Below are 56,757 nucleotides of genomic sequence, written 5' to 3'. Positions count from 1 at the left end.
TCTTCGCCGGCGCCGTTGCGCGACGCGCTGGTGGCCGACGCCTCGCTGGCGAACTTGATCCGCGACCCGAAGGAGGCGCAACCGCGTTCGCTGCTCGACGGCGACCAGTTCCTGGGTTGCCTCGACGGCGCGTTCCGCGCGATCGTCTCCGGTGGCACGACGCCGGCCGAGGCGCCGGACGTGACGCTGCTGCTGCCCGGCACGATGATCGACGGTGAGACCGTGCGCTACGACGACGCGCTCGGCAACCTCGTGCGCGACACCGAGCACCGCATGCTGTTCCGCTTCGTCGGTCCACTGTGGAACAACCAGGTCACGGCGCCGCTCGCGCTCGCGGCGCGCTCGACCGCGTCGTTCCCCGGCGCGTTCGAGCTGGCGCGGCTGCCGGTCGGCCCCCGGGTCGCGGACCGGCAGCACCCGGACATGACGGACTACACCGAGCTCACGCGCTCGCACTGGCTCACCGACGGCGGCGTGCTCGTGAACAAGCCGCTGCGCCCGGCGTTGCGGGAGATCTTCGAGCTGCCGTCTTCGTCGGACGTGCGGCGGCTGCTGCTCTACGTGGTGCCCACCGTCGAGGCCGAGGCGGCCGCGGTGCCGGTGGATCCGGCGAACCCGCCGCTGCTGGGCGCGGCGCTGGCGAAGGTCGTCTCGACGGTGATCAACCAGACGATCAGCTCCGATCTGGAGGAGCTCACCGAGCACAACGACGCGGTGGTCGCCACCCGCGACACCCGCGTTTCCCTTGCCGCGCTGGGACTTCGCGGCGGCGAGCTGGTGGACCACCGCGTGATGGCGGCCTACCTCGACCGGCGCGTCGCAGAGGACGCGGCCGAGCTGGTGCGCACGGCCACGCGGTACTACGCGCTGTCCACTGTGGACAGCAAGGATCCGGGCTGGGCCAAGGGGATTTCGACGGAACTGCGCTCGGTGGCCGCCGACGGTCTCCGGCACGGCATGCCGGCGAAGGCGCCGGGAGCCGGGTGCCAGGTCGAGGACCTCGCCGCCTTCCGCACCACGGCGCTCGACGATTCGGTTGCCACGGGCCTGCAGCTGGTCAACGCCGCGTTCCACCTGTGCCCGGACGGACAGCAGGCCGCGACGCTCAACGACGTCCGCGCACGCCTGCACGCGGCGCGCAGCAAGGCCGCGCGGGGCATCCGCATCTCGCCGTGGGTGGCGAAACACGAACCGCCGACCGCGGGCACCTCGGCGGCCGACTGGATCGCGCAGCTGGCGCGGGAATGGGCTCAGCTGGGCAAGTCGGACGCGCTGCGCGAAGCGTGGCCCCTGGTCACGGGCGCGCTCCGCGACGCGGCGCCGGTGCTGCGGGAGCTGGCGAGCGACCCGCTGGCGACGGCGGCGGTGCTGAAGATGAACGGGCAGGCGCCGCCGCCGCAGACCGACGGGGCCAAGCTGGAGGCCGAGGTCGCCGGCGTGGTGGCCGACGCCGTCGACACCGTCACGACGCTGGTCGGCTGGTTCGGCCTGGCCGAGGACCCGGCTCAGGATCCGGCGCAGCCGGACGACCCGGCGCGCCAGGGCGACGCATCCCAGCGCGAGGTCACAGCGCAGCCGGAGGACGCAGCGCAGCCCACGGACCCAGCGCAGCTCGCGATCGCAGCGCACACCGAGGGCTTGGCGCTGCTCGCGATGGCGCCGCAGCACGCGGTCGCAGCGCGGCAGAAGGGTGCAGCCCAGCCCACGGTCGCAGCGCAGCCCGAGGACCCGGCGCGCCAGGGCGCCGCCGCCCATCTCGCCGTCGCGGCGCAACCCAAGGCCTCGGCGCAGCCGGTGGTCGCAGCGCAGCCGGCAGTCGCAGCAATGGCGGCGGACTCGGCCCAGCCCGAGGACCCAGCGCAACCCGAGGTTGCAGTGCAGCCCAAGAACCCGGCCCAGTCCCCCGCCCCGGCCCAGTCCGCCAACGACCACACCCTGATGTCGCGCCTGATCCTCCTGCACGTCGCCACCCGCGGCCTGCTCGCGCAACCGCCGTCGGTCGACCAGCGCGTGGACCTGGTGCAGGTCAGCGCCGATTCCCGCACGCTGCTCGACCTCGGTCGCCAGCGCGGCTGGGACAAGCTCACCGGCCTGCAGGCCGACTACTTCGGCGCGTTCTACAAGTCCTCGTGGCGCGCGAACGACTGGATGTGGGGCCGCGTCGACGCCGTCGGCTGGCTCGTGCAGTGCCTGCTCGACCCGCACCGGCTGCGGGTGCTGCGCAACGTCGTCGGCCCGGAGGCGTTCCGCGCCGAGGTGCGCGGAGCGTTCACCGCGGTCGGCTGGCAGCTGCCGAGCGTGGCCGACAACGTGCCGGCCGCCGACGTGCAGTCGCTCGTCGCGCAGCTCGGTGAGGAGCTCGCCTTCCTGGGTCTCGACGCGCAGCTGGCGGACGCGACGTTCAGCGACGACCTGCCGACCAGCCTGCCGGTGACGTCGATGGTGCTCGCGCGCGGTCGCCAGCTGGAGATCGCGCGCGAGGAGCTGCCGGTCGTCGCCAAGCAGGCGGCCGACGACGCGGCCGAGGGCAACGGCAAGCCGTCCGCGGTCTTCCGTACGGTCATGGCCACGCCGCCCGCGGACGACGCCGCGACGCAACGCGCGTTCCAGGCCTGCCAGGTCTCAGCCGAACGCTTCGAAGGCGAACGCGGCACGATGCTGCTCACCAAAACGCTCGTGAAGGCCGGCGCGACGGGCGTCAACGCCGCCGCGGGCGCCACCCGCGTGCCGACGTCGCTGCAGCCCGCCGCGAAGGTGGCCCAGGCGACCGGACGCAGCGCGTGGTGGGTCACGCAAGGCGCGTCGAAGCTCGGGCGCCCGTGGAACCTCATCGCGGCCGCCGTGACGGCCGTGGCGGGCCTCGTGCTCGGCGGCAACGGCGGCCAGGTGCTGCAGTGGGTCGGCCCGCCCGTGGCCGCGGGCGCGGTCGTGTTCCTCGTGGTGAGCCTGCTGACGCTGAAACGCACGTGGCGCATGGTGCTCACGCTGCTGTGTGTGCTGGTGGTGGCGGCGTTGCTGTTCGCGGCGTTCCTGCCACCGCTGGCGCAGCCGTTGTTCGGCTGGCTCGGCACGGTGGTCGCGGGCTGGCGCCGCAGCGAGGCGCCCGTGTGGTGGCTGCTCGTGGTGCTGCTGCTCGTGCTGCCCGCCGTGTGGACGCCGATCGCCGCACTGCGCCGCCGCACGCGCACCCGGAGTACTCGGCGCCAGGTCAAGGGCACCGGGATCACCCGCCGCACCTGAGTGGTCACGGCCGAGACGCGCCGTCTGGTCAGGGGCGGCGTTCATCCGTCTTGCGCCGAACCGCGTGACGCGTCATGGTCGGGGGAGTACAGGCCGCTCGCCACGGCGAGCGGCCCAAGCCCACGTCATGCCCCGAGACGCTGTCGATCAAACGTGTTTGTGGGGCTCCTCACCGGACATTTCACGTCCCCGCAGGTGAGCAGGGTGGGCGTGGCGCGCGTCGCTGGCGGCGTGAAAATTCTCTGTTACGTTTCCTGAGTATGTCCGGAAAGCACTTGATCGAACCCCCGACCAAGGCCGATGGCGCCGCCCTCTGGCGAATCGCGCGCGATTCGCAGAAGCTTGATCTCAACTCTCCGTATGCATACCTGCTGTGGTGCCGCGATTTCGCGGAGAGTTCGGTGGTCGCCCGTGTCGACGGCAAGGCGGTGGGTTTTGTCATCGCCTACCGGAGGCCGTCCGAGCCCGACGTCGCGCTCGTGTGGCAGGTCGCGGTCGACTCTTCGCAGCGCGGGAAAGGCCTGGCCGGGCAGCTGCTCGACGCCTTGTACGCCCGCCTGGTCGACGGCGGGGTGCGTTTCCTCGAAACCACGATCACCCCTGACAACGAGGCTTCGATCCGTCTCTTCGCGTCGTTCGCGAAGCGGTGGCACGCCACGCTGAAGAGCAGCAGGCTGTTCGAAGCAGGAGATTTCCCGGAAGATGGCGAAGGTGGGCACGAGCCTGAAAACCTTTACCGCATCGGGCCGTTGATCCGTCAATAAGCCGTCAATTTCGGGTCGAGTAGGAGCAAAGAAACGCCATGAGCATCTTCGAAGAGCTCGAATCGGAAGTTCGCAGTTACAGCAGAGGGTGGCCGGTCGTCTTCGACCGCGCGCAGGGCAGCTGGCTGTACGACGAGGATGGCAAGGCCTACCTCGATTTCTTCGCGGGTGCCGGCGCGCTGAACTACGGCCACAACAACCCGAAGCTCAAGGCCGCGCTGATCGACTACATCCAGCGTGACGGCGTGACGCACGCGCTCGACATGTACACCGTGGCCAAGCGCGATTTCCTGGAGGCGTTCCAGCAGAAGATCCTCGCGCCGCGCGAGCTGGACTACAAGATCGTCTTCCCCGGTCCGGGTGGCGCCAACGCGGTGGAAGCCGCGCTGAAGCTCGCGCGCAAGGTGACCGGCAAGGAGTCGGTCATCAACTTCACCAACGCGTTCCACGGCATGACGCTCGGTGCGCTGTCGGTCACGGGCAACTCGATGAAGCGCGGCGGCGCCGGCGTCCCGCTCGTGCACGCCACCCCGATGCCGTACGACCGCTACTTCGACGGCACGATCCCCGACTTCCTCTACTTCGAGAAGCTGATCGAAGACTCCGGCAGCGGCCTGAACGAGCCCGCCGCCGTGATCGTGGAGGGCGTGCAGGGCGAGGGCGGCATCAACGCCGCGCGCCTCGCCTGGCTCAAGGGCCTCTCGGACCTGTGCGAGAGCCACGACATCCTGCTGATCCTCGACGACGTGCAGATGGGCTGCGGCCGCACGGGCCCGTTCTTCAGCTTCGAGGACGCGGGCATCAAGCCCGACATCGTCTGCCTGTCGAAGTCCATCGGCGGCTACGGCCTCCCGATGGCGCTCACGCTCATCAAGCCGGAGCTCGACGTCTGGGAGCCGGGTGAGCACAACGGCACGTTCCGCGGCGTCAGCCCCGCGTTCGTGACCGCCACCGAGGCGATCAACCTCTACTGGAGCGACGACGAGCTCGAGAAGTCCACGAAGGCCAAGGGCGAGCGCATCGCCGCCGCCTTCAAGGACATCGTGGAGGCCTACCCGGACGCCAACCTGCTGGCGAAGGGCCGCGGCCTCGCGCGCGGCATCGAGTTCGCGAACGGCGACCTGGCCGGCGCGGTGTGCAAGGAAGCGTTCGAGCGCGGCCTGCTGATGGAGACGTCCGGGCCTAACGGCGAGGTCATGAAGCTGCTGCCGCCGCTGACACTGACCGACGACGAGCTCACGCAGGGCCTGTCGATCATCAACGACTCCATCGCCGCCGTCCTCAAGTAATCCCGAACAACAGGTAAGGAGCGACCTTTGCTGGTCCGCACGCTCAACGAAGTCACCGACACCGACGCCGACATCAAGACGCCCAACTGGCGCAGCAAGCGCATCATCCTCGCCAAGGAGGGTCTGGGCTTCTCGGTGCACGAGACCACGCTGTACGCGGGCACGGTGAACGACTTCTGGTACGCCAACCACATCGAGGCCGTGTTCATCACCTCCGGCGAGGGCGAGGTGGAGAACAAGGCGACCGGCGAGGTCTTCCCGCTGGCGCCCGGCACGATCTACGTGCTCAACGACCAGGACAAGCACCAGGTCCGGCCCAAGACCGAGATCAAGTGCGTGTGCGTGTTCAACCCGCCGGTCACCGGCCGCGAGGTGCACGACGAGAACGGCGTGTACCCGCTCATCGTCGAAGAAACCGCCTGAGCCTTCCCGGCTGCTGCCGCGACCACCACGCCGAACGAATGCGAGAACCAGGAGGAGAGCAGCTGTGACGCTGACGGACACCCGGGTCGAAGACGGGTACCCGACCCGGATCGCCGGTACGCCGGAGCAACTTCCGCGCGTGCACCCCACGGTGTGGGGTACCGAGGCAGACGGTCCCATCGACGCCGCGACCCTGGCCAACCACGAGGCCAAGGGCTACACCGTCGACGAAGGCCTGCTCTCGCCCGGTGAGGTCCAGACGTACTGGCAGGAGCTCGTGCGGCTGTCCTCCGACCAGGAGCTGCGGGCCGACGAGCGGGTGATCACCGAGTCGAGGACCGGCGAGGTCCGGTCCATCTTCGACGTCCACGTGATCTCGGACCTGATCGCGGAGCTCGTGCGCGACCCGCGGGTCCTCGACCGGGCCCGGCAGATGCTGGGCTCGGACGTCTACATCCACCAGAGCCGCGTGAACTACATGCCGGGCTTCAAGGGCACGGGGTTCTACTGGCACTCGGACTTCGAGACGTGGCACGCCGAGGACGGCATGCCGACGCCGCGGGCCGTCAGCTGCTCGATCGCGCTCACGGACAACTACCCGTACAACGGCGGGCTCATGGTCATGCCGGGCTCGCAGCGCACATTCGTGCAGTGCGCGGGCGAGACGCCGGACGACAACTACAAGAGCTCGCTCAAGGACCAGCGCGTCGGTGTGCCGGCCGAGGACGACATCACGAAGATGGCGGCCGAGTGCGGCATCGACCAGTTCACCGGCACGGCGGGCACGGCGCTGTGGTTCGACTCCAACGTGATGCACGGGTCGTCGAACAACATCACGCCGTACCCGCGCTCGAACATCTTCCTGGTGTTCAACAGCGTCGAGAACGCGCTGCAGGAACCCTTTGCGGCAGCCGGCCCGAGGCCGTCGTTCATCGCCGGCCGCGACGCCACCCCGGTGCGCCGGTGACGAGGGTTACCTCCGCGCGGCGGCGGGTCGCCCGTAGCCGTGAATGTGCACCCTGTTACTTTGTCGCCACTCCGCACGGGCCTCGTGGGTCCGCTGCGGAGGAGCTGTCCGTGGCAGTCCGGGTTCCTAGCTCGGGGTGAGCCCACCCGTCCCGCCCGGGCAGCATTGAGGTCGGGTGGACCGCGCCCCCTGGCGGCCCAGCCGATGTCACCGAGTCCGGCCCCGCACCATCAGATCGGGACTGATGGTGCGGGGCCGGATTCGTTTTGTCCGGGGCTATGTCCGTTACGACATTCGGGCGACGGCCGCTGCTCGGGCGGGAAAACCGTGCGCACAGCCGAGGAAACAGCGGCTGACACGTGGATGTCCCGCGTGTGGAGTTCACGAAAGAGTTGTGTCTGTCAGCTCAACACCACGGTAGGTTGTGCCTCCTGGCGGGGGAGACGCCGGAAACAACCGGGGAGGTGCGCGCGAGCATGGCCGAAAACGCGGGCGCGCACGTGCAGCTGCTCGGCCCCGTCACGCTTCTCGACGGTGCACGTGCGGTTTCCATCGGCGGTCCCGGTGTGAAAGGCCTGCTCGCGCTGCTGGCGTTGAAGGTCGGCAAGATCGTGCCGCTCGAGGAGATCATCGACGCGCTGTGGGGCCACGACCCGCCCGCCACCGCGCGGACGATCGTGCACGGCAACGTCTCGCACCTGCGCCGCGTGCTGCGCGACCTGGGCGGTGACTCCGTCGCGGAAATCCTCACGAGCCCGCCCGGCTACCAGCTCGCGGTGGCTCCGGCGCGCATCGACGTGCACCACGCCCGGGCCCTGCTGGACCGCGCCGCGCTGGAGCCGCCGGAGCAGGCGTCGACGCTGCTGGGCTCGGCTTTGGCTCTGTGGCGGGGACCCACGCTGTCCGGAGTGCCCGATTCGGTGCGGGCGCCAGAACTGGAGGACCTGCGCCTCGCGATCCACGGCGCGCGCGTGGACGCGGACCTGGAGCTGGGCCGCCACAACGAGCTGATCGTGGAGCTCAGCCCGCTCGTGCGCACCGACCCGCTGGCTGAGCGCACAGCCGGGCAGCTCATGCGCGCGCTCTACTACGCCGGCCGCCGCGGCGACGCGCTGGAGCTCTACCGCACGGTCTCGCGCGCCACGCTGCGCACCCTCGGCGTCGAACCGGGTGGCGACCTGCGGTGGCTGCACGAGCGCGTGCTCAACGACAACCTGAACGTCGCCGTCCCCGAAGCCTCCGCGCTCGTGAAAGCGCCTTCACAACTGCCGGCCGCGGTGCCTTCGCTCGCCGGCCGCGACGCCGAGCTGGCGTGGCTGGACGGCCTCGCGGAGACCGGCGAGAGCACCGTCGCGGTGGTGTCCGGGACGGCCGGCGTCGGCAAGAGCGCGCTGGTGGTGTGGTGGGCCCACCGCGCGGCCGCGCGCTTTCCGGACGGCGTGTTGTTCGCTTCCCTGCACGGTTTCGACCCGCGGCACGCGCCACTGGAGCCCGCGGAGCTGCTCACGCAGTTCCTGCTCGGCCTGGGCGTCGCGACGGGTGACGTGCCGGAGCAGCTGCACGAACGCGTCGCGCTGTACCGGTCGCTCATCGCGGGCCGCCGCATGCTGGTGCTGCTGGATGACGCGCGGTCCGCCGAACAGGTGCGGCCGTTGCTGCCGCCGGGTTCGCGGTCGATGACCGTGGTGACGAGCCGGTCGAAGCTCGAAGGCCTGGCCGTGTCGAACGCGGCGCGGCTGCGTGTTCTGGGCACTTTGGCGCCCGACGACGCGGTGCGCCTGATCGAAGAGCTGGCCGGGCCCGCGGACTTCGACCTGAACCACGCACTGGCGCGCTTGTGCGGCTACCTGCCGCTGGCCCTGCGCATCGCCGGCGCGCGGCTGTCCTCGAGTCCACAGTGGACCGTCCAGGACCTCGTCGACGAGCTGGGCAACGAACGCACCCGCCTCGCCGCTCTGGAGGTCGACGGCGCCGACGACGGCGTGCGTGCCGCGTTCGACGTCTCCTTCCGCGGCCTCCCTTCGGACCTGGCGCGCCTCCTGCTGCAGCTCGGTGTCCTGCCGGTCCGCCGCGTCGGCCCTCACCTGGCGGCCGCGGTGGCGGTGATGCCCGTCGACCGCGCGCGCCGCGCCCTGCGCACCCTGGCGGCCCACAGCCTGCTGACCGAGACGGCCCGCGATGTCTTCGCACCCCACGATTTGGTGCGGCTCTACCTGAGGGAACTCGCGGAGTCCGAACTCGACAGTGGTTCGACAGAAGCGGTCCTGGCCCGCGCCGTGCACTTCTACCAGGCCGCCTCCGACACGGCCCGCCGCCGCATGCTGCGCATCGTCGACCCGCTCGACCTGACGAACCTCCTGCCTGCCGACGCCCTCCCGGCGCTGCACACGTTCGACGAGGCCCAGGACTGGTTCGAGGCCGAGTGGTCCAACCTCCTGGTGGTGCTGGACGCCGCGTATTCCGCCGCGTTGTACGGCGACGTCTGGCGCCTCGCCCGGGTTTCGCACACCTACCGAGTGGTCTGGCCCCTTTTGGACGAGTGGACCCGCCTCGTCGACCTGGGCCTGGCCGCCGCCGAGGCTTCCGGCGAGACCCTCGGCCAGTGCTGGATGCTCATCTCGCGCTGCGCCATCGCCCTGACGTTCGAGCTGCCCCAGGCCGGCCCCGCCGACGCCGAACGCGCCCTGGACCTCGCCGTGCGGCTCGGTGACAAACGCTCCGTCACGGTCGCCAACATCCACCTCGGCAGCATGCTGTCCCTGCTGTCCCGCCACGACGAAGGCATCTCCCGCCTGCTGGAGGCCGTCGCCGAAACCGAACGCACCGGCGACCTCGAGCTGCGCGGACAGGCGCTGAACAACTGCGCCGAGACGGAGAAGCGCGCCGGCCGCTTCGAGGACGCGGTGGCGCATGAGCTGGCTTCGCTGGCGATCGACCGGGAGCTGGGGAACGACAGCTTCGCGGTGGTTTCGCTGAACAACCTGGCCGACCTGTCGCAGCGCTTGGGGGACTCGGCTACGGCGTCGCGTTATGCGTGGGAGGGGATCGATCTCGCGCAGGCCCGCGGGTTCGATCTTCACGAGGCGATCCTTCGGGTGACTCTGGCACGGATCTTGCGCGCTTCGCCGGCGCCGGCTGGGTCGGCTCGAGAGCAGTACGCCCTGGCGGCGGTGCTGTATGGGCGGGTGAATCCGGCTCAGGTGCCGGAAGTGCAGGCGGAGGCTGCTGAGCTGGAGTGAGCGGTTTGACTGGTTCGACCAGTTCGCTGGGCGCTGCTTCCTTCGTCATGCTGCGCGCAGAATTATCCACAGCTTGGCCGACTTGTGGATAACTCTGTCCTGATCGCCGCTTTCCGCCAGATTCGTCGCTGGTCACCGAGAAGAGGACCCCTTGAGAGGCTGGGTGCTTTGTCCAGGTTCGGCGGTGTTGAAGATCGGCCCACGAGGCGTGCGCAAGAGGTTTCTTGCACAGCGTTCACCCGCGTTTGCGCAGGTCGGAGATACCCTGGCTGGGCATACTTAGTGGTTTCTTAGCGTCCGGGGGTGTGGGCCGCGTAGGGTCGGAGGCGGTGTCGGCGGAGCCCTAGGGGAGGGGCAGGCTGTGAAGCCGGCGCCGCGGATCCGCAGTCGCGTGCGGCGGGTCCGGAAGAGCCGCCAGGAGCGGCTCGGTGGCGGTTGGCCGGCCGACTTGGGGGTAGGCCGGCCGGCCGCCAGGCCCCGAGGGAGCGCCTGAGGGCGTTATTCGAGCAGTGCGGGGCCGAGCGATCGAACCGGACGTCCCCGGCGAAGCCCAAGCCCGCCCCGATCTCACCCCACGTTCGCCGTGCACAGCGCGATGGTCGAACCACTGCTGTCGGCCACCGTCTTGCCGTCCACCAGGATCGTGCAGGAGATCTGGTTCACGACGCTGGCGTTGGCGGTGTCGGCGGTCAGGCTGAGGATCGGGGTGCCGCCGCTGAAGGAGCCGTGGCCGTGCCACTGGTCGGTGCTGGCGGGGGCCGACTCGGTGCGCTGGTCGTTGAGCGTGCCGTAGCGGACGGTGGCGCCGCCGGCTGACGTGACGACGAAGTCGACGTTGTGTTCGTCGCCCGGGGTCGGCGGGATGTGGAGGTCGCCGGCGCTGCTGGTGCCGAAGACCGACGGGAACAGCACCATCGTGGCCGACAGCAGGGCCGCGATCACCGCGACGATCACCGCCGTCACCGCGATGCCCCGGCCGCCCGCTTTGCCGCGCGTGGACTGGACCGTGCCGACGATCCCCAGCACCAGCCCGACGCCCGCGAGCGGCCACGCGACGAAGCCGTAGTCCGGCACGAATGCCGCCGCGATCGCGGCCAGGCCGAGAACCAGGCCGACGATGCCGAGCACGTTCGGCTTCGGCTTGGGTGGTGTGCGGTTCGGCGGCGTGGGCAGGACACCACCGGGTGCGGCCGCGAGCCGGGGATCGGGTGGGATCACCCGCCAGGAACCGGAGTCGGAGGAGCCGCCGCGGTGGGCGGAGGCGGCGGGTTCGGCTCGCCACGCACCGGAATCCGAAGGTCCACGACGGCGGGCACCATCGCCGGAAGATCCGGATCCGCCACCGTGTGAAGCGGCAGTGCGGGAATCCGCAGATCCCCTGTCCCGCCGTGAAGAATCCGCAGAATCATGACCCTCGGAGGCGCCACGCGAACCGTCCCGGGCCCGGTCTTCGGAACCGGTGCCAGGCGGCGCGGAAGCACGTCCGGAAGAGCGGCCGTGGCGCGCAGGGGCGGGCGGGTGCCGCGGGTCGGGGGAGGTCATGCGTGGGGGCCTTCCGGGTCGAAGTGCGACGACGTTAACCCACGCCGACCAGTGGAAGGCGAAATCGTTACGTAGCAGAAAACGTCATCTATTCACCTCGTCGTACGCGCACCGGTCATTTACTATCCTGCGCCCCAGCAAGTGACCTGGTTGGTCGAGGGAACCCACAATTGAGCATGCGCCGCGTATACCGATTATCGGCATGATTGATGAACAAACCGCGCGAAATCAGTGGTCGAACAAGCTCACTTCGGGCGTGATCTCGAGCAGTTCGTGCACCGGGCGGCCGCGGCGGCCGTCGATGGTCGTCGTCCGGACCACGCGCAGGCGGGCGGTCACCGGGCGGTCGAGGTTCTCCTTGATCTGGTCGAGCAGGTCCTCGGCGACGGCGCCCTGGATCGTGCCGCCGGACTCGCGCTCCAGATAAAAGATCCGCCGCCGCGTGCGGACGCCGTCGAGGCGGCCGGAGACGGTCTCGTAGCCCACGGCCTCGCGCGACTCGCGCAGGCTGTCGCGCAGGATCCGCGCCTGCTCGGTCGTCACGCTGCGCGTCACGTGCTCGCCCGCGGTGGGCGTGAGCGCCATGCCGATGCCGGCGTGCTTGCTCACCGCGTTGACGATGTCGCTCACCGCGTTGCGCACGGTGTCGCGCTGCAGCAGCACCGCGTCGAGCGCGCCGTCGTCGGAACCGTTGGCGGGCAGGAAATCGCAGAGTTCCTTGACCGCGCGCTCGGAAAGCGTCTCGATGCCGTCGTGGATCAGCGCGTCGTCGAGCGCCGGCTCCGGGAAGCCGAAGAAGATCGCGTTGCCCGCCTGACCCTTCTGGATCAGCGGCGCCTTGTCGCGGTCGGCCTGCTGGACGAAGGTGACCTCGTTGGACGGGTTGCGGATGATGTGCCCGATCTTCGCCGTCGCGTCCTGCAGTGCGCGGCTGATGTCGGAGAACGTGTACGCGTCGATGTGCGTCTCGCCGATCACCGACACGTGCAGCAGCGGCGAGCGCGACGTGCGCTCGAACTTCGCGTTGGCCGCCATCGCCGACGCGCGCGCGAGGTCGTCGAGCCAGGTGCCGCCGGGGATCTCGTCGGCGATGCGCCGGAACTCGTTCCTCACCAGACCATCTCCGGGAACCCCTTGCCGCCTTCGGCCCACACGGTCTCCCACACGTCCTCGTCGCCGGGACGGCACAGGAACCCGTCGAGCATCCCGCCCACCGGCTGCACCTGCTCGAGGTACATCGCGGGCTGCCCGACGATGACTCCGCGCAGCGTGAGCAGGCCGTACAGCGCCGTTCGTCCCTCGTCGTCGAGCCGCTTGAGCGCGCCCCACTCGTCGGGCAGCAGCACCACGTCGAGGCCGCGCGGCGGGTGGCCCGTGCGCGTCACGAACGCGCCGCCGATCCACGCGCGGCCCGAAGAGATCACTTGACGGGCGACGCCGAGGTAGGCGTTGAGCGCGCTGAACAGGATCTCGCGATCGTTCTGGTGCGGGGCGTCGAACACGAGCCGCTCGTAGATGTCGGCGAGATCGGCCTGGTGACGGCCCGGCGGCAGCAGGTTCTGCGGCGTCCAGTGCGGGAGCGCCATCGGACCTCCTGACCTCGCGAACCTCGACGAGAGGCTCACGGCTCCCGCTCGCACCATTGCTCACAGTGCGTAGCCGAACTTACCAGGTGGGTGTCAGCCACCTCGCCCAGGTCGGCGCGGCGCGGGCTCGCGGGGCTGGTCGTTGTGCGGCCACTCGTCCGCGGGCTCCTCGGCGGCCGGCCAGTTCAGGTCACCTGAGAGATGCGGTTCAGGGTCCGGCAGTCGCCCGATGCGGTGACCGGAGGGCTCGTCCGGGGCGTACGGCTCGTCCGGGTCCACCGCGGGGTAGTCGTTGTAGACGCGTTCGGGTTGCTCGTCGTAGTCGTAGGTCGGCACCGGGATGTACTGGGTCCGCTCGGCGTCGCTCGGCTCCGGGACGGCAGGCAACGAACCCGACGTCGAGTCCGCGCCCGCAGCCGAAGCGGCAGGCTCACGAGAACGCTTCGGCCGTCCCGCCCGCATGATCAGCCACATCACCAGCGCCCCCAGCAGGAACGCGATGAGCAGCCACAGCCAAATCTGCCCGAAGAGCCAGAGCATCCCCATCACCTCTCTTCGACTGTGATCTCGACGCGCCGGTCCCCACCTTCGCCCGGCGCGGCCGTGCCACTTCCCCGTACGAGCAGCCGGTTCGCCGGCACTCCGCCGGCCGTCAGCAGCCGCATCACCGCTCGCGCCCGGGTCTGCGAAAGCCGGACCGCCGCCGCGCGCCCGCCCGGACCCGCGGCGACGTGCCCGGTGATGCGGTAGCGCAGGTCGTCGGGCGCGCCCTTCAGCAGCTTCGCGACGGCGCGCGCCGCCTGCGTCCCCGCCGGCGTGAGCTGCGCGGTGTTCGGCTTGAACTCGATCGGCGTGTCCGCCAGCTGCGCGTCCAGTTCCTTCTGCACCCCGGCGCGATCGGTCGGCGGCGCAGACGAAGTCGTGGTCGGCGGCGCGCTGCTGCTACTGCGCGGCGGGCTCGTCGTCGAAGGCGGTGTGGGTGTCACGGACGGCGGCTTCGGGGCCGCCCCACCGGAAACCTCCGCGGACTCGACCCCTTCGACGCCCTGCACGATCCCCAGCGCACGCCCGGCCTGGTCCGCCGGGAAACCCGACAACGTCGCCTGCCGGCCCGAGAACGACACGTCGCCGCCCCGGATCCCGGCCGCGGCGAGCGCGGAGCGTGATCGTCCGGCGAGGTCGCCTTCGATCCCGTCAGCCCGCACCCACGTGACCACCCCGGCGAGCACAGCCGTGACCAGCAGCGCGACGGGGATCAGGCGGAGCCAACCGCGAGCACCGGACATAAAGGGACCATAGGCCGGTCACGGCCCGTTGGCGACCTGGTCGGGCGCGCCATTCGGGTGGCGCTCGCCCGAACTGTGCCGGTGGTCAGGACGCGGTGGCGTTGCCCTGGAAGTCGCGCACGTCGAGCTCCAGCGCGGCGGCCTCGGCCTGCACCAGCGGCGAGAGCTGCGGCCGCTTCGGTGACAGCCCGTCACCCATCGACTCGCCCTTGAGCTGGCGGCGGATCCACGGCAGCAGGTGCGCCTTGGTCCAGTTGAGGTCCGAGCGCCGCGAGGTGATCCACGTGGTCGGCTCCGCAGTCGGCGGGTACGGCTCGCGCCAGTCCTCGATCACGGGCAGGCCGAGCACCTCGGCGGTCAGCAGCGCGATGCGGCGGTGCGCGTCGGGCGTGAAGTGCAGGCGGTCGTCGCTCCAGGCGCGGCGGTCGTGCAGCGGCCCCATGGTCCAGAGGTCGACCATCTTCGCGCCGTGGCGGGCCGCGATCGCCCACAGGTACGTGTTGTAGATGCCGATCTTGCCGCGCAGCACGCTCATCACGGAGAGCGCCTTGGTGTCGGGACCGTTGAAGATCACGACGGGGATGCCGGCCTCGCGCAGCTTCACCACGCCGGCCTCGAAGCGGGCCGCGATGGCGTCGACGTCCGCGCCCGGCACGATCACGTCGTTGCCGCCCGCGCACAGCGTCACCAGGTCGGGCTTGATCTCGAGCGCGATCGGCAGCTGCTCGTCCATGATCTCGTCGAGCATTTTGCCGCGCAGCGACAAGTTGGCGTACTGGAAGTCCGGCCGCCCCCCGGCGAGCATCTCGGCAAGCCGATCGGCCCAGCCCCGGAACGAGCCGTCGGGCAGCTCGTCGTTGAGGCCTTCGGTGAAGCTGTCACCGATAGCCACGTAGCTGTCGATTCCGTACACGCTGGGATCCCCTTCCCCGGACTGACCGCGCCTACCCCGCGTTAAGTTGTACACCACAACTAACAATCGGACGTCCCCGTACCTTCCCGGCTGCCACCCCTGATTCAGCCGGAAGACACAGTCTCTTATCTTGTCGTCTCCTCGCGCGCCCGTATTACGCGAATTTCACCTCGATCCGGGGTGATGAACCGCTCAGTCGAGCACTGAACGGACACGCTGTGTGGCGAAGGTCTCCCGCTTCGGGCCTGCTGCCCCGGTATCCGGCAGGCTGGGGATGTGACGGACGAGACGACGCCTGCGCGCGAGTCGCTCGCGCAGATCCTCGGTGGCCGCCGTGGGGCGATCGACGCCAGCATCCCGCCGGTGGCCTTCGTGGTCGGCTGGCTGGCCACCGGGCAGTCGATCTCGTGGGGTGCGATCGTCGCCATCGGGGTCGCGGTGGCGCTCGGCGCCTACCGGCTGATCCGCGGCGACAAGGCGCGCGCCGTCGTCGTGAGCCTCGCGGCTGTGGTGATCGCCGCGCTCATCGCGTTGCACACCGGTCGCGCGGAGGACTTCTTCCTGCTGCAGCTGCTCTCCAACGCCGCGAGCGCCCTGCTCTTCGCCGCCAGCATCGTGGTGCGGTGGCCGCTGCTGGGCGTGATCGTGGGGCTCCTGATCGGACAGAAGACGCGTTGGCGCCGTGACCCCGCACTCCTGCGCGCGTACTCGTGGGCGAGCTGGGTGTGGGTGCTGCAGTACTTGATCCGTGTGGTGGTCTACGGCCTGCTGTGGTGGGCCGGGGAGGTGGTGGCTCTCGGCATCGCGCGCACCGCGCTCTCGTGGCCACTGGTCGCGGCGACCGTGGCGGTGAGTGGCTGGGTGCTGTACAAGGCGTTGCCGGCCGGGCACCCGGGCCTGCGGCTCACGCCGGAACCGGGTTCGGAAGACGGACCCAGGACATAAGGCGGCCCCCGGCGAGGGGGGAGGGTCCGGGGGCCGATGCCTACGGTACCCGGACCGGAGGGGTTGAGTCGACGGTTTGAACACTTCGAACCAGGTTTTGGTCGTATTCACCTTGCCGAAGGCCGCACCGCTGTCTCTCCCCAGGCGTCGACGGCGGCCAGCCACGCGGCGCCGAGCACTCCGTCGGAGCTGGTCAGCACTTCGAGCCCGGCCAGGCCGGCCGTCACGAGCGGTCCCACCGGACCCGTTCCCGTGAGGACGCTGCCCACGAGCACCACGGGAGTTTTCTCGCCCGGGTCGCGCGTGGCGAGGGCCGTGGCGACCAGAAGATCGGCTGCCCTGGCCACGATTTCCGTTGCGGAGGCTTCTCCGGCGGCCGCCGCGGCGCTCACGAGGGGCGCGAACCGGGCGAGCCGGACGGGCGCTTCGGCGTTGACCTTCGTGATGAGCGCACGCGCCGTGGCCAACCGATTCGCTTCCGTGACAAGCGAATTAGGAAAATCGGGATTGTCTGAAGTGGCCACGTCGTCCCGGGAGTCCACAGCAGACGGTCCGAACGCCTCGGCGAGCACGGCGCCCGGCAGCCCGGTGAGCTCCGCCCCGCGGCCGAGCGCCTCCAAAGTGGATCGCACCGCCTCGCGCCCGAGCCAGAACGCCGAGCCCTCGTCGCCGAGCAGCCAGCCGTAGCCGCCCGCGGTGGCGGTCATCCGCCGTTCGCGGATGCGGCCGGCGATCGAGCCGGTGCCCGCCACGAGCACGGTGCCGTCGGGGGCCGCCGTCGCCGACGCGTACGCGACTTCGGCGTCGGCCACCGTCCGAACCGCACCGTCCAAACCGATCTGTGCCCACGCCCGGGCGAACACCGCCGCGACGGCGGGGTCGGACAGCTTGCTCACCCCGGCCAGCCCGACCACGGCGGCGCGCACGTCCGTGCGCCCGCCCAGCGCCCGCTCGATCGCCGAGGCGATGCGCGCGGCCGCCTCTGCCGGCGGGTGCGAGTTGGGGTTGGCGCCGCCGGCCGTCGCCGAGCCGAGCACGGCGCCGGTGGCGTCGACCGCGATCGCTCGCGTCGACGTGCCACCGGCGTCCACGCCCACAACGAGACTCACCGGGTCTTGGTCACCTTCAGCAGCCCGCGCGGGCTGTCCGGGTCACCGCCGCGCGCGAGCGAAAGCCCGAGCGCGATCCGCTGGATCGGCAGGATCTCCAGGATCGGCGCGAGCTCCTCGGCCGTCTCCGCCACGGGGATCCGCAGCGCGGCCGGCACGTCGGCCGACGCGGATCCGACCGCGAGCACGTCGGCGCCGCGCTTGCCGACGGCCTCGAGCACCTCGCCCATCGCCTCGCCGCCGTGGCCCGCGCTCGTCACCGCGAGCACGGCGGTCTCGCCGTCGACAGCCGCGACCGGGCCGTGGAGCAGGTCCGCGCCGCTGTACGCGCGGGCGGCGAGGTAGCTCGTTTCCGCCAGTTTCAGCGAACCCTCGAGCGCGGTCGCGTACGAGTAACCGCGGCCGGTGGTGAGCACGCGGTCGACGAAGCGGTAGCGGTCCACTGCGCGCTGCACGCCTTCGGCTGCGCCGTCGAGCGTCTGCTGGGCGAGGTCGCCGAGCTTCTGCGCGTCGGCCGCCTTGCCGCCGCGCACGGCGTCGATGAACAGGTACAGCGCGAGCAGCGTCGCGGAGTACGTCTTGGTCGCGGCGACCGCCTTCTCCAGACCGGCGCCGATGTCCACGCCCAGCTCGGCCGCCGCGCGCAGCGGCGAGTCCGGCGTGTTCGTGACCGACACCGTTAGCGCGCCCTGGCGACGGGCGGCTTCGGTGACCTCGATGAGGTCGGGCGAGCCGCCGCTCTGGCTCACGGTGACGAAGAGCACGTCCTTCAGATCTGGCCGTGCGCCGTACAGCGTCGCGGTGGACGGTGACACGAGACCCGCGGGAAGACCCAGGAGTACCTCGATCAGGTACTTGGCGTACAAAGCAGCGTGGTCACTCGAACCCCGCGCGGCGAGCAAGGCGAAACGGGGCGGCTTTTGTGAAATCTTTTCAGCTACTTCGGCTATTTCCCCCTGCCGCTCGACGAGCCCGGCCAGTACGGCAGGCTGCTCCGAGATTTCCGCGGCCATGTGCTCGCCGGGATGTTGTTGGGTCATCACTTTCCTCTCCGCCGGGACCGGAGCCCCGGGTGTGCTGAGCGGCGTGCGGTCAGGTCTAGACCAATGCTAGCCGGGCGGAGCGTTTGTGGTGAAGGGTACGTTTCTTGACGGGGAAGTGGCGCGATAGTGAGGGAAAGCTGAGGGAGCCGGTCATGTTGGAGACATCCCCCGCGAGTGAGGCGGGGACGGCGGGTGTGCGCGGTCAGCGCGAACCCAAGTACTGGGCGCTGAAACAGCACCTGCTGGATCTGCTCGACGCCATGCCACCGGGTTCGCCGATCCCGACGGAACGGGCGCTGGCGGGCGAGTTCACCGTGTCGCGCACCACCGTGCGGCAGGCGCTGGCGGACCTGACGGCCGAGGGCCGCTTGCACCGCGTTCAAGGCAAGGGCACGTTCGCTGCCGAGCCGAAGCTCGCGCAGCGGCTGCAGCTGTCCTCGTACACGGAGGACATGCGCAAGCAAGGCCTGAAGCCGTCGTCGAAACTGCTCGAACTCGAGGAATTGCCCGTGGAGGGCGAACTCGCGAAACTGCTCGCGATCCGTCAGGGTGCGAAAATTCTTCGCCTTCGTCGTCTGCGGCTGGCCGATTCCCAGCCCATGGCGCTGGAGACGACGCACCTGCCGCTCGGGCGCTTCCGCGGGCTGCGCAAGCACATCTCGGCCGGAGGGTCGCTCTACGCAGTGCTTCGTGAGCACTACGGCGTCGAGCTCGAGCGCGCCGAGGAGACGATCGAGACGTCGCTCGCCGGCCCGCAGGAAGCCGAGATGCTCGGCGCGGACGTCGGCATGCCCGTGATGATGCTGACGCGGCACTCGTTCGCCACCGACGGCAAGCCGGTGGAGTTCGCGCGCTCGGTGTATCGCGGCGACCGCTACAAGTTCGTCACGACGCTGCTGCCGTGAGGCGGGCCGGCGGGCCCGCGAGCCGTCGCCGGGCCGGGCGTGGGTGGTTGCGTCCGGACCGGCGTCGCGACACCGTGTGCGCATGACTTTCGAGCGTGCGTGGTGATCGCGCTGTGACGACGACGGACAGCGGGATCCGCTGGGGCACCCCGCTGGCGCGCGGGGTGCTGTGGACGACGATCCTCGGCTCGAGCATGGCCATGCTCGACGGGACGATCGTCAATGTCGCGCTGCCCCGAATCGGCGAAGAGCTCGGCGCCACGGTTGCCGGGCTGCAGTGGATCCTCGACGGCTACATGCTGGCGCTCGCCGCGCTGATCCTCGTGGCCGGCTCGCTCGGCGACCGCTACGGCCGGCGCCGCATGTACCTGATCGGCGTGGTCTGGTTCGGCGTCGCCTCGGGGCTGTGCTCGATCGCCACCTCGACCACGGAGCTGGTGGTCTTCCGGATCATCCAGGGCATCGGCGGCGCGCTGCTGACGCCGGGCTCGCTGGCGATCCTGCAGTCGTCGTTCGCGCACAACGACCGGGCGCGCGCGATCGGCGCGTGGTCTGGGCTGGGTGGTCTGGCCGCCGCGATCGGACCACTGCTCGGCGGCGTGCTGGTGCAGGTCTGGTCCTGGCGACTGGCGTTCCTGATCAACCTGCCGCTGGCCATCGTCGTGGTGCTGATGGCGCTCAAGTTCGTGCCCGAGTCGCGCGACGAGACGGCCACCGGCCACCCGGACTTCACGGCCGCCGCGACAGGCGCGATCGGGCTCGCGGGGATAACCGGGGCGCTGGTCGAAGCGCCCGGCCGCGGCATCGGTGACCCGATCGTGCTGATCGCGCTGGTCGCCGGCATCGCCGGGCTGGGCGTGTTCCTCTGGCTGCAGCACCACTCCCGAGAACCGCTCGTGCCGCCCAGCCTCTTCCGCGACCGGACGTTCACGCTGTCCAACGCACTCACTTTCGTGGTCTACGCCGCCCTCGGCGCCGTGATGATGCTGCTGGTCCTGCAGCTGCAGGTCTCCCTGAACTACCCGCCGACCCTCGCGGGCCTTGCCGGGCTGCCGATCACGATCATCATGCTGCTGCTCTCGGGCCGCTCGGGCGCGCTGGCCCAGCGCATCGGCCCGCGCCTGCAGCTGGTGGTCGGACCCATCGTGATCGGCGTCGGCATGCTGCTGCTGATCCGCGTCGGACCGGGGTCCTCGTACCTCGGTTCGGTGTTCCCCGCGGTGGTCGTCTTCGGCCTCGGATTGGCCTGCACAGTGGCGCCGGTGACCGCGACGGTGCTCGCCGCGGCCCCCGACCGCTTCGCCGGTGTCGCGTCCGGAGTGAACAATGCGATCGCCCGAACGGGTGGTCTTCTTGCGGTCGCGGTGCTCCCCGCGGCGGCCGGACTCACCGGTTCGGCCTACCGCGACCCCGTCGCGCTGACGTCCGGCTGGCGCATGGCACTGCTCATCTGCGCCGTCCTTTCGATCGCCGGGGGCCTCATCGCGTTGGGGATTCACAACGGAGTGCTCGGTTCGCCGGACGATTCCGGAGACGCCTCCGGTGGCGCGGCCGGGCCCGAGGCCAAGCGGACCGTGGACGACGAGTCGCCTCACCTCGGCGAGTGCTTCTCGTGCGGGGTGGACGGACCGCCGACCCACGTCCGCCCGGGCCCGGCGCGCGACTGACCCCCTTCCCCGACCACCCCGGCCCCGACCACCCCAATGTGGCGTTGGTTGCGTTGAGCGCACCCAATGTGGCGTTCGGTGCGTTGAGCGCACCGAACGCCACATTGGGGTGGCTTCGCGCCAGGGTGACGTGAGGTTGATCTTGGCTCAGCGGTACTGCTGCGCCCCGAAGCCGTCGGCCACCGTCGCCGCCAGCTCCAGCAGCGCCAGGCGCGTGTCGCCGCCCAGGCGTTCCAGCTCGACCTCCGCGCCCTCCTCGAGGTGCGCGTCGAACGGGATGCGGCACACAGCGCGGACCTTCGCGCCGAAGTGGGCCGAGAGCTTGTCGAGGTCGACCGAACTGCCCTTCGGGCGCACGGAGTTGATGACCACGACCGAGCGCTTCACCAGGTCGCCGTAGCCGTGGGCCTCGAGCCAGTCGAGCGTGGCCGAGGCGCTGCGCGCGCCGTCGACCGAGCCCGACGAGACGACCACGAGCGAGTCGGCGACGTCGAGCACGCCCTTCATCGCCGAGTGCATCAAGCCGGTGCCGCAGTCGGTGAGCACGATGTTGTAGAAGTGCTCCAGCAGGTTGACCGTGCGCCGGTAGTCGGTCTCGGAGAAGGCCTCCGACACGGCCGGGTCCTGCTCGCTGGCGAGGATCTCCAGCCGGCTCGAACCCTGTGAGGTGTATGAGCGGACGTCGCTGTAGCGGGTGATCTTCTCGGCGTCGCGCAGCAGGTGCCGCACGGTCGCCGTGGTCTCGATGGCGATCTTCTGCGACAGCGTGCCGCGGTCCGGGTTCGCGTCCACGGCCACCACGCGGTCGCCGCGCAGCGACGCGAAGGTCGAGCCCAGTGTGGTCGTGGTGGTGGTCTTGCCGACGCCGCCCTTGAGCGACAGCATCGCGATCTTGTAGCACCCGCGCAGCGGCTGGTTCACGCGCGCGATCAGCTCGCGCCGGCGCGTGTCGGCCGGGCTTTCGCCGGGGTTGAGCAGCTTGCCGGTGCCCACGAACAGCGCCTTGCGCCAGCCGGACTGCGGCGTGCGCTTCGCCTGCTTCACCAGGTGCGCGGTGGTCAGGTCGTCGGGCACGGCCGAGTGCCGGCCGCCCGGCTGCGGCAGGACCGAAGGCTGCTGCTGCGGTTGCTGCTGCTGCGGGTAACCCGCGGGCGGGTACTGCTGCTGCGGCTGCAACGGCGGAAGGTTCTGGTCGTACTGCTGCTGCGCGTACCCGGGCGGAACCTGGCCGGGCTGCGCCGGCTGGGCCACCTGCGCGACGGGCTGACCCGGCACGGCGTGCGGACCCGAGTTCGGGTTGGGCGAGGCCACGACCTGAGTCGGCTGGGCCTCGTACGCGTCCGCTGACGGGTGCGGCGTCGAGTCCGTGCGTTCGTCGGAGAACAGTTCGGCCGCCGGTTCCGGTGTGGGTTCGGGCTGTGCCTGAGCCTGCTCGGGCTGCCCTGGAACACCGCCGGACTCCGCCCGGGTGGCCGCCTCTTCGCTGGGTCCGGTCACCGCTGCCAACCTCCCGATCGCACCGCCTGCTGGATCCTCAGGTATCGACGGTAGTCGGGTGGAGTGTTACGAACCGCGTGGACCCCCGGTCAGTTCACCCCTGCGTAGGAGTGCAGTCCGGCAGTCACCAGGTTGATGAAGAACAGGTTGAAGATCGTCACCGCGAAACCGACGATGTTGATCACTGCCGCCCGCGTGCCGCGCCAGCCCGCGGTGGCGCGGGAGTGCAGGTAGGCGGCGTAAACGACCCACGCGATGAAGGCGACGGTCTCCTTCGGGTCCCAGCCCCAGAACCGGCCCCACGCAGCCTCGGCCCACACCGCGCCGCACAGCACGCCGAAGGTGAAGATGGGGAACGCCACGATCGTGGCGCGGTAGGCGATGCGGTCGAGCACGTCGGCGGCCGGGAGCTTCGGGCCGAAGCCGGGGAACTTGGCCGGGTTGCGGTCATACGCGGTGCGGAAGAGGTAGAGCACGCTCGCCACGCCGGGCACCAGGAACACGCCGGAGCCGATGATCGCGGCCGACACGTGGATGTAGAGCCAGTACGACTGCAGCGCGGGCACGACCGGCGCGGCCACCGTGTAGAGCAGCGTGCCGTTGATGAACATCAGGATCACGACGGGCAGCAGCAGGAAGCCCGTGAGGTGGCGCACCGGGAACTTCCGGATCACGATCAGCCACGCGACCACCGTGATGAAGGTGACCGCCATGCCGTACTCGTACATGTTGCCCCACGGCGCGCGGTGCACGGCGAGGCCGCGCAGCACGATCGCGGTGAGCTGCAGCAGCGCGCCCAGCACCAGCAGCGACGCACCCATGCGGCCGATGCGCTCGGCGCGGCCGACCTCGCGCGGGGCCTCGGGCTCGGCCGGGTTGTCGGCGTCCTCGATCACCGGCCCGCCGGCGCCGACCAGCGACTTCTGCGCGCTGCGCGCGTGGGCCTGGCGGCCCTTCGCGCCGAAGGCCTGCTCGAACAGCGAGAGCAGGAGCGCGAGGACGTAGATCGCCACCGTGGTGGTGTAGAACCAGTCGCTGTACTGCGACAACGTCTCGTTGATCTGCATGCCTCAGCTGCCCTTCCGGCCCGTGACCAGCCGTTCGCTGATCCGCTGGAACTCTTCGCCGTACCCTGCCTGATCGGTGCGCGCCAGCCCGGCGACCTCGATCACGGTACCCGCGTGTCCGTCGTCACCCGGGCGCACCCGCACCCACACCCGCCGCCGCTTGACCAGCAACGATCCGCCCAGGCCCACGAACATCACGATCGCGAAGCCGAGCACGAACACCTGCGTGGGGTCGTGGGAGATCTGGAGGTTCACCCACTTGTTCACGCCGTCGAAGCGGACCTTGGTGCCGTCGTCGAGCGTCACCGACTGGCCGATGGCCAGGTTCTGCCGCGCGACGCGCTTGAGGCGCCCGTCGGCCACGCGGCCCTGGTCGACCTCGAACACCGACTGCCCGCGGCCCGCGTCGAGGCCGAGGTCGCCGCGCAGCACGTCGACGGCGACCATCGGGTTGTTCAGCTCGGGCGCGGTGGAGGTGAGGATCCCGCCGTGGACGAACGACGTCGGCGCGAGCACTCCGGTGATCGCGAGCTGCTTGGTGCGCCGCTGGATCTCGTCGGTGATGCCGGGCTGGTCGAACTTCGTGGCGCCCTGCGAGAGCATCGTGGTCGTGTCGGTGGGCCGCCACTGCGTGTTCTGCGTGCGCTGCTCGCCGTTCGGGAACGTCACGGTGAACTGGGGCGAGTAGCCGTTGCCCAGCAGGTAGACGCGGTCGCCCGCGGTGCGCAGCGGGTCGTTGACCTGGAGGTTGTAGGGCTGCCAGGTGTTGGTCTTGAGGTCGTCGCCCGACTGGAACTGGATGTTCGAGTGGTAGTAGTCGGCCTCGCCGCTGGGCGTGTAGCGCGCGGTGAAGTCGTTGATCTTCACGCAGAACGCGTCGAGGTCGGTGCCGTCGATGCGCAGTCCGGCTTCGAACGAGTCGTAGTTGTAGATGCCGGAGTTGCAGAACTGGCTGCCGTCAGCCTGCACGATGACCTGGCCCTCGTAGCTGTAGAGCTTGCCGAGGGCGAAGAAGATGATCAGGCCGAGCATGCCGAAGTGGAAGAGCAGGTTGCCGGTCTCGCGCAGGTAGCCGCGTTCGGCGGAGATGCTGTAGCCGCCGCCGTCGGCGCCGTCTTCATCCCGCTCGATCTTGCGCCAGCCGGACAGCTGCTTGCGCACGTCTTCGCGGATCGACTCGGGCGTGCGCGAGGTGCGGACGATGCGGTGGTGCGGCATGCGCGCCAGGTTGCGCGGCGTCAGCACGGGCTTCGCGCGCATCTGCTTGACGTAGTCCCAGCTGCGCGGCGTGAGGCAGCCGATGAGCGAGATCATCAGCAGCAGGTAGATCGCCGAGAACCAGACGCTGGAGTAGACGTCGTAGAACTCCAGCTTGTCGAGCAGGGTGCCCCACCAGCCGTGGCTGGTGATGTACTCGTCGACCTTGGCCGCGTTGAGCCGGTTCTGCGGCAGCAGGGCGCCGGGCAGCGCGGCGAGCGCCAGCAGGAACAGCAGCACGAGGGCGGTGCGCATCGACGTGAGGCCGCGCCAGGTGTTGCGCAGGAAGGCGAGCAGCTGCTTGCCGGCCGAGGGCCGGTAGGGGTGCTGCGGGCTGGCCGGGGGCGCTTCAGTGGTGGTCACAGTGGCAACACCAGGTTCGAGGCGACGGAGTTGCGGAGCCAGCCCATGACGTCTCCCCAGAGTCCGGTGACGAGCAGGATGCCGACGACCATCAGCAGCCCGCCGCCGATGAGCTGCACTCGGCGGCCGTTGCGGCGCAGCCAGTCGGTGGCGCGCACGGCCCAGCGGGCGCCGAGCGCGATCAGCAGGAACGGCAGGCCGAGGCCCAGGCAGTAGACGAGCACCAGCAGGTACCCGCGCGCGGCCGCGCCGCCCGTGGCGCTCGCGAGGCTCGTGACGGCCGAGAGCGTCGGGCCGATGCACGGCGTCCAGCCGAGGCCGAACACGGCACCCAGCAGCGGCGCGCCCCAAATCCCGCCGCCCGGCACGCGGTGCGAGCGGACCTCTCGCTGCAGGCCCGGGATCCAGCCGAGGAACACCAGTGCCATCGCGATCGTGAGCACGCCGCCGATGCGCTGCAGCAGGTCCTGGTTGATCAGCAACGTGTCCGCGAGCCAGACGAGCGTGCCGAGCGTCGCGACGAACACGACGGTGAACCCGAGCACGAACAGACCCGCGGCGCCGAGCACGGCGTAGCGGCCCTTCTTGCGTTCCTCGTCGGCACTCACCGCCGGCGCGTCGGCTCCCACCAGCGCCGCCAGGTACGCCAGGTACCCGGGCACGAGCGGCACCACGCAGGGCGACGCGAACGAGATCGCGCCTGCCAGCAACGCCACGCCCGCGGCGAGCAGCAGCGGTCCGGAGATCGCCAGCTCGGACACGGAGTTCACGCACTTGAGAGTAGGCAGTGAGCTTCGCGTAAGACGGGCGGGGGCAGCTCACAGGACGTACGCCACAGCCCGAAGGGGACCAAGGTCCCACTCGTGACCGGCGTTGCCGGACGGATCCGGCCGCGCCGGTCACCGAAGTGAGCGAGCGGGCAGGCGGGCTACTTCTCGGCCAGCAGACCCTTCACCGTCGGCATCAGATCCGACGCCAGGACGTCCCGCAGGAAGATCGCGGCGACGCGGTGCTGCTTGTCGAGGACGATGGTCGAGGGGATGAGGTTGCGGGGGTAGCCCTCGAGGCTCAGCAGCACGCGGCCCGAAGCGTCCCAGATGGACGGGTACGTGATGTCGCGGTCGCGCACGAAGTCCTGGGCGACCGAGCGGGCCGGGTCGCGGACGTCGAGGCCGATGAGCTTGGCGCCGAGCGGGGCCATCTCCTTGCTGGCGGTCTCCAGCTCCGGGGCCTCCGCGCGGCACGGACCGCACCACTGGCCCCACAGGTTGATCACCAGCACCTGGCCGGGGAAGTCGGCGATGGAGAGCTGCTTGCCTTCGTTCATGAGGTCGTCGCCGGCCAGCGTGGGCGCGGTCTGGCGCTGCGCGACCGGGTACTTGATGTCGACCTGGCCGCCAGGCGACACGAAGCTGAAGGTGCCGCCGGAGACGACGGCATCCTTGCCCGTGGAGCAGCCGGCCACCAGCAGGACCGCGGCCATCAGCACACCGAGCGCCCGCTTCATGCGCCCGTCACCTTCGGGTCCGTGGTGCCCGCGGGTTCGCTGTAGACGATGTCCACGAGGGCCTCGCCGTCGAAGACCAGCGACGTCAGCGAAGCCAGCGAGCACTGGCGGTTGCGCGGGTCGTGCCACAGGCGCTTGGCCTCGAGGAACCGGCGCAGCGTCCAGATCGGCAGCTGGTGCGACACGCACAGCGCCTCGCGCCCCTCGGCCTGCTCGCGGGCGCGGTACACCGCGCCGAGCATCCGGTGCGCGATCTCGACGTACGGCTCGCCCCACGATGGGCGGAACGGGTTGACCAGGTGCGGCCACGCCTTGGGCTGGCGCAGCGCACCGTCGCCGACGGCCACGCGCTGGCCCTCGAAGACGTTGCCCGCTTCGATCAGGCCCTCGTCGGTCGCGATGTCGAGGCGGTGGGCGGCCGCGATCGGCGCCGCCGTCTCCTGGGCTCGCTGCAGCGGCGACGCGACGACGTGCGCGAGGTCGTGGCCGGCCACGGCTTCCGCGACGGTGAGCGCCTGGCGCTGCCCGCGGTCGGACAGCCGGAAGTTCGGCAGCCGGCCGTAGAGGATCTTGTCGGGGTTGTGGACTTCGCCGTGGCGCAGGAGGTGGACGACAGTGGTCACGGCTTGACCGCCTCGGCCGCGGCGCGCGCAGCGGCCGGGAGGGCCGCCTCGATCACGCCGAACGCTTCGTCGTCCATCGCGGCGTTCACGAACCACGCCTCGTACGCGCTCGGTGGCGCGTACACGCCGGAGTCGAGCAAAGCGTGGAAGAAGGCCGGGAATCGCCAGGTCTCGGCGGCCTGCGCGCCCGCGTAGTCGCGGACCGCGCCGTCGGCGAAGAAGACGCTCACGAGGTTGCCGGCGTACTGCACGTTGTGCGCGACGCCCGCTTCGGTCAGCGCTGCGTCGAAGAGCCCGCCGAGCCGCTTCGCGTTGGCGTCGAGCGCCGCATACACGGCGTCGTCGGCCGCGCGCAGCGTCGCGAGGCCCGCAGCGACGGCGACGGGATTCCCCGACAGCGTGCCCGCCTGGTAGACGGGACCGCCCGGCGCGAGCTTGGCCATCACGTCGGCGCGACCGCCGAACGCGGCGGCCGGCAGCCCGCCCGACATGACCTTGCCGAAGGTGTAGAGGTCACCGGCCACGCCTTCGAGGCCGAACCAGCCGGCGCGCGAGACGCGGAAGCCCGTCATGACCTCGTCCATGATCAGCAGCGCGCCGTGCTCGTGGGCGATCTCCGCGAGGCCCGCGTTGAACCCGGCATCCGGGGCGATCGCACCCATGTTGCCCGCGGCCGCCTCCGTGATCACCGCCGCGATCTCGCCCTCGTTCTCCACAAAGGACTTCCGCACCGCGTCGAGGTCGTTGTAGGGCAGCACGATCGTGTCGGCGGCCTGCGCACCCGTGACGCCGGGCGAGGTCGGCAGCCCGAGCGTCGCGACGCCGGAGCCGGCCTGGGCCAGCAGCGCGTCGACGTGACCGTGGTAACACCCGGCGAACTTCACGATCTTCGCGCGGCCGGTGAACCCGCGGGCGAGGCGGATCGCGCTCATCGTCGCCTCGGTGCCGGAGTTGACCAGGCGCACCTGCTCGACGGGCTCGACGCGGCCGATGATCTCCTCGGCCAATTCGACCTCGCCGATCGTCGGCGTGCCGAACGACAGCCCGCTCGTGGCGGCCGCGCGCGCGGCCTCGACCACCTGCGGGTGGGCGTGCCCGAGGATCATCGGGCCCCAGGACGAGACGAGATCGACGTAGCGGTTGCCGTCGGCGTCCCACAGGTGGGGGCCCTCGCCGCGGACCATGAAACGCGGGGTGCCGCCGACCGAGTTGAACGCCCGCACCGGCGAGTTCACCCCGCCCGGGACGGCCGCCTTCGCGCGTTCGAACCAAACCTTGGACTGCTCGGTGCCAGTGCTCACCCGTCCAGTCTCGCAAATCCCCGAGCCGACATCGCGCGCGCGGGCGGCGGTGCTCCTAATATGGCCGATCACGGGCGGTTCGCCAGGTACCGCCGAGCCGGCGTGACGGGGAGGGAACGTGACCACGCCCACCCACCGACGCAACCCCTGGGTCGTGCTCGTGGTGTTCTTCGTGCTGGTCGCCGTGGTCGCCATCGTGGGCTCGCTCGCGGCCACGTCGGCGCCCGAGACGTACGCGAGGCTCGTGCTGCCTGATTGGGCACCGCCGGCGAAGCTGTTCGGTCCCGTGTGGACACTCCTGTACGTGCTGCTCGCGTTCGCCGGCTGGGTCTACTGGCGCACGGACGGCGAGACGCAGGGCTTCGCCATGTACGGCGTCAGCCTGCTGTTCAACCTGCTGTGGGCACCACTGTTCTTCGCGGGCGGCTCCACGCGGCTGGCCTGCGTGGACATCATCCTGCTCGGCTTCACCACGCTGATGACGATCGGCCTGTTCTACCGCCGCTCGCACCTGGCCGCGGTGCTGCTGCTGCCGTACTTCTTCTGGATCGTCTACGCGACGGCGCTGAACGTGGCGATCATCGCGCTGAACGAGAACCTCAACTAGCTGCTCGCGCCCGTGTAGCGACGCAGGCCGGTGCGCCACACGAGGATCGCGACGAGCACTGCGGCGGCCGTGGTGACCAGCGCGCCGAGTACGAGCAGCGCGTCGGCCGGGCGGGCGAGGACGCGGGCGGGCGCCGAGGCGACCACCGCGAGCGGCAGCACGTAGGTGAACACACGCCGCAGTGGCCGGGCGTAGATGTCGGCGGGATAGCGGGCGAGCTGCCAGACGTTGCCGAAGAGGCTGTACAGGTCGATCTTCGGCGCCCAGAACGCGAGGCCCGCGAAGATCATCCCGACCGCCCAGGTCGTCACCGTCGCGGCGGCCACGAGCACGGCCCACACCGAGAACGCACCGGCACCGGGAACTGCGGCAGCTCGGCCGCGCCGGCGAAGACCACGCCGAGCCCCAGCAGGATCTGCACGCCGGCGAGCGGCGCGGCCGTGGCGAAGCTGACGAGGAACAGGCTGGGCGCCGGCTGCAGCCGGTGGTGGTCGAGGCGGCCCTCGCCCGTGCGGCGCAGGAGGGAGTTGTGGCCCTCCACGCGGTCGTCGGCGAGGCTGGCGCTGTCGGTGATCACGAGGAAGGTGACCTCGCCGGGTTCGCTCGCCAGCGCCTGGTGGCGGTAGTCCACACCGCGAGCCGCGTAGTCCGTGGCAGCCGCGAACTTCCGGTGCACGTAGCGGTTTGCCTCGAACGCCACCACCGTGCACTCCGGCACGGCCGCGGCGACCTTCAGCGACGTCTCGGCCTCGTACGCGCCGGCTTCGACGAAATTCGGGGCCGCAGCAGGGAAATCAGGTCGAGGAACACTGCGTCGAGTTCCGCGACCGTGCTGCGTGTCCGAATTTTTCTTTCCTGGAACCGGAAATTCACTGGAACGCTCCCGTCGTGCGACACCGGCCTCTCTCCAGTGATCCACGCGCGACACGCCGCGAGCAAGGAAGACCAAGGGACTTACCACCGTCAGGGGTCCGATGGGTGCACGATCGGACACGGAACCGGGTACCGCCGGTTAAGGCGGCACCCGGCCGGGTAATTAGGGCTGGATGCGGTAACGCTCGGCGACGGCGTGGAAAGCCGCCTTGGGCTCCCAGGGCAGGCCCGGGTACGTTGTGCCGCCGCGGCCTTCCAGCACCTTGACGATGCCGCCGCCGGCGAGGTCGAGGTCGTCGCGCGGGTCGCCGTCGGGGCGGTGCGGGTGCGTGCGCAGGGCGAAGAGGTAGACGAACGCGCCGTCCACGCCTTCTTCTTCGAAGATCTCCAGGAGCTCGGTCAGGTACCGGGCTTGGCCGGGCTCGTCGCGTTCGTAGACGTCATTCAGCCGGATCGGCCGGCCGTGCTCGTCGTTCTCGACGATCTCCATGCTGCGCGGCGCGACGTCACCGGCGCCGCGCCAGGTGGCCGTGCCGAACCCCGTGATGACCACGGGTTTGCCCTGTTGTGTCAACATCCGCACGCCTTCGCGGAACACGTCGGCGACGGCGGCCGAGCGGATCAGCTCCAGCGTCGTGAAGTCGAACAGGTCCCAGTCGACGCGTTCGAACTGGATGGCCGCGTAGGTGACCTTGCCGCCGAAGGTCTTGCGGATCGCCGGCACGGCTTCGCGGAAGAAGTCGTCGAGGCGTTCGCTCACCGTTGCCAATCGAGCGGGCCGGTCGGCGGGGTCGCCGAGCAGCCAATCGAGGCGCTGCTCCAGCGTGGCGCCGTCGGCGAAGCCCTGGACCATCACCGACAGCTCGGCCCCGGCGACGAACACGACCTCCGCCCCAGTGCGCCTGATCCGTTCGGCGCGTTCGGCGCAGTCTGCGAACAGTTCGTGCAGCTCGTCGACGGTCAGGTCCAGCGGGTACGGCGAGAACCACACCTCCAGGCCCAGTTCGGCGGCGAGGCGCCCGGCTGTCTCCAGCCGCTCGGGGACGCCGCCGACGAGCTGGACGGCGGTGCAGTGCAGGTCGTCGCGGATGATCGTGAGCTCGCGCCGGACGACGTCCGCGTCGAAGTCGTCCCAGGAAGTGGCCCCGTTCTTGAGGAATCCGGTGTCGTAGGCAATGCCGTTGGCTCTCATGGCGGCGAGGCTAGCTCGCGAAGTTGCGTGCGCGCAAGATTGCGGATCCGCAGTTTTTCGGCTTTACTGGGCCGGTGACCGGTCTGCGTGAACGCAAGAAGCAAGCCACCCGCACGGCGTTGAGCGAGGCGGCGTTGCGACTGGCGCGGGAGCGTGGGCCGGAGAACGTGCGGGTCGACGACATCGCCGAAGCCGCCGGGGTTTCGCCGCGGACGTACAACAACTACTTCGCCAGCCGGGAGGACGCGATCGTCTTCGCGGTGACCAGCGATCGTGAATCGCGGGTTGCGGCCGCCGTCCGTGCTTCTTCGGGCAGCTTGGCCGACGCGGTGGTGGAGGCCGTGGTCACGCAGTACACCGAGCCCGACGAGGACGCCCGCGAAGCGCTGCTGCTCATCACGACGAGCCCCGCGTTGCGCACCGCGTACGCGCGCTCGGCGGGGGCCCTGGAACCGCCGTTGACCTCCGTGCTGGCGGAGCGCGTGCCGGACGGGCCCACTGCCCGCGTGCTGGCGGCCGCCGTCGCCGCCGCCGTGCGGATCGCGCTCGAACAGTGGGCCCAGCCGGTGACCTCGGGTTTTGTCGTGGTGTCGGGTTCACTGCCGAACCTGCTGCGATCGGCGCTCGCCCCGTTGGTGCCGGCGTTGACCGCCGCTCAGGCCAGGCCGGAGGCGGACAGCGGGTCGTAGCCGGGCGTCCGGATCAGCTCCTGCAGCTGCCTGCGGCGGACGCCGACGTTGCTGCCTTCGAGGACCGGGTACGACAGCGGTCCATGAGGTGACGGACCGCGGACGATACCCAGTTACCGACCAAACGGTAAGTAATCGAGTTTCACGGGGTCAGCGGGCAGGCTGCTGCACGATCGCCTGCGCCGCGACAGTGCCGTCGGAGCCGGGGCGGCCCTGGACCGTGACGGTGGCGCCGGGTTTGAGGTCGGAGAGCTTGCCGGGCTGGGTGAGGCCGACGGTGGTGGAGTCCGAAGTGGACACGGTGACATCGGCGCCCTGCGCGGTTTTCAGGGTGACGGTGGTGCCGTCGACCTTTTCGACCGTGCCGACGGTGCCGCGGCCGGCGCCGCCGCGCGCGCCGGTGAAGCCGCCGGCGCCCTGGCCCGCGCCCTGTTGGCCGGCGCCTTCCTGGCCGGTGCCGGTGCCGGTGCCTTGACCGGTGCCGCGGCCGCCGAAGGCGCCGCGGGCGCCACCCTGCTGGCCGCCCGTGCGGGCAGCGGCGGCACCGCCGCCGCCGGAGCCGGAGCCGAGTGCCGAGTGCGTCCAGGCGCCACCGGCGAAGGACAGGGCGATGACCAGCAGGCCGGCCAGCACGAACGTCGGTTTGCCGAACGGCTTGGCAACCCGCTTCATCTCCTGGTTGAGGTCACCCTCGACGGCCGGGGAAGCCACGATTTCCTCAGGCGACGGAGAAGAAGAAAGCGAAGCAGCCAACGGCGCCGTCACCGGCAGAAACTCGGTCGTCGGCTCGTCGGGGACGGGGTTTCCCAACCCGGGCGACTGGGTGGACGAAGACATGTGCGAAGGCTCCTACTCGTGCCGGAGGGCGTCGATCGGGCGCAGGCGCGAGGCCCGGTTCGCCGGGAAACTGCCGAAGAAGAGACCGATCAGTGCCGATACCGCGAAGGCCAGCACGATCGACGACGGCACCACCACCGGGGTGATGCCCGCGAAGCTGAACTGGCTGCCGACCACGCCGATCACCACGCCGAGGAACCCGCCGAAGAGGCTCAGCATCGTGGCCTCGGCGAGGAACTGGCCGAGGATCGCCGCCCGCGGCGCGCCGATCGCCTTGCGGATGCCGATCTCGCGGATCCGCTCGGTCACGGTCACCAGCATGATGTTCGTGACGCCGATTCCGCCCACCAGCAGGGAAATCGCCGCGACGGCACCCAGCAGCACTGTGAACGTCTGCGTGGCCGACGTCCGCGTCGCCAGCAGCTGTTCGGAGTTCTGGATCTGGTAGTCGGGTGTGCCGCCGAGGCGGATGCCGTGTCGGGCGTTGAGGATCGCGGTGATCTCGGCCTGCGCGAGCGACACCGAGTCGGCCGACGTGGCCTGCACGGCGATCTGGCTGAGGTTGCCGTAGCCGGCGAGCGAGTTCTGCACCGCGCTGATCGGGGCGATCGCGACGTCGTCGGCGTTCTGCAACCCAGTGCTGCCCTTGGCCTGCAGCACGCCGACCACGGTGAACTGGATGCTGTTGAGCAGCACGTTCTTGCCCACCGGCTCGGCGCCGCCGAAGATCGACTGCGCAGTGGTCGGCCCGAGCACCACGACCTTGCGCGCCTGCTTCACGTCCTCGGAGGTGAACAGCGCCCCGTCGGCGATCTGACGGTTGGTGGTGGCGAAGTAGGCCGGTTCGGTGCCCGTGACGGACGAGATGTCGTACGACGTCTGCCCGTAGGTGGCCGTCGCGTTGGTGTTGACCACCGGCGAAGCGGCCTTCACGTCGGGTGCGCCGACCGGATCCACGAGCGCGTGGGCGTCCTGCACGGTCAGCGGACGGGCCTCGCTGCCCTGCCCGCCGCCCCGCGACGGCGACACGTTCACCACGTCCGTGCCCAGACCCTGGATGCTGGCGGCGATCGCGGCGGAAGCGCCGTTGCCCACCGCCACCAGCAGGATCACCGAAGCGACGCCGATCGTGATGCCGAGCGTGGTGAGCGTGGAGCGCAGCTTGTTGGCGGTGAGGCCGCGCACCGCGAAGCGCAGCACCTCGAACACGTTCACGCGACCACTCCGACGCTGCGGTTGCGCTCGTCGGCCACGATCCGCCCGTCGCTGACCCGCACCACGCGGTGCGCGTGCTCGGCGACCTCGTCCTCGTGCGTGATCACCACGATGGTGCGGCCCAGGGCGTTGAGCCGGTCGAACACGCCCAGCACGTCTTCGGTGCTGGCGCGGTCGAGGTTGCCGGTGGGCTCGTCGGCGAGCAGCAGCGCCGGCCCGGTCACCAACGCTCGCGCCACGGCGACACGTTGTTGCTGCCCACCGGAAAGCTCACTCGGCAGGTGCTTGGCGCGCTCGGTGAGCCCCACCATTTCCAGCGCGGCCAACGCCCTTGTCCGGCGCGCAGCCCGGCGTAGTCCACTGTAGACGAGTGGAAGCTCCACATTGGACAACGCACTCGTTCGCGGCACGAGGTTGAACGACTGGAAGATGAAGCCGATCTTGCGGTTGCGCAGCAGGGCGAGCTGGCGTTCGTTGAGGTCCGCGACGCTGAAGCCGTCGAGCAGGTACTTGCCCGAGGTCGGCACATCGAGGCAGCCCAGCATGTTCAGCAGCGTCGACTTGCCGGAGCCGGACGCGCCCATGATGGCCACGTACTCCCCCGGCCGCACGACCAGTTCGACCCCGCGCAGCGCGTGGACGGCCGTCTCGCCGGCGCCGTAGGTCTTGCGCAGCGCGGAGACCGCGATCACGGGTTTCATCCGCGTCCCCCGCCACCGAAGCCGCCGGTCTGGCCACCGCGGAAGCCGCCGCCGGCGCCACCGGTGCCACCCGTTCCACCGAAGCCACCGATTCCGCCGCCGCGCTGTCCGGCGCCGCCCGTGGTCGTGGTCGGCGACGCGGCCGTGAGCACCACGCTGTCACCCTCGTTGAGGCCCGACTTGATCTCCACAGTGGACTCACCGCGCACACCGATCTGCACCTGCTCCGGCACATCGCGGCCGTTCTGCTGCACCGTGACGATGTTCGTGGTGCCCGTGGTGGTGACCGCAGCGGCCGGCACGCTCAGCACGTTGTCGGCCTCCGCGACGGTGATCACGACGCTCGCCGACTGCCCGGGCCGCAGCCCCGACGGCGGGTTGGTGAGCGTGAGCTGCGCGCCGTAGGACACGACGCTGCCGCTGGTCGTGGGCGTGAGGTCGATTTTCGACACCGACGCCTGGATCGGCTGGTCGGGCGAGGCGTTGAGCGTGACGGTGGCCTTCTGGCCCGCCTTGACCTTGCTCACGTCGATCTCGGCCACGGAGGTGTCCACGAGCAAGTTGGTCATGTCTGTGATCTGGACGAAGCCGGTGGACGACGAGCTGCTCGAGGAGCTGCTCGACGCACTCTGGCCGTTGCCACCGTTGCCACCGCTGCCGCCCGAGGAGCCCGTGCCGCCGGAGCTTCCGGACCCGCCGCTGCCGGCCTGCTGGCCGACAGTGCCGTTGACCGCGGTCACGGTGCCGGCGCCCGGCGCGGTGAGCACCGTCGCGTCGACGGCCGCCTGGGCCGTGTCGACGTCGAGCTGTGCCTGGTCCACTTTGGCCTGCAGCGAGGTGGTGGACTCCTGGGGCGACTGGGACTGCTGGCCCTGGCCTTGTCCTTGGCCGGAACCGGAGCTCGTGTCCGAGGTAGCGGCGTCCTCGCCGTCGGCGAGGTTGTCCTCGGCCACGTCGAGGTTGGCCTTGGCCACCTGCAGCTGTTTCTCGGCCTGCGTGGAGTCGATCGTGGCGAGCTTCTGTCCCGCGCTCACCACGTCACCGACCTTCACGTCGATGCTCGTGACCTTGCCGGAGGTGGTGAAGTTGGCGGCGCCGGTGTAGCCGCTCGAGAGGGTGCCCGCGGCGGAGACCGTTTCGGTCACGTCGCCGCGGCGCACCGGTGTGGTGCGGGTCTGTGCCTGGGCGGTGTTGCTCGCCGGCGTGAATGCTTGGTAGATCCCGAAAGCCGCACCGCCGAGCAGTACGACCAGCACCCCGTTGATGACCCATGTCCGGGTACGCAGCCGCGTCATGGGCGCAACACTGGTGGCGCTGCTTAGCAGTCAGCTGTTGGTTCCCTGTGGGCCAGCTGTGGATGTGGCGCCTCGAGTTGCGGACTCAGTGCTTGTTGCGACGGTGCCGCGCACTCACCGCGAGCAACAGCTGACGAACCGCGTCCACCACGAGCACGGCGCACAGCGCGCCGAGCGCGAGTGCCCCCGCGATGTGGCCGCCGAAGTACCGCTGCGAAGCCAGCTGGGCGCCGTCGCCGGCGGTGGTGACGACCGTGACGACGCCCGCGTGCCACAGCAGGAACGCCAGCCACAGCGCGACCGCGGCCACAACCAGCTCGCCGAGCGCCACGAACGCGCGCCACGGCTGGTTGAGCCGCGCCGCTTTGGCCGAATCGCCGGGCCACAGGTCGGCGCCGGTCGGCTGGGGAAGGTCGATCACGGGATCAAGCCTCTCAGGTTTCGGGCCCTGCGTCATTTCGCCTCGTTCGCCTCGACGAGCCGGGTGAGCGCCGCCTTCAGCGCCTCGACGTCACGGGCCCACGCGAGCACGACCGTGCCGTCGTCGAGCTTCACGGGCAGCTCGTCGTACTTGTTCGGCACGCTCCAGCCACCGCCGAGCACTCGCGCGCCGACGGGGGTGCCCACGTCGGTGACGTCCGCGATCCGCTTGGCCTCGACGCTTTCGCGGCCCTGCCGCAACGCCTGGGTGGTCACTTCCAGTGAGAGGAACCGCCGACGCGCGTAGACCCACGGAATCGTGAGCCCGCAGAGCGCGACCGCGACAAGCAGCCACGGGATCCAGTGCACCGGGCCGCCGGTCGCCAGCTCCGCCACCGCGCCCAGCACCGCGAACAGCGGCCCCCAGGCCAGCGAGCGCCAGCCGACGCCGGGTTCGGAGTAGAGCGTGCGGTCCATTACAGCTTCTTGCCGACCTTGGGGAAGAAGTCCCTGGTGCTCGGCAGGTACAGCAGCACCACCAGGATCACCAGCAGCAGCGACGACACCACCGAGAACACGCTGCGCACGAGCCCGAGCTGGAACACCAGCCCCAGCAGCGCCAGCATTGTGACCACGGAGCGGGCCGAGCGCGTGCCCTCGCGGGCCTTGTAGGCGAACAGCACCATGATGACGCTGTAGCAGAGCGCGCCGACGAACAGCGCCCACACGAGCGTGGTGGCGTTGGACTCGAGCTGCGCCATGTCGAGCTTGCGGCCCGGCGCCGTCGCCTTCACGGCCTGGTCGACGAGCTGCTGCTTGAAGAAGATCGTGACGACCTGGCCGATCAGCAGCACCACGGACGCGACGATCGTGAGGATGAACGCGGCCTGCACCGGTCCGGGAGCCTTCGCCTTCGCAGGCTCCTCGGCGTTCTGCATGTACCCCGGGTACGACGCGACGGGCGGCGCCGGCGGGAAGCCGGTCGGGAGCTCTTTCGCCTGCTCTTCGACCTTTTCGGCCTGCTCGGCTTCGTTCGGCGCAGGCTCCGGCTTCGCGAGGTTGTCGCTGGTCAGCCCCGCGGGTTCGGCGGTGTTGTCGTCCTTCTCGGCCACTCGTGGACTCTAGCCCAGTGCGGGCTCAGTCGAGCCAGGCGGCGGCTTCGGCGGCCCAGTACGTGAGGATCAGGTCGGCGCCCGCGCGCCGGATCGACGTGAGCACCTCCAGGATCGTGCGCTCGCGCTCGAGCCAGCCGTTGGCCGCGGCGGCCTCGACCATCGCGTACTCGCCGGAGATGTTGTACGCCGCCACCGGAACCGGCGAGATGTCAGCCGCCGCCTTGATGACGTCCAAATAGGACAGTGCCGGCTTGACCATGATCATGTCGGCGCCCTCGGCGAGGTCCAGCTCGATCTCGCGCAACGCTTCACGGGCGTTGCCCAGGTCCTGCTGGTAGGTCTTGCGGTCGCCCTTGAGCTGCGAGTCGACGGCCTCTCGGAACGGGCCGTAGAACGCGCTGGCGTACTTGGCCGAGTAGGCGAGGATCGCCTTGTCGCTGTGGCCCACCTCGTCGAGCGCGCGGCGGATCACGCCGACCTGGCCGTCCATCATGCCGCTGGGCCCGAGCACATGCGCGCCCGCTTCCGCCTGCGCCACGGCCATTTCCGCGTACACGCGCAGGGTCGCGTCGTTGTCCACGGCGCCGTCCGCGTCGAGCACGCCGCAGTGGCCGTGGTCGGTGAACTCGTCGAGGCACGTGTCGGCCATCAGGACGGTCGCGTCCCCGAGCTCGTGGCGCAGGTCCCGCAGCGCGACGTTGAGGATGCCGTTCTCGTCGACCGCGCCGGACCCTTCGGCGTCCCTCTTGGCCGGCACACCGAACAGCATCAGCCCACCCACGCCGGCGTTCACCGCCTCCACCGCGGCCTTCCGCAGCGTGTCCCGGGTGTGCTGCACAACCCCCGGCATACTCGAAATCGGCCGCGGCGCGCCGATACCCTCGGCCACGAACATGGGCAGAATCAGCTGACGCGGGCGAAGCGTCGTTTCACCGACCAGCCTGCGCATGGCCGGCGTGGTACGGAGCCTGCGGGGTCGATGCTCAGGGAACACGTCGTTCACGGTACTCCGGCACGAAGGCGATCAGTTCGGCTGCCCTCGGGAAAAACCACGTTCTGACAAGGTGTCCGGAAACCTCGGGACACGAGAAAGGGCCCCTCTCCGAATACCGGAGAAGGGCCCTTCCCGAACCACGAACCGTCAGCTACGACGCGCCCGCTTCGCCTTCCGAGGCGGCGGCAAGGCCCCCTCCGCGCGAAGCCGGGCGGCGTGCTCCGCCAGGGCGTCCACCAGGTGCGGCACGTCGGCCTTCTCCGGCTGGACGTCGACGCGCAGGCCGAACTCCACGGCGGTTTCCGCGGTCTTCGGGCCGATGCACGCGACCAGGGTGCGTGTGTGCGGCTTGCCGGCGATGCCGACCAGGTTGCGCACCGTCGAGGACGAGGTGAAGCAGACCGCGTCGAAGCCGCCGGTCTTGATCATCTCGCGGGTCTCGGCGGGCGGCGGGGCGGCGCGGACCGTGCGGTAGGCCGTGACGTCGTCGATTTCCCAGCCGCGGTCGCGCAGGCCGGCGGACAACGTTTCGGTGGCGATGTCGGCGCGCGGCAACAGCACCCGGTCCACCGGGTCGAGCACGTCGTCGTACGGCGGGAACTCGGCCAAGAGCCCTTCGGACGACTGCTCGCCCGACGGGATCAGCTCGGGGATGATGCCGAACGAGCGGACCTTGGCGGCCGTCGAGGCGCCGACGCAGGCGATCTTCACGCCGGAGAACGCGCGGGCGTCGAGGCCGAACTCCTCGAACTTCTCCCACACCGCGCGCACCGCGTTGGTGGAGGTGAAGACGATCCACTGGTAGCGGCCGTCGACGAGGCCCTTCACCGAGCGCTCCATCTGCGCCGGGCTGCGGGGCGGCTCGACGGAGATCGTGGGCACCTCGTGCGAGGTCGCGCCGTGGCTGCGCAGCCGGTCGGCCATCTCGCCGGCCTGCTCCTTGGTGCGCGGCACCAGGACCTTCCAGCCGTAGAGCGCGCGCGACTCCCACCACGACAGCTTCGAGCGATGCCCGGCGGCCTGGCCGATGGTCACGATCAGCGGGCCGACGAGCTCACCCGCGTCGTTGCCGAGCGTGCTGAGCGTGGAGTCGAGGGTGCGCTGGGTGTTGATGGTGCCGTTGGCCGTCACCGCGACGGGCGTGGACGGCGGCATGCCCTTCTCCGTGAGCCGGCTCGCGGCCTCGGCGAGGTGCGCCGAGGTGGCGTGCAGCACGAGCGGGCCGGGCTGCGCGGCAAGCGCCGCCCAGTCGACCTCGCCGCGGACGTCGACCTCGGTGTGGGTGCCGCCCAGTGCGACACCGGCGTAGGCCGGCACCGCGGCGCCGGGGGAAACGCCCGGGATCACCTCGAACACGGCGGACGTGCGGGCCACGGCCTGCACCTCGTTCACCACGGCGGGGGTGGTCAGCGGGTCGCCGGCGACCAGGCGCAGCACGAGCCGCCCGGCCTTGGCCTCGTTGGTCAGGTCCTTCGACACGTCGGCGGGCTCACCGACGGCGGGCCGGACCTCGGCGCCGGGGGCGGCGAAGGCGAGCACGGCGGCAGGCACGTCGGGATCGGTCACCACGACCTCGGCCTTGGCGAGCAGCTCCTGGGCGCGGACTGTGAGCAGCCCGGCGTCACCGGGGCCCGAGCCCACGAAGGCGACGCGCCCAGCGGTCTTGCGAGCGGGGGTCATCTCTGGCGTTTCTCCTGTCAGGCGACCGGGTACGTCATCGGCCGCAGGTGTGTGGTGCTGGTCGGACGGGTGCTGGTCGTTCGGGTGCTCTGCGGGTTGCGTCACTGGGCGGGGCCGGACAGCAGTGCGCCGGCACCCAGGTCGAGGAGCTCGGCGGCCAACGTCCGGCCGAGCTGCTCAGCCTCAGTGAAGTCGCCGAGTGCGGAAGCCCGCAGCATGTCGACCGCACCGTTCTCGCCCTCGACGGCCGCGGTGCCGCGCAACGAGATCCGTTCCACCACCGCGCCCTCGGAGTCGAGGTCCTCGACGATCTCGGCGAGCGCACCCACGGGTGCGCTGCACCCCGCCTCGAGCGCGGCCAGCAGGGAACGCTCGGCCGTCACCGCGGCCCGCGTGCCCTCGTCGTCCAAACTGGACGCGAGCAGGTGCTCCACGTCCACGTCTTCGGCCCGGCACTCCACCGCCAGCGCCCCCTGCGCGGGAGCGGGCAGCATCTGGATCGGGTCGAGGGTCTCGGTGATCGCCCCCACCAGACCGATCCGCGCCAGTCCGGCACGCGCGAGCACCACGGCATCGAGCTCGCCGTCGGTCACCTTGCGCATGCGGGTATCGATATTGCCCCGAATCGGCACGATTTCCAAACCGAGGCCCAGCGCGAGCAGCTGCGAGGTGCGCCGCGGCGCCCCCGTGCCCACGGTCGAACCGGGCGGGAGCTCACCGAGCGTGAGGCCATCGCGGGCGATCAGCGCGTCGCGCGGGTCCTCGCGCGGCGGCACGGCGGCGAGCACGATGCCGGCGGCCGGCGCCGTGGGCAGGTCCTTGTACGAGTGGACGATGACGTCGATTTCCTTGCGCAGCAAGGCTTCCCGCAGCGCCGAAGTGAAGACGCCGACGCCGATCTGCGGGATCGGCTTGCTGGAGACGTCGCCGGGGGTGGTCACCGTGACGATCTCGACCTCGGCGCCGGTGGCGCGGATCTTGTCGGCCACGGTCTCGGTCTGCGCGACGGCGAGCTTGCTGCCCCGCGTCCCGATGCGAATCACTCTGTCCACTGCTTACTTCTTCTCGATGTCTGGCGGCACGGCGGTGGGGCTCGCCACAGCCGCGGGGGCCTGCGGGTCGAGGCAGAACAGCTCGCGCAACGCGTTGGCGTAGTCGGTGTCGGCCGTCTCGGCGGCCAGCTGCTTCACCCGCACGGTGGGCGCGTGCAGCAGTTTGTCGACGACACGGCGGACCGTGCGGCCGACTTCTTCGCGGACCTGCGTGTCGAGGTCCGGGAGGCGGTTGTCCAGACGAAGCAGCTCCGCGTCGACCACGTCGGCCGCGCGGCGGCGCAGCGCGGTGACGGTGGGCGTGACCTCGGCGCTGCGCTGGCCGGCGAGGTAGTCGCGCACCTCGTCGAGCACGATGCCGTTGGCCTTGATCGTCTGGCGTTCGGTGGTCGGGGCGCCGGCGTCGCGCATGCGGCGCTGGATCGTCTCGAGGTCGACAACGGTCACGTCGGCCAGGTCGGCCACGCCCGCGTCGACGTCCTTCGGCAGGCCGAGGTCGCACACCACGAGCGGGCGGCCCGCGCGGGCGGGCACGTGCTCGGGCAGGAACACGGCATCCTGCGCACCGGTGCACGACACGACGATGTCGGCTTTCGCCACGGCGTCGGCCAGCCCGGACAGCGGCACGGGGCGCGCGGGCACGCCCTCGATCGCGGTCTTCTCGGCGAGCCGCGCGGCCTTGGCCTCGGTGCGGTTGGCCACGGTGATCTCGCCGATGCCGGCCTTGCGCAGGTGCGACGCGGTCAGCGCGCCCATCGAGCCGGCGCCGACGATCAGGGCGTGCTTGCCCACGAGGTCACCCGCGGCGGCCAGCGCCTCGGACACCACGGACGCACCCAGCTGGTCGAGACCCGTCTCGGAGTGCACGCGCTTGCCGACGCGCAGCGTCGTCTGGATCAGCTCGTGCAGCGTGCGCCCGACGGTGCCGGCCTCACGCGCGGTGGCGTAGGCCGAGCGGACCTGGCCGAGGATCTGCGTCTCGCCGACGACCATCGAGTCGAGACCCGACGTCACCGAGAACAGGTGCTCGACGGCCGCCCCGGCGTAGTGCACGTAGAGGTTGTCGTAGAGATCCGCCGGCTCCATGCCGGCCTGGCGGGCGAGCACGTCGGAGACGTCGTTGACGCCGCCGTGGAACGTCTCGACCACCGCGTAGACCTCGATGCGGTTGCACGTGGAGACCAGCATGGCCTCGCTCACGCTCTCGGCCTGCTGCAGCTCGTGCAGGACCTTCGTGACCTCTTCGGCGGGCACGGCGGCCCGTTCGAGCGTGGTCAGCTCCGCACTTCGGTGGGAGAGCCCGACCGCCAACACGCTCATCCGCGCACCACCATTCCAAGACCGCCGTCTGCCTGTCCGTTGCCGCTGCTGCCATTGTCGATCGGCAGGCCGGCGTCCGGTAACCCGGTATTCCCCTGAATTGCCAGGGCGTCATCGGCACGGCGAGCCACGTGGAACGAGAGGATCTGAAGTTCGACCGCCAGGTCGACCTTGCGGACCTCGATGTGCGCCGGCACCTGGAGCACCACCGGCGCGAAGTTCAGTATGCACTGGACGCCGCCCGCCACCAGCCTGTCGCACACGGACTGCGCAGCGGTAGGAGGTGTGGCGATGATCCCGATGGAAATCTGCCGTTCGGAGCAAACTCGCGGGATTTCGTCCAGGTGCGAGACGGGCAGACCCCCTACGGGAACCCCGACGAGGTCGGGGTCGAGGTCGAACAGCGCCTCGACGGGGAAACCGCGGCCGGGGAACCCGCCGTAGTTGGCCAGCGCGTGACCGAGGTTACCGATCCCGACCACGGCGACGCGGTGCTGGCGGGTGAGGCCGAGGATGCGTTCGATCTGGCTGACCAGCACCTGCACCTCGTAGCCGACGCCACGCGTGCCGTACGAGCCGAGGTAGGAGAGGTCCTTGCGCAGCTTGGCGGAGTTCACACCCGCGGACGCGGAGAGCTCTTCGCTGGAGACGGTGGTCGCGCCCTGCTCCGCCATTCCGGACAGGACCCGGAGGTAGACGGCGAGGCGCGCGACGGCCGCTTCGGGGATCTGCTTGGCGCGGACGGCGGTCTCGACCGCGCTGTCGACCGCGGGCATCTCCGCCGTGGGCGCGTTGTCGGCATCGGGCGCTGCCCGCCGGGCGCGGCCGTTGCCCTTCGCGGCCCGGCGGGGTGGTTCAGCGGGCGGTTCGGCACCGCTGCGCCTCCCCCGCTGTGTCACCACGCCGGCCACTCCTCAAGATTGGGTCGCATCTCTTGACCCCGCGACTGGAGTCCGGTTCAATGCCGGGCTTTTGCGGGACGACTCCCTACGGTAGTCCACTTGTGAACGCGCGCACAAAGTCACTGGTCATCGACATGACGCGGCGCACACCGGCGCCCGATCAGGTGACTGCGGGGCGAGTGGCACCGGGCACCGGGGCCGGCCGGGCAAGATCATCCGCGCCCTGCCCGCGTTTCGGAGGTTGTTCAGGCTGATGGCCACCCACTGGATCTGGTACGTGATCTCACCGATCGTCGTCATCGGCGGCGCCTACCTGTACTACCGGCGCTACCAACGCCACCGTGCCGCCATCCAGTCCTTCGCCGCCGACCGCGGCTGGTCCTACACCGAACGCGAGCCCGACCTCGTCGGCCGCTGCTACGGCCGCCCGTTCGAGGGCTACGGCCGGCGCCGCCGCACCTGGCACGCCGTCGCGGGACGCTGGCGTGAGCTGGAGGTGCTCTCCTTCGAGTACAGCGAGGTCGTCGGCCACCAGAACCGCGCCCGCCGCCGCTGGACGCAGCTCACGGGCGTGCGCCTGCCCTTCCCCGCGCCCGAGGTCTACGCCGCCCCGCGCGACACCCTGGGCCGGCTCGCCCGCGACCTCGGCTTCAACCGCGCCGGCACCGGCGACGAGCCGTTCGACCAGGACTGGGTCACCTACGGCCCGGTGACACCTGCCATGCAGGAGTGGCTACGCCGGCACGGCCGCCCGTTCCGCGTGGTCGCAGGAATGGCCGAAACCTGGGACGGTGGCCGGTTCAACACCCAGCGGGTGGAGCCGGCGGTGGCGGACCTGGCTGAGCTGGTGCCGTTGCTGAGCGGGGTCCACGGCCGGTGAGGATGCTCGCCGAGGGCGACCCGGACCGGCGTTTCCCGATAGCTGCCGAGCTGACGGGCCGAGAACGCGTCAGGCGTTGACCATCACCGAGTGCCAGCCCGAGGCGCCGTCCGGCACAGGCTCGGCGGCCTGCTCCGTCTGGGTGTAGCCCGACTGGTCGGTGGCCCGCACCGTCACGCTGTGGCTGCCGGACGGCACGGCCAGGTCGGTCCACCACATGCGCCACGTGTCCTTGTTGACCTCGGTCGACAGGGTGGTCGGCTGCCACGGGCCCTGGTCCACCCGCACCTCGACCTTGGCGATGCCGATGTGCTGGGCCCACGCCGTGCCGGCGACGCGGAGCTTGCCGGAGGTCACCTTGGCGGTGTCGATGCGCGATTCGGTCTTGATGGGTGCCTGTTCGGCCCAGCCGCGCTGCAGCCAGTAGGACTGGCGGTCGTCCCACTTGGCGAACTCGAGGTCGGTGACCCACTTCGTCGCGGAGACGTAGCCGTACAGGCCGGGGATGACGATGCGCGCGGGGAAACCGTGTTCGACGGGCAGGGGTTCGCCGTTCATGCCGATGGCGAGCATGGCGCCGCGCGTCGGGTCGAGGGCGATCTTGGCGGGGGTGCTGCAGGTGAAGCCGTCGATGCTCGTCGCGTACATCTGTTCCGCGCCCGGTTGTACGCCGGCCGCGTTGAGCAGGTCGACGAGGTCCACGCCGATGAACTTGGCCGTGGAGATCAGATCCCCGCCGACCTCGTTGGAGACGCAGGTCATCGTGATCTCGCGCTCGACCAGCGGGCGCGAGCGGATGTCGTTGTAGGAAAACGAAACCTCGCGGTTGACGAGGCCGTGGATCTTCAGGTTCCACTCCTCGGTGCGCACCTGCGGCACCACGAACGCCGTGTCGATGCGGTAGAAGTCCGAGTTCGGCGTGATGAACGGCGGCGAGCCCAGCTTCTGGAAATCGGCGTCCGGCGGCAGCGGCGGGGCTTTGCGCGCGGCGACGAGCGGTCCCACCGCGGCCCGCGACTGGTCCGCGTTGCCCGTGGTGGCCGAGATCGCCTGCCCGGCGACGGCCGCGACCCCCGCGCCCGCCGCGACGCCGATCCCGCGCGACAGGACCTGCCGCCGCGTCGGCCCCTTCGGCGGACGGCTGTCGTCGAACGCCGTCGGCAGCGCGTAGTGGTGCAACCAGGTGAACACGAACGCCGAAGCCGCCAGCGACACGACGGGCGCCAGCAGCGCGAGCTGCCCGACGTCGGTGCGCTCGTACACCGCCGCGACACCGGCGATGCCGAGCAGCACCACCACGATCTGGCCACCCCGTGGCGTCCGGCGGGAAACCTGCCCGGCCAGCACCGCGAACAGCACCAGCACCACGGCGAGGCCGACCTTCAGCACCGTCTTGTCCGCCGTGCCGAGCGTCTGCTCCGCCCACACCACCACGGCGTGCGGGCTGTGCGCGATCACGAAGTCGGCGACGGCCACGAACGGCGACGCGTTGTAACCGACGAAGCCGGCGATGAGATGCCCCACGCCCAATGCGGTGACCAAGGCCGCCAGCCCGATCAACGACGCGATCGGCAACGACAGCCGCCGCGGCTCAGGGGGCTTGACTACCTGCGGGGCTTCCTTCAACGCGCTCACCCCACCATCTTCGGCGGGCTCAGGCCCCGATATCGCCCGGAACCCTTACGACTTGATTACCGCATCGGACTATCCGGCGGAACTATCCGATCAGGGCCCGGCGGAACCGCTCTTCCTCAACGCGCCAGTACCCGTGTTCCGCACCGTCGATGAGGATCACCGGAACCTGGTCGCCGTACTCGGCTCGCCACTCGGCGTCACTGTCGACGTCCGCGAGCTCCCACGGCACGTCGAGCTCGCCGCAGATCCGCGCGACCTCGGCCTCGGCCACCTCGCAGAGGTGGCAGCCGGCGCGCGTCATCACCGTCACCTGATGCACCACCGCAGTCTAGAACCCGGCCGGACGCACTCAGCGCAGCTTGAGCCGCCGCAGCTTCCCGGTGGCCGAATGCGGCAGGTTCTCCGCGAACTCCACGAGGTGCGGCACCTTGTACCCGGCCAGGTTCGCCGCGCACTGGTCGCTCACCTGCTGCTCCGACAGCGCCGCGCCGTCGGCCGGCACCACCACGGCCTTCACGGCCTCGCCGCTGCGCTCGTCGACGACCCCGACCACGGCGACTTCCGCCACGCCCGGCAGCCGCGAGATCACGTCCTCGACCTCGTGGGGGTAGACGTTGAAGCCGTTGACGATGATCAAGTCGTTGGCGCGGTCGACCAGGTGCAGGTCTCCGTCGAGGTCGAGGTAGCCGACGTCGCCGGTGCGGAACCAGCCCTCGGCGTCGGGGCCGTGCGCGCCGTCGGGCCAGTAGCCGGAGAACAGGTTCGCGCCGCGGATCGACACCAGGCCGGTGTCGCCGCCGGACTCGAAGACGTCGGCGACGTCGTCCGGGTCGAGCGGCACGCCCTCCTCGGTGCCGTCGCTGTCGACGAGCCGCAGCTCGATGCCGGGCAGCGGCCGCCCGACCGAGCCGGGCTTCGGGTAGCCCGTGACCAGCGTCGACGTGACCACGGGCGCGCATTCGGTGAGGCCGTAGCCCTCGTAGACATCGTGGCCGGTGGCCTCGCGGATCGCCGTCAGCACGCGCGGGTGCAGCGGCGCGGCGCCCGAGGTCAGCATCCGCACGGTCGCGAGCCCGCGCGCCAGCTCCTCGGCGCCGAGGTCGGCGAACTCCATGTACATGGTCGGCACGCCGGCGATCGACGTGACGCGGTATTCGGCGCAGTCGTCCAGCGTCTTCGCCGGCTCGAAGCGCTCCGAGAGCACGAGCGTCGCGCCCACGGAAGTCGCCTGCAGCAGGCCGGGCCCGAGGCCGTAGACGTGGAACAGCGGAATGGTCACGAGCATGCGGTCCTCGTGCACCAGCACGCCGTCGACCCGGCTGAGCTGCTCGAGGTTCGCCAGCAGCGCGCGGTGCGAGAGCAGCACGCCGCGCGGCGGGCCGGTCGTGCCGGAGGTGTAGGAGATCACCGCGATGTCCTCGCCGCCGCGGCCGAGGTCCACGGGGTCTCCCCCGAGCTCGCCGCGTGGTGACAACGCCGTGAGGCCGTCAGGTAACTCGGAGTCATCCCGCTGGATCACGAACCGGGGGTCGCAGTGCGCCAGCAGCCGCTCCAGCTCCGGCGCAGGCGCCTGCGGAGACAGCGGCACGGCGATCGCGCCGGCGCGCAGCACGCCGTACAGGGCGACGGCGAAATCCGCCGACGTCGGCAGCCGCAGCACGACCCGGTCGCCCGGCTCCACGCCGGCTTCGACGAGCCGCCGCGCCTGCGCGTGGGCCGCCTCGTCGAGCTCCCGCCAGGTGAGCGCGGCCCCCGTGCCGGTCTCGGTGACGGCCGTTTCGTCCGCCCATCTGGCCGCCGCCTTGGTGAGCAGCTGCGCGACACCCTCCACCGGGCCCCCTTCCTGCTGTAGCCCTTTTGTCATCTTGTCACCCGTAACGGGGACGCCGCGCGATCGTCGCACCTCCGGTACCGCGGGACCTCTACCTACTTCGCGGTAACTACACGTATGCTGCACTGCGTCGCCGGGTGGCGTTGATCACTGCCGGGTGACGCGAGAAAGGGAGTCACCGTGACGAACTTGCTGGTCTGCGCCGTTTACGCGGTCGTGGAACACGCAACGCGGCCCCTCCCTGCTCGTGTGGGGGACAAGGGCGCTGCCCATTGCGAAGGCCGCCCGCGCGGCCTTCGGACCGCAGGAGGTGCCGCCCTGTGACCCTGCCGACCACCGCGAACCGCGGCCCCGTCGTGATGTTCGCCGAACGTGCGTTCGGGCGCCCCGCCGCCGTCCCGCTGACCCGCGCCACCGAGGCCGCGCCGGCCCCGGACCCCGCCGAAGCCGCCAAGATCGAGGCGTGGGACCTCGTCCGCGAAGCGCAGGAGGGCGACTCCTCGGCTTTCGGGAAGCTCTACGACCGGTACGTGGACGTCGTCTACCGCTACGCGCTGTTCCGCCTCGGCGACCGCGAGCTCGCCGAGGACGTCACGAGCGAGACGTTCCTGCGCGCACTGCGCCGGATCACGTCGGTCAGCTACCAGGGCCGCGACGTCGGCGCCTGGTTCGTCACGATCGCCCGGAACCTGATCCTCGACCACGTGAAGTCGAGCCGCTTCCGCCTCGAGGTCGTGACCGACGAGGTGAGCGAGCCGCGCACGGCGCCGGTTTCGGCCGTCGGGCCGGCCGCGCAGGCCGGGCCGGAGCAGCAGGCCATCGCGGGCGCGACCCGCGCGGAGCTGCTGCGCTGCGTCGCCGAACTGGGCGAGGACCAGCGTGAGTGCATCGTGCTGCGGTTCCTGCAGGGGCTGTCGGTCGCGGAGACGGCCCAGGTGATGCGTCGCAACGAGGGCGCGATCAAGGCGTTGCAGCACCGCGCTGTCCGCCGTCTGGCCCAATTGCTGCCCACCGGGCTGCGCTGACTTTTTTCACGTCCCGGCGCAACCGTAACTTCTTCGTCTTCTTAATCGTTTCTCCACGCAGACCGGCTGTCAGGGCCGGGGCTTGTAGAGCTTTGTGAAGCTTTGTGGAGACGGAGCAGCACCGTGGGCGTGCCCGGGTGGTTTTCGCGGGATCGAGCCGAGAACGAGCGGTTCGATCGCGCCCTGGACCCGTCGCCCGTGGAGCGCGACGGCGAGTTCGCCGACGAGCTGGCCGTGGTCGCCGCCCTGCGCTCGCTGGGCGAGGCGGGCGCGCCCGACGTCGAGACGCGCGAGCGCATCCGGGCGGAGATCGAGGGCCGGCTCGGCGAGCCAGTCGTGCGCCGACGGCGGAAACCGCGGATGGCCGATCTCGTGGCGGCCGGCATCGCGCTCGTGCTGGGGCTGGCGGGGCTGACGCTGCTGCTGTCGCGCAACGCCATGCCGGGCGACGCGCTGTACACCGTGAAGCGCGCCGGAGAGGAGACGTCGCTGGGGCTGACGTTCGGCGACGAGGCCAAGGCGCGCAAGCACCTGGACTTCGCGGCCAACCGCGTGAGCGAGCTGGGGCTGATGACGGACGCGTCGCCTTCGGCGTACCGGACGGCTCTCGGTGATTTCAGCAGCGACGTCCGCGCGGGCGTCACGGCGCTGACGGCTCTGGCGACGGGTGGCAGCGGGCGCACGCAGCTGTCGGACCTCGAGACGTGGACTAAGGAGCAGGCGCGGCTGCTGGCGGCCGAGCAGCCGCGGATCCCGACGTCCGCGCGGGCGGACCTGAGTGGTGCGCGCGGGCTGCTGACCCGCGTGCAGCAGCGGACGTCGGCGCTGGTGTCGCGGCTGAACTGCTACGAGATCACCACGGGCAGCTCCGACGAGCTGGGCCTGCTTCCGGCGCGGGGCGCGTGTACGCAGCAGCCCGCGCGTCCTGCCGGCTCCGCACCGACTTCGCCTTCGTCCCCCGGCTCCACCCCTACGCCCACCGAAAGCGGGGTGCCGCCGGCGACCGGGACGTCGTCCTCGCCGGACCTGGCCGTTTCCGGCACGCCGACGCCGACGTCCGGCGGCAGCACTACGACTCCGCCGCCGGTGTTCGCGCCGCCGATCACCGCGCCGACGACGCCGAGGCTGCCGACGACCAGCCCGCCGCCGCCGTTGATCTCGATCCCGCCACTGCTGCCGGGCCTTCCGCCCATCGTCATCGGGTGATCACGCGGCGCGTCGGCAACCCCTGATCGAGGCCCTCACCACACCTGGAACGGGTGAGTCGCATGGTCGCTACGCTGTGCGTCAGGACCCGGCCGTTCCCGGCCGCCGGGACGTGCCCGAACGTGGAGGCGGTGTGCGTGTCAGCTTGGCGTGGCAAGGATAAGAGTCAGGAGCTCGAACGGCTCGCCACGCTCGCGGGCGAGGCGTCGGCCGAGGCCGCCCAGATCACGGCGAACGCCGAGCCCGCCGTGCCCCCGGCGCCGCCGGACCTGACCGCGGCCGCGTTCTTCGACGTGGACAACACGATGATGATGGGCGCGTCGATCTTCTACTTCGCGCGCGGCCTCGCGGCGCGCAAATTCTTCACGTCCTCCGACCTCGCCGGTTTCGTGTGGCAGCAGGTGAAGTTCCGCCTGGGCGGGCGCGAGAACAAGGAGGACATCAAGTCCCACCGCGAGCGCGCACTGTCCTTTGTGGCCGGTCGTACCGTCGAAGAGCTCACCAGCATCAGCGAAGAGATCTACGACGAGCTCATGGCCGACAAGATCTGGTCCGGCACCCGCGCGCTCGCCCAGATGCACCTCGACGCGGGCCAGCGCGTGTGGCTCGTGACGGCCACGCCCATCGAGCTCGCCGCGATCATCTCCCGGCGCCTAGGCCTGACCGGCGCCCTGGGCACCGTCGCGGAAACCAAGGACGGCGTTTACACGGGCCGACTGGTGGGCGACCTGCTCCACGGCCGCGCGAAGGCCCACGCCGTCCGCGCGCTCGCCTCGCGCGAGGGTCTGAACCTCAAGCGCTGCACGGCGTACTCCGATTCGCAGAACGACGTGCCCATGCTGTCCGCCGTCGGCACCGCCGTGGCCATCAACCCGGACTCCGGCCTGCGCGACGTGGCCCGCGCCCGCGGCTGGGAAATCCGCGACTTCCGCACGGGCCGCAAGGCGGCGAAGATCGGCGTCCCGTCGGTCCTGGGCGCGGGCGCCCTCGCGGGCGCCGTGGCGGCGGGAATGGCTTACCGCCGACGCTGACGTCGACGCCGGCGGGCTGAGCCCGCCTCAGCCGCGGAAGATGTTCTTGCGCTGAGCGAGGCGGCGGTACAGGGTCTGCTGGATGGATTCCCGCACCTGATCCGTCAGGGTGAACACCAGCATCGGGTCGTCGACGGCGTCCGGGGTGTAGTCGTCCGTGCGGATGGGCTCGCCGAACTCGATGGTCCACTTGGTGGGCAGGGGGACGGCGCCGAGCGCGCCCAGAAGCGGGAAGAACGGCGTGACCGGGAAGTACGGCAAGCCGAGCAGCCGCGCGAGCAGGCGGATGTCGCCGAGTTTCGGGTACGTCTCCTCCGCGCCGACGACGGACACGGGGATGATCGGCACGCCCGCGCGCATCGCAGCGGAGACGAAGCCGCCGCGGCCGAAGCGTTGCAGCTTGTAGCGCGCGGAGAACGGCTTGCCGATGCCCTTGAAGCCCTCCGGCCACACGCCGACGAGCTCGCCGGCGCTCAGCAGACGTTCGGCGTCGGCGTTGCAGGCCAGCGTCTGGCCCGACTTGCGTGCGAACGAGCCCACCAGCGGCATCTTGAACACCAGGTCGGCGCCGAGGCCGCGCAGGTGGCGCCCGCCCGTCTCGTCGTGGACGGCGACGGCGGTCATCAACGCGTCGAGCGGCACGGTGCCCGAGTGGTTCGACACGAGCAGCGCGCCGCCGGCCGTCGGAAGGTTCTCGACGCCGAAGGTGTCGACGCGGAACCACTTCTCGTACAGCGCGCGCAGCGGCGGCAGCACGAGGGTCTCGGTGAGTTCGGCGTCGAAGCCGAACTCGTCAACGGTGTAGTCGCCCGTCAGCCGGTTTCGCAGGAAGGCCAGCGCCGACCGCACGGACTCCGGCAAGGGTTCCGGCTCGGCGGGCGACGGCGGAGCGGCCGGGAAGGCCACCACCGGCGCGTCCGAAGACGGCTCCGATGAGGACGACGACGGCGCGGCCGGCTGCGTAACCCGCCCCGGGCCGTGCAGCGGGATCACCTGAGCCTCGGCTCCGTTCACGGTGTGCGCCTCACTTCCGGTCACGGGGCTCATCGGCCGGCCTGCCCGGTCGCGGCGGCCACGAGGACCTTGCCGGCCAGCGAGGCCAGCCGGGCCCCGTCGAACACCGGGCGCAGGCCGCGGCCCGTGGTGTAGTCGTCGAACGCCTCGCGCGTGGTGAAGCGAGGCTGGTAGCCGAACTCCTTCTTGAGCTTCGTGATGTCCACGACCCGCCCGAAGTTCAGCAGGCGGACCTGGTCGGCCGAGAAGTCGACCACGCGCGCGCCCCGCAGGACCTTGCCCACGGACGGCACCACGGCGCTCGGCATCGGCAGCCCCACCCGGCCCGCCCGGCGGATCGCCTGGGACAACCCGAGTACCCCTTCCGACGCGACGTTGAACACGCCCGGCTTGTCCTGCAGCACGGCCTGCTCCAGCACGCCCAGCGCGTCGGACGCGTGCAGCAGCTGCAAGCGCGCGTCGTAGCCGAAGACGGTGGGCACGACCGGCAGCGCGAAGTAGCGCGAGAGCACCGTGTCGACCTCGGGCCCGATGACGTTGGCGAAGCGCGCGAGCGTGACCGTGATGTCGGGCCGGCGGCGGGCGAGGCCGCGCACGTAGCCCTCCACCTCAACGGCGTCCTTCGCGTAGCCGGTGGACGACGTCGGGATCAGCTCCGAGTCCTCCGTGAACACGGCCTGCGAACGTGCCCCCGCCCCGTAGACGGCGGCAGTGGACTTGACCACGAGCTTGCGCACCTTCGGTGAGCTCTGGCAGGCCGCCAGCAGCCGCATGGTGCCGATCACGTTCAGTTCCTTGACGGCGGAGCGGCGGCTCGGCCCGGCCGGGTGGGTCAGGCACGCCGTGTGCACCACCGTGTCGACGCCGGCGCTGCTGATGACCTTGGCGATCAGCGGGTTGCGGATGTCGGCGCGCACGAACTCGGCGCGGCCCATCCGCTGCAGGACGTCTTTCGCGGGCGGCGCGGTGTCGACGCCGATCACGCGCTCGAAGGCGGAGTTGGTGCCGAGGCGGGCGAGCAGCTTCCCGCCCAGGTCTCCCGCGACCCCGGTGACGAGCACGATGTTCGACGGCATGGGACTCCCTGTGCGGCTGGGCTGTTTCGGCTGGGCGTAAGGGGGTGGATGATCACCCGAAGTGCACGAGCCTGCACTCATTGGAAGCATCGCGCGGACGCCCCACCGATGTTACCGGCGCCAGGGGATGCCCTGACCAGGTCTTACTTCGTATTTACAACTCCACCAGAGAATTGCGACTCACGCCTCACTCAATCGGGGGAGAAGGCCCACCAAATGGACGTGGCCCGTCCAGAGACTGGACGGGCCACGGCGCATCAGCTGTGGGGCTGGCTCACTTGCCGGCCTTCCGACGCTGCACTCGCGTACGGCGAAGCAACTTGCGGTGCTTCTTCTTGGACATGCGCTTGCGGCGCTTCTTGATCACGGAACCCATGGGCGCTCCTCAGTTGTCGTCGGTCACGCTGCCCGGCGCAGCGTCCAACGGGTGGAGCGCACAGGCACGAGCGATTTACCAGGTTACCCGCGTGCCGACGCGGGCCGGTCGGCGGGCATGGGTGAGCACATGCCCGGCGACCGTCCAGCCCATGTCGAACCGCCGCCCTCAACGGAGCGGCGCGCCGCACGGAACTGCTATCCGACGTCGAAGTAGGCACCCTGCAGGTACTCGTGCACGGCCTTTTCGGGAACTCGGAACGACTTCCCCACTCTCACAGCGGGGAGCTCGCCCGAGTGCACCAGCCGGTACACGGTCATCTTCGAGACCCGCATCAGCGTGGCCACCTCGGCGACCGTCAAAAACTGGACCTGCCCGACCGAGGGCAAATCCTCCTTCTTGTTCGGCGACATGATTACCGCGTCCTTCGACACGTGTCGCGCCACGAGGCTTCCCCACCTGTGGTATCGACACGCACGTGCTCTTCCAGAGGGTAGCGGGACACGTGGGACTAGTGCGACGGCTGTCACCGGGATGGGCCCCTACCTGCGGGTTTTCGCCGCACGGATTACCCACTCGGGTCTTATTTGCCGGTTTTGTCAGTCCTCGTGGGCGCGGCCGAGCTCTTCAGAACGGTCGCGCGCGGCCTCGATCGCGTCCAGCAGAGCCGCCCGGACGCCGTGCTTTTCGAGCTCGCGGATCGCGTTGATGGTGGTGCCGGCGGGCGACGTGACGGCCTCGCGCAGCAGCACGGGGTGATCCGTGCCCTCGGCGAGCATCTTCGCGGCGCCCACGGCCGACTGGATGATCAGCTGCCCCGCGAGCGCGCGCGGCAGGCCGAGCAGGATGCCGGCGTCGATCATGGCCTCGACCAGGTAGAAGAAGTAGGCCGGTCCCGAGCCTGAGAGGGCCGTGACGGCGTCCTGCTGCGATTCCGGTACCTCGACGACCTGGCCGACGTGCGAGAGCAGCTCGTGGACCGTGGCGAGGTGTTCGGCGGTGGCGTAGCGGCCGGGCGACATCGCGCTCATGGCCTCGCCGACCAGCATCGGCGTGTTCGGCATCACGCGGACCACGGGCACACCGTCAGCCAGGCGCCGCTCGTACAGCGACGTCGGCAGCCCCGCGCAGAGCGAGACGACCAATGAGGACGCGCCGAGCAGCGGCGCCAGCTCCGCCAGCACCGGCTCGATGTCCTGCGGCTTCACGGCGACCACGAGCACGTCCGCGCGCTTGGCGGCGTCCTCCACGGTGGCCGCGCGCATGCCCGGGTAGCGCTCCTCGAGCTCGCGGACGCGGCCCTCGTAGCGCTCGGTGAAGAGCAGGTCGCCGGGCGCCTGGCCCCCGTGCAGCAGCCCCGACAGGAGGGCTTCGCCGATCTTTCCCGCGCCCAGCACCGCAATCACACTCATGCCACTGAGAGTGCCAAACGCGCGTCAGGCTCCGGGTGCCGGGGCGAGCGCGAGCTGGCGCGCCTGCGCGACGAGGCGGCCCTGGGAGTCGACCACCGTGGCGTCGGAGTCGAACCAGGCCTCGTGCACCGAACGCGATTCCACGAGGATGCGCAGCCAGCCGGGGGCCGGGCGGGTGCGCAGGAAGGCCGTGAGCTGCACCGTGGGCGCCCAGCCGACGCGGCCGAGGTTGGCCACCACCGGCGGGTTGAGATCGCCCGCGAGGAGTGCGAAGTAGACGTCGCCGATCCCGTCTCGCGGACGCGCCCACAACTTCAGCCGCGGCGGGTCGCCGGCGCGCCCGGCGAGGTACCCCGCCGTGGCCGGGTCCACGCGGATCTCGCAGCTGGAGGAGAGGTTGAACACGCCTTCGGAGGTTTCGGCGCCCAGCGGCACCGCGCCCGAAGGCGGTTCGGCCGGCAGCTGCGGCACGTCGCTCCAGTCCGGCCGGCGCATCGGCAGCCGCCCGGTCGTCACGCGCGCCTCCACGCAGCTGCGCCCGCGCTGCTCCAGCCGCACCCCGACCACCGACGCGCGGCGGCCGACCTTGCGGACGTCGGTGCGCAGCAGCACCGGACCCAGTGCCGGTGCGTGCAGGAACTCGGCGCTGACCACCAGTGGTTCCACCGTGGGTTCGCCGCGTTCGCCGAGCACGGCCGTGGCGGCCTTGGCGAGCAGGGCAAGGAGGAACCCGCCGTGGGGATGGTTCGCGATCGCCCATTCCGCTCTCAGCGTGGCCGTGAAGGTCCCGTCTCCGAGGGAGCGGACTGCGCTGGCCGCGTCGAACGCCGTCGCCGTCTGTTCGGCCCGGCTCACGAACGGCCGGCCACGGCGGCGCATGTGGCGGAGAAGTTCAACGATCGCAACGAGTTCACGGTCGGCACTTTACGTGTCGATGAGCCGGATGAGGGTGTCCCGGGGCCCGGGACCGCCCGGACAGCCGATCATGCTAACGGCCTGGTCACTGTCCGAGGTGCAACCGGGCGAACAGCAGCGCCTCCGCGAGGGCGCGGGCGCGCTCGGCGGTGGTCATGGCGTGGCGCGTGTTGACCTCGAGCACGACCTGACCGGTGAAGCCGTCGCTGACCAGCTTTTCAAGCAGCTCGGCGCACGGCTGGCCCCCGTGGCCCGGGATGAGGTGCTCGTCCTTGGGCACGCCGGTTCCGTCGGCGAGGTGGACGTGGCTCAGGCCCTCCCCCATCCGCTCGGCCAGCGCCAGCGCGTCCATCCGCGCGGCGGCGCTGTGGGAAAGATCAAGCGTGTAATGCCGGAACCCGACGTCCGTGGGATCGATCGACGGCCGGAACGCCGACACCCGCGCGTTCCGCGACCCACCCGGCGGACGCACCTTGAACATGTTCTCCACGGCGACCTCGATGCCGGATTTCTCTTCCAGCTCGTCCACGAGGTCCCCGAACGCGTCCCCGTAGCGCCGCTGCCATCGGAACGGCGGATGCACGACGACCGTCCGCGCCCCCAGTTGCTCCGCGGCCTCCACGGACTTCCGCAGCCGGATCTCGGGATCCGGCGACCAGACCCGCTGCGTGATCAACAGCGACGGCGAGTGGATCGAAAGGATCGGCACGTTCGTGCGCTTCGACCACCGGCGCACCGCCGCGACGTCCTGGCTGATGGGGTCCGCCCACACCATGACCTCGACCCCGTCGTACCCGAGCTCCGCCGCGAGCTCGAACGCCGCCCCCGCCCGCAGGGGCCACACCGACGCAGTGCTCAGGCCCACAGGTATCGGCTTCTCAGGCGCGTTCACGGGGACATCCTGCCTTGCCCCGGGTGGGCGTGTCGCAGG

General features: G+C 70.6%; 55 protein-coding genes (1 of these 55 cut by a window edge). 15 read left to right on the top strand and 40 right to left on the bottom strand.

Annotated elements, in window-relative coordinates; all coding sequences use genetic code 11:
• From ABZU76_RS10520 to ABZU76_RS10495, 6 genes are all read left to right on the top strand, one after another.
• Positions 1-3,240: the 3' portion of a patatin-like protein gene (locus ABZU76_RS10520; RefSeq protein WP_354867198.1), read on the top strand. The gene continues 261 nt to the left of window position 1, outside the view; 3,240 of the gene's 3,501 nt are visible here — the last part of the coding sequence; its start codon lies beyond the left edge, outside the window; it ends in the stop codon at positions 3,238-3,240.
• A gap of 260 nt (positions 3,241-3,500) precedes the next feature.
• Entirely contained in the window at positions 3,501-4,004 is a 504-nt protein-coding gene (gene ectA, locus ABZU76_RS10515) for a diaminobutyrate acetyltransferase (protein ID WP_354867196.1), read from the top strand.
• A 38-nt stretch (positions 4,005-4,042) separates the two neighbouring features.
• Positions 4,043-5,293 (top strand): diaminobutyrate--2-oxoglutarate transaminase, encoded by a 1,251-nt coding sequence (gene ectB / locus ABZU76_RS10510; RefSeq protein ID WP_354867194.1) that lies wholly within the window; start codon positions 4,043-4,045, stop codon positions 5,291-5,293.
• Positions 5,294-5,320: 27 nt separating this feature from the next.
• The gene (locus tag ABZU76_RS10505) at positions 5,321-5,716 is read left to right on the top strand and encodes an ectoine synthase (RefSeq protein ID WP_354867192.1); all 396 of its coding nucleotides are present in this window, start codon (positions 5,321-5,323) and stop codon (positions 5,714-5,716) included.
• A 64-nt stretch (positions 5,717-5,780) separates the two neighbouring features.
• The gene (thpD, locus tag ABZU76_RS10500; protein WP_354867190.1) at positions 5,781-6,683 is read left to right on the top strand and encodes an ectoine hydroxylase; all 903 of its coding nucleotides are present in this window, start codon (positions 5,781-5,783) and stop codon (positions 6,681-6,683) included.
• 476 nt (positions 6,684-7,159) lie between these two features.
• Positions 7,160-9,922, top strand: coding sequence for a BTAD domain-containing putative transcriptional regulator (locus ABZU76_RS10495; RefSeq protein ID WP_354867187.1), 2,763 nt, complete (start codon positions 7,160-7,162; stop codon positions 9,920-9,922).
• Between the two features lie 567 nt (positions 9,923-10,489).
• On the opposite strand, the gene ABZU76_RS10490 is transcribed toward ABZU76_RS10495, so the two are convergent.
• The 6 genes from ABZU76_RS10490 to ABZU76_RS10465 form a co-directional block, all read right to left on the bottom strand.
• Positions 10,490-11,140 (bottom strand): DUF4190 domain-containing protein, encoded by a 651-nt coding sequence (locus tag ABZU76_RS10490; protein ID WP_354867184.1) that lies wholly within the window; start codon positions 11,138-11,140, stop codon positions 10,490-10,492.
• Positions 11,141-11,692: 552 nt separating this feature from the next.
• Positions 11,693-12,577 (bottom strand): hypothetical protein, encoded by an 885-nt coding sequence (locus ABZU76_RS10485; protein ID WP_220244693.1) that lies wholly within the window; start codon positions 12,575-12,577, stop codon positions 11,693-11,695.
• Positions 12,574-13,050 carry a hypothetical protein gene (locus ABZU76_RS10480; RefSeq protein WP_354867181.1) on the bottom strand — a complete coding sequence of 159 codons (477 nt, stop codon included), beginning with the start codon at positions 13,048-13,050 and terminating at the stop codon, positions 12,574-12,576. Before ABZU76_RS10480 ends, ABZU76_RS10485 begins: the two co-directional genes overlap by 4 nt.
• Positions 13,051-13,143: 93 nt before the next feature.
• The gene (locus ABZU76_RS10475) at positions 13,144-13,590 is read right to left on the bottom strand and encodes a hypothetical protein (protein WP_354867179.1); all 447 of its coding nucleotides are present in this window, start codon (positions 13,588-13,590) and stop codon (positions 13,144-13,146) included.
• Positions 13,591-13,595: 5 nt separating this feature from the next.
• On the bottom strand, positions 13,596-14,336 hold the full coding sequence (locus tag ABZU76_RS10470; RefSeq protein ID WP_354867176.1) for an OmpA family protein: 741 nt from the start codon (positions 14,334-14,336) through the stop codon (positions 13,596-13,598).
• A gap of 85 nt (positions 14,337-14,421) precedes the next feature.
• A complete protein-coding gene (locus ABZU76_RS10465; RefSeq protein ID WP_354867173.1) occupies positions 14,422-15,249 on the bottom strand; it encodes an SGNH/GDSL hydrolase family protein in 828 nt (275 codons plus the stop codon).
• 276 nt (positions 15,250-15,525) lie between these two features.
• Here ABZU76_RS10465 and ABZU76_RS10460 point away from each other — a divergent pair, with 276 nt between their 5' ends.
• On the top strand, positions 15,526-16,194 hold the full coding sequence (locus ABZU76_RS10460) for a DUF3159 domain-containing protein (RefSeq protein ID WP_354867170.1): 669 nt from the start codon (positions 15,526-15,528) through the stop codon (positions 16,192-16,194).
• A 107-nt stretch (positions 16,195-16,301) separates the two neighbouring features.
• Here the strand turns inward: ABZU76_RS10460 and ABZU76_RS10455 are convergent, their stop codons facing one another.
• Both ABZU76_RS10455 and ABZU76_RS10450 read right to left on the bottom strand, forming a co-directional pair.
• The gene (locus ABZU76_RS10455) at positions 16,302-17,303 is read right to left on the bottom strand and encodes a BadF/BadG/BcrA/BcrD ATPase family protein (protein ID WP_354867168.1); all 1,002 of its coding nucleotides are present in this window, start codon (positions 17,301-17,303) and stop codon (positions 16,302-16,304) included.
• The gene (locus ABZU76_RS10450) at positions 17,300-18,343 is read right to left on the bottom strand and encodes an SIS domain-containing protein (protein ID WP_354867165.1); all 1,044 of its coding nucleotides are present in this window, start codon (positions 18,341-18,343) and stop codon (positions 17,300-17,302) included. Before ABZU76_RS10450 ends, ABZU76_RS10455 begins: the two co-directional genes overlap by 4 nt.
• A 155-nt stretch (positions 18,344-18,498) precedes the next feature.
• On the opposite strand from ABZU76_RS10450, the gene ABZU76_RS10445 reads away from it, so the two are divergent.
• The gene (locus ABZU76_RS10445; RefSeq protein ID WP_354867163.1) at positions 18,499-19,251 is read left to right on the top strand and encodes a GntR family transcriptional regulator; all 753 of its coding nucleotides are present in this window, start codon (positions 18,499-18,501) and stop codon (positions 19,249-19,251) included.
• Between the two features lie 113 nt (positions 19,252-19,364).
• Positions 19,365-20,918, top strand: coding sequence for an MFS transporter (locus ABZU76_RS10440; protein WP_354867161.1), 1,554 nt, complete (start codon positions 19,365-19,367; stop codon positions 20,916-20,918).
• 147 nt (positions 20,919-21,065) lie between these two features.
• On the opposite strand, the gene ABZU76_RS10435 is transcribed toward ABZU76_RS10440, so the two are convergent.
• The 7 genes from ABZU76_RS10435 to hemL form a co-directional block, all read right to left on the bottom strand.
• Positions 21,066-22,415 carry an AAA family ATPase gene (locus ABZU76_RS10435; RefSeq protein WP_354867158.1) on the bottom strand — a complete coding sequence of 450 codons (1,350 nt, stop codon included), beginning with the start codon at positions 22,413-22,415 and terminating at the stop codon, positions 21,066-21,068.
• An 89-nt stretch (positions 22,416-22,504) separates the two neighbouring features.
• On the bottom strand, positions 22,505-23,482 hold the full coding sequence (ccsB, locus tag ABZU76_RS10430) for a c-type cytochrome biogenesis protein CcsB (protein WP_220245960.1): 978 nt from the start codon (positions 23,480-23,482) through the stop codon (positions 22,505-22,507).
• 3 nt (positions 23,483-23,485) lie between these two features.
• Positions 23,486-25,102: a cytochrome c biogenesis protein ResB gene (locus ABZU76_RS10425; RefSeq protein ID WP_354867155.1), complete on the bottom strand. Its 1,617-nt coding sequence runs from the start codon at positions 25,100-25,102 to the stop codon at positions 23,486-23,488.
• Entirely contained in the window at positions 25,099-25,872 is a 774-nt protein-coding gene (locus ABZU76_RS10420) for a cytochrome c biogenesis CcdA family protein (protein ID WP_354867153.1), read from the bottom strand. Before ABZU76_RS10420 ends, ABZU76_RS10425 begins: the two co-directional genes overlap by 4 nt.
• Before the next feature lie 158 nt (positions 25,873-26,030).
• The gene (locus ABZU76_RS10415; protein WP_354867150.1) at positions 26,031-26,609 is read right to left on the bottom strand and encodes a TlpA disulfide reductase family protein; all 579 of its coding nucleotides are present in this window, start codon (positions 26,607-26,609) and stop codon (positions 26,031-26,033) included.
• Positions 26,606-27,232 (bottom strand): histidine phosphatase family protein, encoded by a 627-nt coding sequence (locus ABZU76_RS10410; protein WP_220245956.1) that lies wholly within the window; start codon positions 27,230-27,232, stop codon positions 26,606-26,608. The genes ABZU76_RS10415 and ABZU76_RS10410 overlap by 4 nt, the downstream gene beginning before the upstream one ends.
• Positions 27,229-28,533 (bottom strand): glutamate-1-semialdehyde 2,1-aminomutase, encoded by a 1,305-nt coding sequence (gene hemL, locus ABZU76_RS10405; RefSeq protein WP_354867148.1) that lies wholly within the window; start codon positions 28,531-28,533, stop codon positions 27,229-27,231. Before hemL ends, ABZU76_RS10410 begins: the two co-directional genes overlap by 4 nt.
• Before the next feature lie 118 nt (positions 28,534-28,651).
• On the opposite strand from hemL, the gene ABZU76_RS10400 reads away from it, so the two are divergent.
• The gene (locus ABZU76_RS10400; protein ID WP_354867146.1) at positions 28,652-29,140 is read left to right on the top strand and encodes a TspO/MBR family protein; all 489 of its coding nucleotides are present in this window, start codon (positions 28,652-28,654) and stop codon (positions 29,138-29,140) included.
• Here the strand turns inward: ABZU76_RS10400 and ABZU76_RS10395 are convergent.
• The 3 genes from ABZU76_RS10395 to ABZU76_RS10385 form a co-directional block, all read right to left on the bottom strand.
• Entirely contained in the window at positions 29,137-29,472 is a 336-nt protein-coding gene (locus ABZU76_RS10395; protein WP_354867144.1) for an ABC-2 family transporter protein, read from the bottom strand. The genes ABZU76_RS10400 and ABZU76_RS10395 overlap by 4 nt on opposite strands.
• Entirely contained in the window at positions 29,448-29,858 is a 411-nt protein-coding gene (locus ABZU76_RS10390; protein WP_354867142.1) for a hypothetical protein, read from the bottom strand. The genes ABZU76_RS10395 and ABZU76_RS10390 overlap by 25 nt, the downstream gene beginning before the upstream one ends.
• A 318-nt stretch (positions 29,859-30,176) precedes the next feature.
• Positions 30,177-31,205: a hypothetical protein gene (locus ABZU76_RS10385; RefSeq protein WP_354867139.1), complete on the bottom strand. Its 1,029-nt coding sequence runs from the start codon at positions 31,203-31,205 to the stop codon at positions 30,177-30,179.
• 74 nt (positions 31,206-31,279) lie between these two features.
• Between ABZU76_RS10385 and ABZU76_RS10380 the strand changes: the two genes are divergently transcribed.
• The gene (locus tag ABZU76_RS10380; RefSeq protein ID WP_354867136.1) at positions 31,280-31,894 is read left to right on the top strand and encodes a TetR/AcrR family transcriptional regulator; all 615 of its coding nucleotides are present in this window, start codon (positions 31,280-31,282) and stop codon (positions 31,892-31,894) included.
• Between the two features lie 150 nt (positions 31,895-32,044).
• On the opposite strand, the gene ABZU76_RS10375 is transcribed toward ABZU76_RS10380, so the two are convergent.
• The 12 genes from ABZU76_RS10375 to ABZU76_RS10320 all read right to left on the bottom strand — a co-directional run bounded on the left by ABZU76_RS10375 (position 32,045) and on the right by ABZU76_RS10320 (position 43,425).
• The gene (locus tag ABZU76_RS10375; protein ID WP_354867133.1) at positions 32,045-32,731 is read right to left on the bottom strand and encodes a DUF5666 domain-containing protein; all 687 of its coding nucleotides are present in this window, start codon (positions 32,729-32,731) and stop codon (positions 32,045-32,047) included.
• Positions 32,732-32,743: 12 nt separating this feature from the next.
• Complete coding sequence (locus tag ABZU76_RS10370; protein ID WP_220245949.1) at positions 32,744-33,946, bottom strand: ABC transporter permease; 1,203 nt, start codon at positions 33,944-33,946, stop codon at positions 32,744-32,746.
• Positions 33,943-34,647, bottom strand: a complete 705-nt coding sequence (locus tag ABZU76_RS10365; RefSeq protein WP_354867130.1) for an ABC transporter ATP-binding protein — start codon at positions 34,645-34,647, stop codon at positions 33,943-33,945. The genes ABZU76_RS10370 and ABZU76_RS10365 overlap by 4 nt, the downstream gene beginning before the upstream one ends.
• Positions 34,644-35,942, bottom strand: coding sequence for an HlyD family efflux transporter periplasmic adaptor subunit (locus ABZU76_RS10360; protein WP_354867128.1), 1,299 nt, complete (start codon positions 35,940-35,942; stop codon positions 34,644-34,646). Before ABZU76_RS10360 ends, ABZU76_RS10365 begins: the two co-directional genes overlap by 4 nt.
• 85 nt (positions 35,943-36,027) lie before the next feature.
• Entirely contained in the window at positions 36,028-36,363 is a 336-nt protein-coding gene (locus tag ABZU76_RS10355; protein WP_354867126.1) for a hypothetical protein, read from the bottom strand.
• A 32-nt stretch (positions 36,364-36,395) separates the two neighbouring features.
• Positions 36,396-36,839, bottom strand: a complete 444-nt coding sequence (locus ABZU76_RS10350; RefSeq protein WP_354867124.1) for a hypothetical protein — start codon at positions 36,837-36,839, stop codon at positions 36,396-36,398.
• A complete protein-coding gene (locus ABZU76_RS10345; protein WP_354867122.1) occupies positions 36,839-37,474 on the bottom strand; it encodes a hypothetical protein in 636 nt (211 codons plus the stop codon). Before ABZU76_RS10345 ends, ABZU76_RS10350 begins: the two co-directional genes overlap by 1 nt.
• A 25-nt stretch (positions 37,475-37,499) precedes the next feature.
• The gene (gene hemB, locus ABZU76_RS10340; protein ID WP_354867120.1) at positions 37,500-38,471 is read right to left on the bottom strand and encodes a porphobilinogen synthase; all 972 of its coding nucleotides are present in this window, start codon (positions 38,469-38,471) and stop codon (positions 37,500-37,502) included.
• 147 nt (positions 38,472-38,618) lie between these two features.
• On the bottom strand, positions 38,619-40,151 hold the full coding sequence (locus ABZU76_RS10335) for a bifunctional uroporphyrinogen-III C-methyltransferase/uroporphyrinogen-III synthase (protein ID WP_354867117.1): 1,533 nt from the start codon (positions 40,149-40,151) through the stop codon (positions 38,619-38,621).
• 101 nt (positions 40,152-40,252) lie between these two features.
• On the bottom strand, positions 40,253-41,203 hold the full coding sequence (gene hemC / locus ABZU76_RS10330) for a hydroxymethylbilane synthase (RefSeq protein ID WP_354867115.1): 951 nt from the start codon (positions 41,201-41,203) through the stop codon (positions 40,253-40,255).
• Positions 41,204-41,206: 3 nt separating this feature from the next.
• A complete protein-coding gene (locus ABZU76_RS10325; RefSeq protein WP_354867112.1) occupies positions 41,207-42,523 on the bottom strand; it encodes a glutamyl-tRNA reductase in 1,317 nt (438 codons plus the stop codon).
• Positions 42,520-43,425: a redox-sensing transcriptional repressor Rex gene (locus ABZU76_RS10320; protein WP_220247325.1), complete on the bottom strand. Its 906-nt coding sequence runs from the start codon at positions 43,423-43,425 to the stop codon at positions 42,520-42,522. Before ABZU76_RS10320 ends, ABZU76_RS10325 begins: the two co-directional genes overlap by 4 nt.
• 253 nt (positions 43,426-43,678) lie before the next feature.
• On the opposite strand from ABZU76_RS10320, the gene ABZU76_RS10315 reads away from it, so the two are divergent.
• Positions 43,679-44,305 (top strand): hypothetical protein, encoded by a 627-nt coding sequence (locus tag ABZU76_RS10315; RefSeq protein ID WP_354867109.1) that lies wholly within the window; start codon positions 43,679-43,681, stop codon positions 44,303-44,305.
• A gap of 69 nt (positions 44,306-44,374) precedes the next feature.
• On the opposite strand, the gene ABZU76_RS10310 is transcribed toward ABZU76_RS10315, so the two are convergent.
• From ABZU76_RS10310 to ABZU76_RS10300, 3 genes are all read right to left on the bottom strand, one after another.
• A complete protein-coding gene (locus ABZU76_RS10310) occupies positions 44,375-45,940 on the bottom strand; it encodes a molybdopterin-dependent oxidoreductase (RefSeq protein WP_354867107.1) in 1,566 nt (521 codons plus the stop codon).
• Between the two features lie 82 nt (positions 45,941-46,022).
• Positions 46,023-46,262: a glutaredoxin family protein gene (locus tag ABZU76_RS10305; protein WP_354867105.1), complete on the bottom strand. Its 240-nt coding sequence runs from the start codon at positions 46,260-46,262 to the stop codon at positions 46,023-46,025.
• A gap of 27 nt (positions 46,263-46,289) precedes the next feature.
• Entirely contained in the window at positions 46,290-47,804 is a 1,515-nt protein-coding gene (locus tag ABZU76_RS10300) for an AMP-binding protein (protein ID WP_354867103.1), read from the bottom strand.
• A gap of 287 nt (positions 47,805-48,091) precedes the next feature.
• On the opposite strand from ABZU76_RS10300, the gene ABZU76_RS10295 reads away from it, so the two are divergent.
• The 3 genes from ABZU76_RS10295 (at position 48,092) to ABZU76_RS10285 (ending at position 51,033) form a co-directional block, all read left to right on the top strand.
• Positions 48,092-48,796, top strand: coding sequence for a sigma-70 family RNA polymerase sigma factor (locus ABZU76_RS10295; protein WP_354867101.1), 705 nt, complete (start codon positions 48,092-48,094; stop codon positions 48,794-48,796).
• Positions 48,797-48,919: 123 nt separating this feature from the next.
• The gene (locus ABZU76_RS10290; RefSeq protein WP_354867099.1) at positions 48,920-50,002 is read left to right on the top strand and encodes a DUF5667 domain-containing protein; all 1,083 of its coding nucleotides are present in this window, start codon (positions 48,920-48,922) and stop codon (positions 50,000-50,002) included.
• A 122-nt stretch (positions 50,003-50,124) separates the two neighbouring features.
• Positions 50,125-51,033, top strand: a complete 909-nt coding sequence (locus tag ABZU76_RS10285; protein WP_220247323.1) for an HAD-IB family hydrolase — start codon at positions 50,125-50,127, stop codon at positions 51,031-51,033.
• Between the two features lie 27 nt (positions 51,034-51,060).
• On the opposite strand, the gene ABZU76_RS10280 is transcribed toward ABZU76_RS10285, so the two are convergent.
• From ABZU76_RS10280 to ABZU76_RS10250, 7 genes are all read right to left on the bottom strand, one after another.
• Entirely contained in the window at positions 51,061-52,080 is a 1,020-nt protein-coding gene (locus ABZU76_RS10280) for a lysophospholipid acyltransferase family protein (RefSeq protein ID WP_354867097.1), read from the bottom strand.
• Positions 52,077-53,123 carry an NAD-dependent epimerase/dehydratase family protein gene (locus ABZU76_RS10275; RefSeq protein WP_354867096.1) on the bottom strand — a complete coding sequence of 349 codons (1,047 nt, stop codon included), beginning with the start codon at positions 53,121-53,123 and terminating at the stop codon, positions 52,077-52,079. Before ABZU76_RS10275 ends, ABZU76_RS10280 begins: the two co-directional genes overlap by 4 nt.
• A gap of 274 nt (positions 53,124-53,397) precedes the next feature.
• On the bottom strand, positions 53,398-53,499 hold the full coding sequence (locus tag ABZU76_RS10270) for an AURKAIP1/COX24 domain-containing protein (protein ID WP_007030867.1): 102 nt from the start codon (positions 53,497-53,499) through the stop codon (positions 53,398-53,400).
• A gap of 197 nt (positions 53,500-53,696) precedes the next feature.
• Positions 53,697-53,912, bottom strand: a complete 216-nt coding sequence (locus ABZU76_RS10265; RefSeq protein ID WP_101436173.1) for a helix-turn-helix domain-containing protein — start codon at positions 53,910-53,912, stop codon at positions 53,697-53,699.
• A gap of 186 nt (positions 53,913-54,098) precedes the next feature.
• The gene (proC, locus tag ABZU76_RS10260; RefSeq protein WP_354867093.1) at positions 54,099-54,911 is read right to left on the bottom strand and encodes a pyrroline-5-carboxylate reductase; all 813 of its coding nucleotides are present in this window, start codon (positions 54,909-54,911) and stop codon (positions 54,099-54,101) included.
• A 24-nt stretch (positions 54,912-54,935) separates the two neighbouring features.
• Positions 54,936-55,790 (bottom strand): thioesterase family protein, encoded by an 855-nt coding sequence (locus tag ABZU76_RS10255; RefSeq protein ID WP_354867091.1) that lies wholly within the window; start codon positions 55,788-55,790, stop codon positions 54,936-54,938.
• 121 nt (positions 55,791-55,911) lie between these two features.
• Positions 55,912-56,718 (bottom strand): sugar phosphate isomerase/epimerase family protein, encoded by an 807-nt coding sequence (locus tag ABZU76_RS10250; protein WP_354867089.1) that lies wholly within the window; start codon positions 56,716-56,718, stop codon positions 55,912-55,914.
• Positions 56,719-56,757: the final 39 nt, after the last annotated feature.

The sequence above is a fragment of the Amycolatopsis sp. NPDC005232 genome (assembly GCF_040607795.1).
Classification (GTDB): Bacteria; Actinomycetota; Actinomycetes; order Mycobacteriales; family Pseudonocardiaceae; genus Amycolatopsis.
This window is presented reverse-complemented; position numbering and strand designations above follow the sequence as displayed.

Bases quoted from the DNA above. Each gene is read 5' to 3' on its own strand.
- ABZU76_RS10350 (WP_354867124.1), bottom strand. From the start codon at position 36,839: ATGGACCGCACGCTCTACTCCGAACCCGGCGTCGGCTGGCGCTCGCTG.
- ABZU76_RS10335 (WP_354867117.1), bottom strand. From the start codon at position 40,151: ATGACCCCCGCTCGCAAGACCGCTGGGCGCGTCGCCTTCGTGGGCTCG.
- ABZU76_RS10495 (WP_354867187.1), top strand. From the start codon at position 7,160: ATGGCCGAAAACGCGGGCGCGCACGTGCAGCTGCTCGGCCCCGTCACG.
- ABZU76_RS10445 (WP_354867163.1), top strand. From the start codon at position 18,499: ATGTTGGAGACATCCCCCGCGAGTGAGGCGGGGACGGCGGGTGTGCGC.
- ABZU76_RS10280 (WP_354867097.1), bottom strand. From the start codon at position 52,080: ATGAGCCCCGTGACCGGAAGTGAGGCGCACACCGTGAACGGAGCCGAG.
- ABZU76_RS10270 (WP_007030867.1), bottom strand. From the start codon at position 53,499: ATGGGTTCCGTGATCAAGAAGCGCCGCAAGCGCATGTCCAAGAAGAAG.
- proC (WP_354867093.1), bottom strand. From the start codon at position 54,911: ATGAGTGTGATTGCGGTGCTGGGCGCGGGAAAGATCGGCGAAGCCCTC.
- ABZU76_RS10265 (WP_101436173.1), bottom strand. From the start codon at position 53,912: ATGTCGCCGAACAAGAAGGAGGATTTGCCCTCGGTCGGGCAGGTCCAG.
- ABZU76_RS10470 (WP_354867176.1), bottom strand. From the start codon at position 14,336: ATGTCCGGTGCTCGCGGTTGGCTCCGCCTGATCCCCGTCGCGCTGCTG.
- ABZU76_RS10255 (WP_354867091.1), bottom strand. From the start codon at position 55,790: ATGCGCCGCCGTGGCCGGCCGTTCGTGAGCCGGGCCGAACAGACGGCG.
- ABZU76_RS10375 (WP_354867133.1), bottom strand. From the start codon at position 32,731: ATGTCTTCGTCCACCCAGTCGCCCGGGTTGGGAAACCCCGTCCCCGAC.
- ABZU76_RS10315 (WP_354867109.1), top strand. From the start codon at position 43,679: ATGGCCACCCACTGGATCTGGTACGTGATCTCACCGATCGTCGTCATC.
- ABZU76_RS10480 (WP_354867181.1), bottom strand. From the start codon at position 13,050: ATGGCGCTCCCGCACTGGACGCCGCAGAACCTGCTGCCGCCGGGCCGT.
- ectA (WP_354867196.1), top strand. From the start codon at position 3,501: ATGTCCGGAAAGCACTTGATCGAACCCCCGACCAAGGCCGATGGCGCC.
- ABZU76_RS10450 (WP_354867165.1), bottom strand. From the start codon at position 18,343: ATGACCCAACAACATCCCGGCGAGCACATGGCCGCGGAAATCTCGGAG.
- ABZU76_RS10365 (WP_354867130.1), bottom strand. From the start codon at position 34,647: ATGAAACCCGTGATCGCGGTCTCCGCGCTGCGCAAGACCTACGGCGCC.
- ABZU76_RS10385 (WP_354867139.1), bottom strand. From the start codon at position 31,205: ATGAGAGCCAACGGCATTGCCTACGACACCGGATTCCTCAAGAACGGG.
- ABZU76_RS10325 (WP_354867112.1), bottom strand. From the start codon at position 42,523: ATGAGCGTGTTGGCGGTCGGGCTCTCCCACCGAAGTGCGGAGCTGACC.
- ABZU76_RS10360 (WP_354867128.1), bottom strand. From the start codon at position 35,942: ATGACGCGGCTGCGTACCCGGACATGGGTCATCAACGGGGTGCTGGTC.
- ABZU76_RS10415 (WP_354867150.1), bottom strand. From the start codon at position 26,609: ATGAAGCGGGCGCTCGGTGTGCTGATGGCCGCGGTCCTGCTGGTGGCC.
- ABZU76_RS10275 (WP_354867096.1), bottom strand. From the start codon at position 53,123: ATGCCGTCGAACATCGTGCTCGTCACCGGGGTCGCGGGAGACCTGGGC.
- ABZU76_RS10300 (WP_354867103.1), bottom strand. From the start codon at position 47,804: ATGACAAAAGGGCTACAGCAGGAAGGGGGCCCGGTGGAGGGTGTCGCG.
- ccsB (WP_220245960.1), bottom strand. From the start codon at position 23,482: ATGCAGATCAACGAGACGTTGTCGCAGTACAGCGACTGGTTCTACACC.
- ABZU76_RS10475 (WP_354867179.1), bottom strand. From the start codon at position 13,590: ATGCTCTGGCTCTTCGGGCAGATTTGGCTGTGGCTGCTCATCGCGTTC.
- ectB (WP_354867194.1), top strand. From the start codon at position 4,043: ATGAGCATCTTCGAAGAGCTCGAATCGGAAGTTCGCAGTTACAGCAGA.